The organism is Flavobacterium sp. KH_035, from assembly GCF_057839565.1.
On record NZ_CM174492.1, the window covers coordinates 1,094,552 to 1,152,222 of the forward strand.

A 57,671-nucleotide genomic window follows, 5' to 3' on the forward strand; every position below is an offset into this window, starting at 1 on the left:
TGTTTGAAACCCATTTTTAGTTTCTTCAGGTTCAAACCAATTTCATCGGCCAGTTCCTGCAAACCCGGAGGTTCAGCCATATTTGCAATGATAATTTCTTTGGCTCGTCTTATTTTTAAAACGTTATCCTCGTCAATCAAAAACGGACATTGTTCTGCATTTGGATCTTCGGTTCTGTTAAAATACAGACTCAGCAATTCATATCCTTTTCCTTTATAATAAAGGTTTTTTATTGACGGATGTAGGTTGTAATGAAACAGCTGACTCAGAACAATAGCCATAGAGGGACTAATATTTCCTTCGTTGTAATATTTTTTGTCCTTATTATCAGGACTTAAAAAAGTAATATAATCTGCTTCGGCAGAAAACAACGCGTGAAATTTTTTGATCGATACGATTACTGAAATGACCCAGGAATTTGGAGAAAGTTCTAAATTCAATGGTAATTCTTTCTGCGGATTGTACAAAAGCAACGATTTTTCTTCCTTCAATTCTAAGGCATAACTCCCCTGATTGAATAAAAATTTGGCATTGCCCTTTATTCCGAAATGAAACTGTATCAGACCACTACCTACTTCGTGCTGCCCCAAAAAGAGCTCTGAACTGTCGTTTTGAAAACGGATCAGCGTAAAGTCATCTTCGATTTTTATAATTTCCTGAGAACTCATAGCGATATTTTTTTGAAACAAAAATTAGTGTAAATGGAAAATGTTATTTAGAATCACTCTAAACAAAACATTTCTAACAACTTGATTTTGCTACAAAAATACTTCTTTTTGCATAAAAACAGTTGTTTAGAAACAAAAAAACATGTAGCGATACAAAAAGTACTTTCAGCGTTACTTTTGTAAACACTATAATGATAATTTTGTTGCACTTTTATGAAAGTGAATTTATGGAAAACAATAACGTACCGAAACACCTTTATTTTTATTCAGTTGGTCTGAGTTATAAAAAAGCTGATGCTGAGGTCAGAGGTCAATTTAGTTTGGATGCAATTGCCAAAACACGTTTGCTGGAACAAGCTAAAAATGAGGGAATAGAAAGTTTAATTGTCACTTCGACCTGCAACAGAACCGAGATCTACGGTTTTGCAGAACATCCTTTTCAATTAATAAAATTAATTTGCGACAATAGTAACGGATCTGTTGATGCTTTTCAAAAAGTAGGATTCGTTTATAAAAATCAGGAAGCAATTAATCATATGTTTCGCGTAGGAACTGGCCTTGACAGTCAGATCTTAGGTGACTTTGAAATTATTTCTCAAATCAAAACCAGTTTTACTCATTCGAAATCAATGGGTTTAGCCAATGCTTTTTTGGAAAGACTGGTAAACGCCGTGATTCAGGCGAGTAAAAAAATCAAGAACGAAACAGAAATCAGTTCCGGAGCCACTTCCGTTTCTTTTGCATCGGTACAATACATTCTTAAAAATGTAGAAGATATCGGAAACAAAAACATTTTGCTTTTCGGAACGGGAAAAATAGGTAGAAATACTTGCGAAAACTTAGTAAAACATACTAAAAATGAGCACATCACCTTAATCAATCGTACCAAAGACAAGGCAGAGAAACTAGCCGGAAAACTAAATCTGATTGTTAAGGATTATTCTGAATTACATCTTGAACTTCAAAAAGCTGACGTGGTAGTTGTTGCAACTGGTGCTCAGAATCCAACGGTAGACAAAGCAATCCTGAATCTTAAAAAACCTTTGTTGATTTTAGATTTATCCATTCCGAAAAACGTTAATGAAAACGTGGAGGAATTAGAAGGTGTGACCTTGATTCATATGGATTATTTGTCGCAATTGACGGATGAAACGCTGGAAAACAGAAAACTTCATATTCCTGCTGCCGAAGCTATTATTGAAGAAGTTAAAGAAGAATTTATAACCTGGACAAAAGGCCGCAAATTCGCCCCTACTATTAATGCTTTAAAAGAAAAACTAAATGCGATTAAAAACTCGGAATTAGATTTTCAAAGCAGAAAAATTGCTGATTTCAATGAAGAACAGGCTGAAATTATCAGTAACCGAATCATTCAGAAAATCACTACTCATTTTGCCAATCACTTAAAGGATGACGATACCATGGTTGATGAAAGCATTGAATGGATCGAGAAAGTCTTTAAGATAAAAGCATCTTAAATAAAATTTAAACCATCTAAGTTATATAAGTTCATTTAATAAAACTGATGTTTTTACGCAAACTGGTTAAATTTACTTATATAACTTATATGGTTCAAGAAACAAAAAATGGCAGAAAAAACAATCAGAATTGGAACTCGCGATAGCGAATTGGCACTTTGGCAGGCACATACTGTCGAGAAAAAACTAAACGATCTGGGGTATAAAACCGAGATTATAGCTGTAAAATCTACAGGTGATATTATACTTGACAAACCTCTTTACGAACTTGGAATCACGGGAATTTTCACCAAAACTTTAGATGTTGCCATGATTAATGGCGATGTAGATATTGCCGTCCATTCAATGAAAGATGTACCAACTGCATTACCAAAGGGTATTGTTCAGGCGGCAGTTTTAGAAAGAGCCAATGTTCTCGATATTTTAGTTCACAAAGGAAATCCTGATTTTGCTAATCCAAGTACAATTGCAACCGGAAGTTTGCGTCGTCAGGCACAATGGTTCAACAAATATCCTAACCATACGGTTGTTGATTTACGCGGAAATGTAAATACCCGTATGCAAAAACTGCAGGACAACAACTGGGACGGGGCTGTTTTTGCTGCTGCAGGTTTGGAGCGCATCAACTTAAAACCAGAAAATTTTATCGATTTAGACTGGATGATTCCTGCACCGGCACAAGGAGCGATGATGGTTGTCGCAATGGAAAACGATAATTATGCTTTAGAGGCTTTGTCACAATTAAATGATATTGAAACGGAGATTTGTACTTACATCGAACGTCAGTTTTTAAGAACTTTAGAGGGTGGCTGTACAGCACCAATCGGAGCTTTGGTTCGTTATAACGAAAACGAGGATACACTTCACTTTCAGGGAATTTTACTTTCAGTTGACGGAAAACAGAAACTGGAAATCAACAAGACCGTTGAAATTGGAGAGTGGAAAAAATTAGGATTCTTCGCTGCTCAGGAAATCCTTAACAACGGCGGAACAGAATTGATGCAGACTATTAAAGAATCTCTGAAAAAGTAATGAGTAAATCAATTCAAATATTATCTACAAAAAAGCTCTCGACTGAACAAAAGCAAGCCTTAGCAACTGCTAATCTTGAAGTTATTGAAGTTGATTTTATTCAAACCGAGAACAAACCTTTCGAAATAAAAGACCTCAACGATAATTTAATCTTCACGAGTCAGAATGCGGTTCACAGTATTCTATCGCATCCCAAATCAGAAGAGCTGAAAAATAAAAATGTATTTTGTGTCGGATTAAAAACGAAGATCCTTTTATCTGAAAACGGATTCAATGTTGTCGCTTACACCGGATATGCCGCAGATTTAGCCGAAATCATTACTTTAATCTATCGAAGCGAAAGTTATACTTTTTTCAGCGGAAACCTGCGTAGAGAAACGTTACCGAAAGCCTTGAAAGATGCTGAGATAAAATTCAATGAAATTCAAGTTTATGACACTTCATTGACTCCTCAGAAAATAAAAACTGCTGTTGATGCTATTTTATTCTACAGTCCTTCTGGCGTTGAAAGTTATCTGAAAGAGAATACCATTAAAAAGGAAACCTGCTTTTGCATTGGAGAAACCACTGCTGAAGCTTTACATAAAATTACCAAAAACATTGTTATTGCAGATCAGCCAACGGTTGAAGATGTCATTGAAGATGTTTTGCAAGAATATAAATAATCACTGTATGCTTTAAGCTTTAGGCTGTAAGCAAACACAAAAAATAAACACCGCTTAAAGCCTAAAGCTTAAAGCCTAAAGCAAAAAACAATGTTAAAAAACGACCTATTTTTAAAAGCACTAAAAGGAGAAACTGTTCAACGTCCACCAGTTTGGATGATGCGTCAAGCCGGAAGATATTTACCTGAATTCAGAGCTTTACGCGATAAATATGATTTTTTTACCAGATGTGAAACCCCAGAACTGGCTGCCGAAATTACTGTTCAGCCAATCCGCAGAATTGCTCCGGATGCTGCAATTCTGTTCTCCGATATTTTGGTTGTTCCCCGTGCAATGGGTATTCACGTAGAATTAAAGGATAATTTAGGTCCTATTATTCCTGATCCAATTCGCACAATGGAACAAGTCAATCAGGTTATTGTTCCGGATGTAAACGAAACTTTAGGCTATGTCTTTGATGCTGTTAAACTGACTAAAGAAATGCTGAACAACGAAGTACCCTTAATTGGTTTCGCCGGTTCGCCATGGACAATTTTCTGTTATGCCGTTGAAGGAAAAGGCTCTAAAAGTTTTGATACTGCAAAAGGATTCTGCTTTTCAAACCCGATAGCAGCGCATACTTTATTACAAAAAATTACAGATACCACGATTTTATACTTAAAAGAAAAAGTAAAAGCGGGAGTTGATGCTGTTCAAATTTTTGATTCCTGGGGAGGAATGCTTTCTCCTGTTGATTATCAGGAATTCTCCTGGAAATACATCAATCAGATTGTAGATGCTTTGGCAGAAGTTACTCCGGTTATTGTTTTCGGAAAAGGATGTTGGTTTGCTTTAGGCGAAATGGGTAAAAGTAAAGCTTCGGCACTAGGTGTAGACTGGACTTGTACACCAAGAAACGCGCGTTATTTATCAGGTGGTAACATTACTTTACAAGGTAATTTTGATCCTTCAAGATTGCTTTCTCCAATTCCAACCATCAAAAAAATGGTTCATGAAATGATCGACGAATTCGGAAAAGACAAATATATCGTAAATTTAGGTCACGGAATTTTGCCACATATTCCTGTAGATCACGCTAAAGCGTTTATTGACGCGGTTAAAGAATACGGAAATTAGTATTCAGTTTGGCAGTCACAGTTTTCAGTTACCTGTCAGCAAACTGAAAACTGTGACCGAAAACTGAGACCGAAAACTTAAAAAAATGCTCAACAAAGGATTAAGAGACGAAGAAAGCATCAGAATAGAGAATACTCTAAAAATGTTACGCGCCTTAATTTTTGTTCCTAAGTTTTGGAATGCTGAAGATATAAGTCTAATCGACGAACAGCTAAAAAACTTTGGTTTAAGTCTTGAAAGAATTATTGAAATACCGGAAGGAGAATTAATCATTCTGCTACAAAGATGTCATTTAGACTGGAATCAACAGGAGCAATTTGCAGATATTTTAGTCGATTTATCTCAAGAAAAACAGTTTGATTTTTCAGCAAAAGCACTTGCCATTTACCAATATATTCAACAAGAAAGCAACGTTTTTTCATTTGCAATAAATACTAAAATCGCTTCGGCCAAAAAAAGATCATAATGGGTTTTACAGATTGGAAAACAGATACGATTAACAATATTCTTCCCGAAGAGTTTTTTAACCTCATCGATAAGAATAAAAGTCACATTGAAAAAACATTTCCAGTTACACTTGCAAATTGTTTAGATTTAGAAAAAACGAAGCAATTTATAGTTGTAAATCAAGAGAAAGAAAAAAACAAAGAATGGTTTTACTTTTTCACAAGAGATATCAAAACCAATAATTTGATCGGCTACTTATGTGTAAAAAACATTGATTATCACATTTCAAAATGTGAATTAGGTTATTTTATTGATGAAGATTATCAGGGAAAAGGCATTACTTCAAAACTAGTTTCAGAAACCTTAGAATTTTGTTTCAATACTTTAAACATGAATAAAGTATTCATCTGTACCTCAGAAATCAACAAAGCAAGTCAACAAATTGCTTTAAAACATCATTTTAAACAAGAAGGAATATTACGAGAAGAATTCAAAATCAGCGACGGAACACTGGAAGATATTGTTTACTTTGGATTGCTCAAATCAGAATATAATACTCATGAAGGATAAATTTTTCGCTTACATACAAAACTTACAAGACCAGATTTGTACTGGTTTAGAAACGGTTGACGGAACTGCAAAATTTCGTGAAGATCTTTGGAAACGCCCTGAAGGTGGCGGAGGAAGAACACGCGTTATCGAAAATGGCGCTGTTTTCGAAAAAGGCGGTGTCAACATTTCGGCAGTTCACGGAAAATTACCGGAAGCCATGCAAAAAATGTTTAATGTAGGCGAAGCAGATTTCTTTGCCTGCGGCTTAAGTTTAGTCCTTCATCCAAAAAATCCAATGACTCCAACGGTTCATGCCAATTGGCGTTACTTTGAAATGTACGATGAAGCCGGTAAAGTAATTGAGCAATGGTTTGGTGGCGGTCAGGATTTAACCCCTTACTATTTGTTTGAAGAAGATGCTATTCATTTTCATCAAACCTGTAAAATAGCTTGTGACAAACACAATCCGGAGTTTTATCCTAAGTATAAAAAACAATGTGATTCCTATTTCTGGAATGCACATAGAAACGAAGCCCGCGGTATTGGCGGTTTGTTCTTTGATTACTGCAAAGCAAATGAAACAATGTCTATGGAAGACTGGTACAATTTTGTAACCGAAGTTGGTAATAGTTTTCTTGAAGCCTATGTTCCGATTGTAGAAAGAAGAAAAAATCTGGAATATACCCCAGAAAACAGAACCTGGCAGGAAATTCGTCGTGGCCGTTATGTCGAATTCAACTTAGTGCATGACAAAGGCACCTTGTTTGGTTTGAAAACCAACGGAAGAATTGAAAGTATTTTAATGAGTTTGCCTCCGCACGTGCAATGGGTTTATGATCATCATGCAGAAGCCGGAAGCGTTGAGGAAAAATTGATTCAGGTATTGGAAAACCCTGTTGACTGGATTGAATTACAATAGACTCTGTTTGTTTTTTTTTGTAAAAAATTTCTTTCATAAAATAACGCCCCTTGAATAGATTTTTGTAGATTTAGTCTTTAAACCCATAAGGATGATATCTATAAAAATCTGTTAGTATGGCAAGCACCTATTCTCAATTATACATTCATATTGTTTTCACCGTTAAAGGCCGACAAAATCTGATTTCCAAAAATTGGAAAGACGAACTGTATAAATACATGACCGGCATTATTAGCAATAAAAAAAAACTAATTGCTATTAACGGAATGCCGGATCATATTCATATTCTGATCGGATTAAAACCTGATAGGTCAATATCAGACTTAGTAAGAGATATTAGAGCAAATTCTTCAAAATTCATAAATGACAGGAAATGGATTAATGGAAAATTTGAATGGCAAAATGGATTTGGAGCCTTCTCGTATAGCCATTCCCATTTGACAAATGTTATAAGATACATTGAAAATCAAGAAGAACATCACAAAGCAAAAACATTCAAAGAAGAATATATCGGTTTTTTGAAATCGTTTAACGTTAATTTTAAAAACGAATATTTATTTGATGATGTTAACGAATAATATATACAAACATACCGCAATAAATATATCGCTCCTTTGGAGCTTAAAAAATCTAATACTCATATTCTATAGATATGCCGCTCCTTCGGAGCTCTGTAAAAATAATAGAATTCTAAAACGAACACAATACTTCAAAAAAATTCTAAAACAATACATATCCAAGTCCCAACAGGACGACATCTTTCTAGATTTTTTTAATGATCCATATCAGAGTCCCAACGGGACGACATATTTATAGATATTTCAAGACAATACATAACCAAGTCCCAACGGGACGACATCTTTCTAGATTTTTTTTGTAGATTTAGTTTTTAAACCCCGAAGGGGTGACCTATTAAAAAATAATAATTCCCCTTTGTTAAATTCTGAATCAATATCAGATAATTGCAATTTTTAACCAATGAACTTAAAACTGATTTATATCGTATTCCTCGGAAGCTTTTTAGGGTGTTTTGCTCAAAACGATTCACTGCAGAATCCTTATTTTAAATCCTATAACGATAAAATTACCGGCAGCGTTTATTATATAGACACTTCAAATAGTTTTCAGATTGCTTCAGGCCCACTGGCTTCACAAACATTTCTTAATCTTACTCCAAATAGAAGAGAACAGATTGGTTTTAATCTGAATTATAAAATCATTGATGTTTCTGTTGGTTTCGCTCCAAAATTTCTAAGCCAAAATAAAGGCGATTCCCATTCCAAGCATTTTAATTTCAATACCCGTTTTTACTATAAAAAATGGATGCAGTCCTTTACTTTTATCAATCAGAAAGGATTTTATATCAGCGATGATAATATAATGGCACAATTGCCCGATATGCGCACCACGAAAATTGGCGGATCTACGGCTTATGTTTTCAATCCTAAGTTTTCTTTTAAAACATTGGTAAGCCAAAACGAATGGCAGACCAAAAGCTCCGGAAGTTTTATTCCAACTTTTTCTTTTTATTATACCAATCTCAATCTAAACAATACACCGGATTCTTCAAACGCCGATATCTATGTTTTTTCGATAGCACCCTCCTATTTTTATAATTTTGTAATTAGTCAACGCGTTTTAATTGGTGCCGGAATTGCTTTAGGGGTTGGAATTAATGATATTGACGGCGATTCATCTGCGCTGTATCAAGCTGATTTTAATTTAAAACTGGCCTACAATAATGATCGTTTCTTTGCTTTTGCAAGCATCAATACAGTAAGTTTTGCTCAGGACGATAAAGTCAATCCACGATTAAATGATAATACTGCCACCTTAAAACTTTCTGCCGGTTACCGATTTGATCCACCCAAAAAAATAAAAGAAGTTTACGATAAAGTAAATCAGAAAATTGGTTTGTAATTTTTTAATCCAAAATCTTCATTCTAAAATCTAAAATAAAATAGTATGGCAAATGTGAACAAAGAACAATTGAACCGCATGCAGACCGGAAAAGGATTTATCGCCGCTTTAGATCAAAGTGGTGGAAGTACACCAAAAGCTTTAGCACAATACGGTGTTCAAGATAGCAGTTACACAACTGAAGAAGAAATGTACACCCTTGTGCATGAGATGAGAACCCGTATTATTAAGAGCCCTGCATTTGACAGCTCCTATATCCTGGGTGCTATTTTATTTGAAAACACGATGGATCGCAAAATCGACGGGCAATGGACTGCCGATTATTTATGGGAAAAGAAAAACATTGTTCCCTTTTTAAAAGTAGACAAAGGCCTCGCCGAACCTGCCAATGGGGTACAGCTGATGAAACCTATTTCTAATTTAGACGAATTATTAACACGCGCCGTAGAACGAAATGTTTTTGGAACCAAGATGCGCTCTGTGATAAAAGAAACCAATGCCAAAGGAATTCGCGAAGTAGTTGAGCAACAATTTGCTGTAGGCCTTCAGATATTTAAAAAAGGACTAGTACCCATTATTGAACCCGAAGTAGACATTTTCAGCACTGACAAAGAAAAATCAGAAGAAATTCTCAAAGCAGAAATCATCAAACAACTTAACGCACTGGATAAAGAGGTAAAGATCATGCTAAAACTTTCAATTCCAACCGTAGATAACTTTTATAAAGAATTAATGTCTGATCCTCATGTGGTTCGGGTGGTGGCACTGTCCGGCGGTTATGCCCAGGAAGAAGCCAATCAAAAACTGGCACAAAATCACGGATTGATCGCCAGCTTTTCACGGGCATTGTCTGAAGGATTAACTTTTGGTCAGTCTGATGAAGATTTTAATTTGAAACTCGAAAAATCAATTAAAGCCATTTATAAGGCATCAATACTATAAAAAAAGTCCCCGGAAAAGATTTTCCGGGGACTTTAGTTTTATAAAAACAATTTAGATTATTTACTCAATTCTTCCGCTAAATCCAGCGTTTGTAAAATGATGTTTTTGTCTGATTTTATCGCATTTAGCTTCAATTCAAACTTCAACTTATTATTGATCAGTTTTTTAGGAGACTGAATTACTACATCATTAAATTGCTCCGATAAACGCTTCATTTTTACTAACTCTTTTTCTTTTACATTACCTGAATGGTCATAAGCAAATGATGCTCTGGAGAAATTTACTTTTCCGGAGATGTAATTTTTCTTTAAATCTTTTTTTGCTTCTTTAACAAAAAGTCCTTTTCCATCATTAAAATAATCTAAAGTATTGGCGACCAACACCACGTCTTTATCCTTTTTGATAAAAATAGTGCCATACTCATTCGTCCCCAGAATTTGATAAAAATCTCCCTTTTGTTCCAGGAATTTTTTACGAAGTCCCAATTGAATTAACTTATCACCAAAAGTTGGATGTGTTGACGTAAACACTATCGAAAATAATGGAATACTCTTCTTCACTTTTTCCTCTGTTATCTTCTCTTCATAATTTTCGTCATATCCATACACTTTCTTTGTCACCTCAACTTCATTGACGTGGTATAAAAACATGCTTAAATCACCATCAAAAAGCGTTGCAGTAGCCTCTTCATCCACTATAGTCGAAATTAAATCCGTAACAACCGTTAAATCTTCTTTTACTAAATATTGACTTTGAAATAAGTCGGCCACTAAGGTTGGAAATTTTTCAAGTGCTGCTTTAGTATTAATATGATAGGACATATATCCTAAAGGTCTTTCATCCGGAAAATAATTAAAAATATTTTTATTGATCTTTCTATCGGTCATTTTTCCAACAATAGCCGCCATTGGTTCGGCATACTCAATCACTTCCTCAATACGCGCATTGTCATTGTCAAAATAAAAATCCAGATTAATTCCTTTTACCATATTTGCCGCGTTATTTTGCATGGGTAAAAACTTATTGTAGCTCACGAACTTAGACAAAAGACCATAAGCCGAGTTTAAACTGGTCATTGCTGAGCTGTAGTTCAGCCAAGACGAAATATCAGCCGCAGCACTTACCTTCTCCGAAACAGGTGCGGTAAATCCATTTTCAAACAATGACTTAATAAAAAGGCCTTGCTGTTCCACCTGCAAAAGATTAAAATCAGCCTCTTCTTTCTCATAATCAGCATTAGAAACTGCCACAGCTTCTTCCGTTTCTTCTGCAGCACTGGCCGCAGCCTCTTCAGCCGATTGCGCAGGTTCTTCTACCGTTTGCGTCGAAGTTTCCTGATAAGGTTCGTCTATCGCGATAGAATCTTGTGATCTACTTTCCCAGTCATATGATTTTGGTTTGTACTTTTTAGTCAATTCTACCAATACAAGGTAATTATCGTTCCATACAAAAGATGTCTTTTGATTTTTTGGTGTACAAACGGCATAGTTACCATAATTCTGAATTACAGGAACCTCAACCGAATCTGTGTTTTTATTCCTGCTATGTTCCTCAATTAAAAACTGTTTTACCGCTTCTTTGTTTTTAATAGGAATCGTAACCTGATAATACGGGATACTATCTGTGAAGTTACCATGAACAGTTATCTTCTGATCCAATTTAAAAAGAGCGGCATACTTGTTCAGATCGAGACTGGCTTTGCCTTCTTTGTATTTACGAATCAGCGAATGGTTTAATACCTGATCAATGTTTACTTTTTTGGACAGTTGATCCCCATTAAACTGTATAAAATAATCGTATGGTTTTGAACCAACCTGGCCAAAAGTCAAATGCGTGACGAATAATAAAAATAAAAAATAAAACTGCTTCATAAATCAAGGGGTTAATTGGATTGTATTGTTCATCAAAGCCGATTTTTTAAGTACGCTGTACATGCTTTGTTTAAGAAAAACGGTCTTTTTGTTCTGTGAAATTTTACTGTTCGGATTCGCTACCGCCTGAACATCTTTATCAAAAGTATAAATTGCTGTTATACTCGCTGCTTCCAAATCTTCTTTTTTCTTCGGGTCTTTTACAATTTTTTCGGGAACAGGATAAAACGCAATTCTCTCAAAACTTTTGGCGTTACTGCTAAAATGAATCTGATTACTTTGATTGTTGATGGTGTTGACAACGGCATTAAGCGCCTTCAAATTGGCATAATTAAGTTTGATAATAAAAACATATTGATCAAAATCAGTTTTGGTTGTTACATTTGTAATACCATCAATTTTTAAGGCTTTGGCTTTAAAATCTTCCAACTTTTTGGTGATTTCCTGCTCATTTGGGATTTTTACGCCATCAACCTCTTCCATCCACATGGCCGATTTTGTCTTAAACCATGATTTCGAAAAGTCGACCATCAGCGTATATTCTCCGCTTTGGTCGTCGTGGTGTTTGATTCTTTCTGTTATTTCAAAACAGCTTGTCAGCAGTAAACAACAGCATAATGCGAGAAATTTCTTCATCAGACAAATTTATAGGTAAATATCCAAAAAAACCATAGCCTGCGGGTTAATTCTAAATCCTCATCTTTCAAATATTTTTTAAACTTCATAAACGGAGATAAAACGAAAAGATTCTGCAAATTTTTAGATAATATTAACGGATTCTACAGCATGCTAAACGCCTTATTCTGTTCCTTTTTCTTTAACTTTGTGCCACTTATTAAAAAGTACACAATCTTCAAAAAAATAAAAAACAATACACTTTAGAAATTAAGATTCTCCATCAGATTTCGAAGAAATCAACTGCAATCTAAAATCTAAAATCTAAAATCTAAATTTTTATGTTCCCATTACAAAGAAACCGCCGTTTGAGAACCAATGAATCCATTCGTTCTTTAGTTCGTGAAACCAGTTTAAGTCCTCAGGATTTTATGCTTCCAATGTTTGTTACTGAAGGAAAAGATGTAAAAGTTGCTATCCCTTCAATGCCGGGAATCTACCGTCATTCCTTAGACAATACCATCAAAGAAGTAAAAGAAGCCTGGGATTTAGGAATCAAAGCGGTAAACATCTATGTAAAAATCAGTGATCATTTAAAAGACAATAAAGGTGTTGAAGCCTGGAACAAAGACGGTTTAATGCAACAAACCATTCGTGCTATTAAAGACGCCGTTCCTGAAATGATTGTAATGCCTGATGTGGCTTTGGATCCTTACTCGATTTATGGTCATGACGGAATTATCGAAAACGGACAACTTCTTAATGATCCTACCGTTGATGCCCTAACGCGAATGAGTTTAAGCCATGCCGAAGCCGGAGCCGATTTTGTCGCACCAAGTGATATGATGGACGGGCGTGTATTGTCTATCAGAAAAGCTTTGGAAGAAAACGGACATCACAATGTGGGAATCATGAGTTACAGTGCCAAATATGCTTCGGCATTTTACGGACCATTTCGCGATGCTTTAGATTCTGCTCCCGTAGATTCTCAAAATATCCCGAAAGACAAGAAAACATACCAGATGGATTACGCCAACCGAATTGAAGGAATTCGTGAGGCTCTATTAGATGTTGAAGAGGGTGCCGACATCGTTATGGTAAAACCGGGAATTGCTTATTTGGACATCGTTCGTGAGGTGAAAAATGCCGTTCATGTACCGGTTGCCGTTTACCAGGTATCTGGTGAGTACGCTATGGTAAAGGCCGCAGCAGAAAGAGGATGGCTTGATCACGACAAAATCATGTTAGAGCAACTATATTGCATTAAGCGCGCAGGCGCCAGTATTATCTCGACTTACTTTGCCAAAGAAGCAGCAGTCTTACTAAACAAATAATATGAAAAAAATACTATTCTTATCAGCCGTTTTAGCGTTTGCATCCTGTAAAAAAGAAACTGTTGAAACTCCTGTTGAAAATACAACAGAAGCCTATTCGGAAGGAGAAACAGCAAAAGCCAAAACTCCAGCAGAGTTTGGAAAACAAATTTTTGAAGGACAGGGAAATTGTTTCTCCTGCCATCAACCGGACAAAAAGGTAATTGGCCCTAGTATTCAGGAAATAGCCAAAATCTACAAAGACAAAAATGGAGATATTATTACCTTCTTAAAAGGAAATGCCGAACCTATAGTTGACCCTAGTCAGTTTGCAGTTATGAAAACTAACTTTCCGGTAACGCAGGCCATGTCGGATGAGGAATTAAAAGCCATTGAGACTTATATTTACAGCCATTTAAAGTAAAATAATTGCTTTCTGCTGACATACTGTTGTCATTGCGTCATTTTACCTTTACAGCTTAACAAAAAACAAGTAAGATGGAACAAAAATTCAATGTTATTGGTATTTCAATAAGAACGACTAACGAAAATGGCCAATCGGGAACAGATATTCCGGCGCTTTGGAACCAATTTATCTCTGAAGGAATTCTGAGAAAGATCCCGAATAAGGTTTCGGAAGACATTTTTTGTGTGTATACAGACTACGAAAAAGATCATACTAAACCTTATACCACCATTCTGGGCTGCCGTGTTGAAAACCTCGATACGATTCCGGAGGAAATGGTGGGAAAAACAATTGAAACGGCGGTGTATGAGAAATTCATCACGCAAGGAAATCTAAACGATGGAATTGTTTTTAATAAATGGCTGGAAATTTGGGACTCCGGACTGAACCGAAGTTTCACAGCTGACTACGAAGTTTATGGAGACAAAGCTCAAAACCCCCAAGATGCAACAGTAGAAATATTTATTGCAGTTTCATAAAAAAACAAAAACGGCGCTAAATTAGCGCCGTTTTTTATGGTTTTAAGATTACCAGATTTTAACTCTTTTATCCGGATCAATATACATTTTGTCTCCTTTTTTAATATCGAAAGCCTGGTAAAAAGCATCAACATTTTGAATTGGCACAACAGCTCTGTACATTCCAGGAGAATGCGGATCAGTTTTAACCTGACTTTTTATAGCCTCGTCTCTTGATTTAGTTCTCCAAACCGTAGACCAGGAAATAAAGAAACGCTGTTCTGGTGTAAATCCGTCAATTAAGCCCGGATTACCATTTGCTTTCAAATACAACTGTAAACCGTCGTAAGCAGCATTTATTCCACCTAAATCTCCAATGTTTTCACCTAAAGTAAATTTACCATCTACGTGAATTCCTGGCAAAGGCTCTAAAGCGCTGTATTGTGCTGCAAGAGCACCTCCAAGAGCTGTAAATTGTTTTAGGTCATCAGCTGTCCACCAGTCTACAAGATTCCCGTCTGCATTGTAACGTGCACCTGAATCATCAAATCCGTGAGAAATCTCATGTCCGATTACCGCTCCGATTCCACCATAATTCACCGCTTCATCAGCCTGGTAATTGTAGAAAGGCGGCTGTAGGATCGCTGCAGGAAAAACAATCTCGTTGTAAGATGGATTGAAATAGGCATTTACCGTTTGCGGAGACATTCCCCACTCTGTTTTATCAACCGGTTTTCCTAATTTGGCCAGATTTTCAGCATAAGCCCATTTTGATATACTTCTCATATTATCAAAATAAGTCCCGCCTTCTCCAACATTTTTAAGTTCTAAAGCAGAATAGTCTTTCCATTTATCAGGGTAGCCAATTTTAACGGTAAGTTTTTTCAACTTTTCTATTGCCTTTACTTTTGTTTGTTGTGACATCCAAGGCAATGCATTGATTCTGTTTTCATAAGCCAGCATTACATTCGCAATCATTTTCTTTGCTTTGTCTTTTGCTTCAGCAGGGAATAACTTCTCTACATACAATTTTCCTAAGGCTTCGCCCGTTGCAGTATTAATTACCTGTAAAGCCATTTCTTCACGAGGGCGTTGTTTCAAAGCTCCTGTTAATGTTTTTCCGTAGAAATCGAAATTAGCATTTTCGATGTCTGTACTCAAAGTAGAGGCTGTTCTGTTAAGTATAGACCATTTTAAGTATTCTTTCCAGGCTTCTACTTTCTTTTCAGATAATGTTTTTTCCAAAGCGATCATATAACGTGGCTGCGCTACATTGACGCTATCTAACTTCGACATTCCAATTCCGGTAAAATATTTTTCCCATTGAATCGAAGGCGTATTCTTTTTTAAATCGGCAATCGCTGTTGGATTGTATTGTTTTCTACGGTCTCTGCGCTCCACACGGTCTAATCTTGGAGCAGACAATTCAATTTCTAAAGCCAGAATTTGTTTGGCACTTTCTTTTGCTTTTGCAGGAGATTCACCAATAAACTGCAACATTCTCGCAACGTGTATTTCATATTTTTCACGTTTTTCTTTTGAATCTTTGTCATCGGCATTGTAATAATCTTTATCCGAAAGTCCTAAACCTCCAGGACCTAAGTTAACCGTGTTTTTATTACTGTTTTTAGCATCCGGACCAACAAAAACACCAAAGAAACCAACACCTCCCTGCGGCTGCATTTCGATAAAGAAATTTTGCAGATCCGTTACGTTTTTAATGGCATCGATCTTCTTTAACGTAGGCTGAAGTGGTGTTACCCCTCTTTTATTACGTCCGACAGTATCTAAAATAGTATTAAACAAAGCAATTGCTTTACCCTGATCTGTATTTGATTTGTACTTAGGATCTTTCGAAGCTTCTTTTAAGATTGCAAGTGCATCGTTATCCGTCTTTTGACGTAGTTCATTAAAACTTCCCCATGAATTTCTATCACTTGGAATTTCCGTTTTATCTAACCAGGTTCCGTTTACATAACGGAAAAAGTCTTCTTTTGGACTTACTTTGGTATCCATATTAGAAAGATTGATACCCGGTTCTTTTGGTTTTGTACTTTGGGCGTTTACTGCGGTAATGGTGACCATTGCAGAAACAACACAAAACATTGGTTTTCGTAATTGTTTAATCATTTTTCTTTGTAGTTTTTAGTATATACACAAACATATTGTAATTATTCCAAACGTCATGTTAAATTTTTCACATAAAATTGACAGACGAAATACAATCCTGAAGTAGTTTCTTTTTTAATCAAAAAGTCCTTATAAAATCAAGGTTTACACCTGTAGACGAAGGGTGTGATAGTAATCAAAAAACGGCACTAAATCAGTGCCGTTTTTATGGTTTTATCTATTACCAGATTTTAACTCTTTTGTCAGAATCAATATACATTTTGTCTCCCTTTTTAATTCCAAAAGCGTCATAAAAAGCATCTACGTTCTGAACCGGAACAACTGCTCTATACATTCCTGGTGAATGCGGATCGGTTTTTACCTGATTCTTGATCGCTTCGTCTCTACTTTTTGTTCTCCAAACGGTTGCCCATGAAATAAAGAAACGCTGTTCTGGTGTAAATCCGTCAATTAAGCCCGGATTCCCATGTGCTTTCAAATACAATTGCAAACCATCATAAGCTGCATTAATACCTCCTAAATCACCAATATTTTCTCCTAAAGTAAAATTACCGTCTACATGAATTCCCGGTAGAGGCTCTAAAGCGCTGTATTGTGCTGCAAGAGCTCCTCCAAGAGCTGTAAATTGTTTTAAATCTTCCGGTGTCCACCAGTCAACTAAATTTCCTTCGGCATTGTATCGTGCTCCTGAATCATCAAAACCATGAGAAATTTCGTGACCAATTACAGCTCCGATTCCACCGTAATTCACAGCCTCATCAGCTTGATAATTGTAAAATGGCGGTTGCAAAATCGCTGCAGGAAATACAATCTCGTTATAAGACGGATTGTAATATGCATTCACCGTTTGTGGCGACATTCCCCACTCTGTTTTATCAACCGGTTTGTTTAACTTCTCGATTCCTTTTTTGAAATTCCATTTCGAGATATTTATGCTATTTTGAAGATAACTTCCTCCATCGGCAACACTTTTAATTTCAAGTGCCGAATAATCTTTCCATTTGTCCGGATAACCAACTTTTATCGTGATTTTATTTAACTTTTCAATCGCTTTTACCTTAGTAGCCGCTGACATCCAGGTTAAATTATTAATACGGTTTTGGTAAGCCAAAATTACGTTGTGAATCATGTCGACTGCTTTTGCTTTTGCTTCAGCAGGAAACACTTTCTCCACGTATAATTTACCAAGTGCTTCACCAATACTGTTGTTCACAACCTGTAGTGCTTTTTCTTCACGAGGTAATTGCTTGATGGCTCCTCTTAAAGTCTTGCTGTAAAAATCAAAACTAGCCGTCTCGATATCTGTTGACAATTCCGAAGCAAAAGAGTTTAGCAAGTCCCATTTCAGATATTCTTTCCACTGTTCTACTTTATTATTTGTAAAAACAGTTTGTAAAGCTTTCATGTATTTAGGCTCCATTACAACAATGGTATCTAACTTTGCCAACCCAAGACTTGAAAGATAAGTCTCCCATTTAATAGCCGGTGTTAACTTTTGAAGTTCAGCAACTGTCATTGGATTGTATTGCAAACGACTGTCTCTGCTTTCTACACGATTTAATCTCGGTTTCGACAATTCTGTTTCTAAAGCTAGAATTGCAGCTGCACTTTGCTTTGCTTTCGCCGGAGATTCACCAATAAATTGCATCATTCTCGCCACATGAAGCTGGTATTTTGCACGCTTTTCTTTAGAATCTTTATCCTCAGAAGTGTAATAATCCTGATCCGGTAACCCTAATCTGCTTGGAGCAAGTGTTACTGAGTTTTTAGAACTGTTTTTCTCATCAGCTCCAATATAAGTTCCGAAAAAAACAATATTACCTTCCTGTGCGATTTCAGCCAGATACTTTTGAAGATCCGTGATGTTTTTAATCGCATCAATTTTTTTAAAGTAAGGTTGCAGCGGTGTTATACCGGCTTTGTTTCTTCCAACTGTATCCAAAATCGTTGAAAACAAATTAACTGCTTTACCCTGATCTGTATCTGATTTGTACTTTGGATTCTTAGAAGCTTCTTTCAGAATAGACATCGCGTCTTTATCTGTCTTCTTAATCAATTCATTAAAACTCCCCCATGTAGTACGATCACTTGGAATTTCAGTTTTACTAAGCCATGTTCCATTTACGTATTGAAAAAAATCCTGACTTGGACTAATTTTGGTATTCATGTATGAAACATTAATACCCGGCTCTTTTGAAGTTGCATTCTGAGCATTTACAGCTGTAAAAGAAACTGCTGTAAGAAAAGCGCAGAACAAAGGTCTGCTAAGTTGTCTTTTCATTTATATTTAAGTTTTGGTGGTTACACAAACGTATTTCTAATATTTTGAATGCTATGTTAAAATTTTTGAAATAATCTCAAAAATTCAAGGATCATAACATTTTAATACATACTATCAAATATTTTCATGTATTTATCCCTGGTTTTTATCTTTATATTAGAATACTTTTTCGAATATTTGTTACAACGAATTGAAATAAAAAGTGAGAGCAAAAATTCAGAATGCCGTTTCAGGGAAAATTGAAGCTATCGGATTACCGATTTTGGCTTTATGCTGGGTAAGTTTTTTTTGGGGAACCACCTGGCTGGCTTCCAAAGAAGGTGTAAAACATATGCCCGCATTACAGTTGGCCACCATCCGTCAATTTCTGGGCGGAATCTTGTATGTCGGGTATTTTCTGTTGAGAAAAGAGCCCTGGCCAAAAGGCAGACAATGGCGCACGATCATCATTCTGGCCTTTTTGAATTTTGTATGTAGCAACGGTTTAAGTACCTGGGGTGTCAAATACATGAGCAGCGGACTCGGAGCCATCATCAGTGCTTTATTCCCGATCTGGATCATTATCATCAACTTTTTTAATGGTCAGAAAATTGCAAAAATGGCACTGATCGGAGTTCTGATTAGTTTTGGAGGGGTTTGTATTATATTCATTGATTATATTTCCGATTTTTTCAGACCTGATTTTCAATTCGGAATTATCCTAATGACTGCTTCTACGATAACATGGGCGTTTGGAATACTCGAAACAAAGAAAAAAGCGTCCAGTTTTAATCCGTATTTCAGTTTGGGATTGCAGATGCTGATTTCGAGTGTGTTTCTTTTTGGAATCACAGAAGCCACGGGAATCAATATTCCGCTTAGCGAAATCCCCTTGCCTTCTCTGTGGTCTATTGTCTACCTGGTCCTTATTGGCTCTGTTCTAACTTTCATCGCATTTATTTACTCGTTGCAACACCTTCCAACCGAAATCAGCAGTATCTATGTCTACATCAATCCAATTGTTGCCATGATTCTAGGGTCTTTTATTTTTGGAGAAACGCTTACACAGGCTATCGCCATTGGTACAATCGTAACCTTAACGGGACTGTATTTGGTAAACAAGACTATTCGGAAAACCAAAAAATAAAAAATTTGTTTATTGGTGTCAATCTGCTTTAACCCTTACAGGGCTTTGGGGTATTATTATCATCATTATCATTCATAGCGCTTTGCGCTATGCTGGTGCTTTTGGGCTTTCAGCCCTATTTCACTCCTTATAACCTGTTAAAAACTAAGCGCTCTTAGGATTTTGAGAAGTGCTTTTCGTATTTTTGCCTCCAAATTGCTTTTATGAAATCTTTTCTATACAAATACCGTAAATTCTTTATTGTTCTTATTCTATTTTCGACCGTTACAATATCTTTATTTTACTCCGCTTTAAAACCGCAAAAAACTTTACCTATTTACAATCCTGCTGATGTAAATCCGGAATTGGTGGATAGCACAGTACAATACAAAAGCAAATACCATACGATTGCTGATTTTTCATTTGTGAATCAAAACGGTGATACGATTACTCAAAAGAATTATGAAGGGAAAATATATGTGGCTGACTTTTTCTTCACGACCTGCGGATCAATTTGCCCAAAAATGACGACCAATCTGGAAGATGTTCAAAAAGCAGTTTTAAACAATCCGAAAGTGATGCTGCTTTCTCATACGGTATTTCCGGAGGTTGACAGCATTCCGGTTTTAAAAGCGTATGCCATAAAACATGGTGTAGTAGACAGCAAATGGAATTTGGTTACCGGTGATAAAAAAGAAATTTACACCATGGCCCGAAAATCGTATCTCGCGGTAAAACTTGGACGTCCAGATCAGCTCTACGATATGGTACATACCGAGAATTTTGTTTTGGTGGATCAAAAAAGACGTGTTCGCGGATTTTATGACGGAACAAATAAAGAAGAAATTAAACGTCTTTTAGAAGACATCAATTTTCTGAGTCAGGAGTAAAATGCCTTATTTTTAGAAAGATTTAGCATTTACAAAAGTGTTAAATGCCTTGAAATAAAGAATAATTGCCTATTTTTGCAATCTAAATTCAATCTAAATAAGCTTGCAAAATACTATCCACACTCTGAAAAAAGGCGATAAAGCCATTATCAAAGATTTTGATATCGATCTTATTCCTCTGAAACTACTGGAAATGGGTTGTTTACCGGGCAACTTAGTTGAATTATTGCAAATCGCTCCTTTTGGCGATCCCCTTTATTTAGACATTAATGGTTCGCATGTAGCCATTCGCGTTGAAACTGCTCGTGAAATTGAAGTTGAACTTATCAAAAACGATTTGTAATGAGTATTCAAAATATCAACGTTGCCCTTATTGGGAATCCAAATACAGGAAAAACTTCAGTTTTCAATCAGCTTACCGGATTAAATCAACAGGTCGGAAATTATCCCGGAATTACTGTTGAGAAAAAAATCGGGTTCTGCAAATTACCAAACAACGTCAAGGCCAACATTCTGGATCTTCCGGGAACGTACAGTCTGAACGCCAGTTCGATGGACGAAAGTGTGGTAATTGAACTTTTATTAAACAAAAACGATAAATTATATCCGGATGTAGCGGTAGTAGTTACAGATGTCGAAAATCTGAAACGTAATTTACTGATTTACACCCAAATCAAAGATCTTGAAATTCCAACGATTTTGGTCATCAACATGTCAGACCGTATGGAAAGTAAAGGTATTACGCTGGACATCCCTTATTTGGAAGAGAAACTAAAAACTAAAATTGCTTTAGTAAGTTCGCGAAAAGGTTTGGGAATCGAAGAGTTGAAAGAATTAATTGTCTCGTACAAAACGATTCCGCACGAACCCTGTCTGAACGCATCTGTTATTGATCAGGAGTATTTTGAAAAATTGCAGCATGCTTTCCCTAATCAATTGTTGTACAAACTTTGGCTGGTGATCACACAGGATGTAAACTTTTCGAACCTTGATCGAAACGAAATCAGAAATACGTTTACCAAGTCACATTCGGAATTAAAACGTTTACAGCAAAAAGAAACAATAAAACGTTATCAATTCATAAACGATGTTTTAAAAGAAGGTTTAAAAGTTGATGCTTCGACGGCCAAAGATATTCGGGCAAAACTGGATCGTATTTTAACGCACAAGGTTTGGGGGTATGTGATTTTCCTAGCTATTTTATTTTTGATCTTCCAATCTATTTTCAGTTGGTCAACGATACCTATGGATTTCATAGATAGCAGTTTTGCTTCTTTAAGCAGCTGGGTCGCAGCGGAATTACCAAGCGGAATTCTAACCGACTTACTTTCACAGGGAATTGTACCCGGAATTGGCGGTGTAATCATTTTTATTCCGCAAATTGCCTTTTTGTTTTTATTCATTTCGATCTTAGAAGAAAGTGGTTATATGAGTCGTGTGGTCTTTTTGATGGATAAAATCATGCGAAAGTTTGGTTTGTCCGGTAAAAGCGTTGTGCCTTTGATTTCAGGAACGGCCTGTGCTATTCCGGCGATCATGGCCACCCGAAATATTGAAAACTGGAAAGAACGACTTATCACAATTCTTGTGACTCCGTTTACAACCTGTTCTGCCAGATTACCTGTTTATACTATTATTATTTCACTGGTAATTCCGGATGAACGCCTTTTTGGTATCTTAAACATGCAGGGATTAGCCCTAATGTTATTGTATTTATTAGGTTTTGTAACGGCAATTCTTTCTTCTTACATCCTAAACAAAATCTTAAAGATAAGTGCCAAGACCTATTTCGTTGTCGAAATGCCAAGTTATAAACTGCCTTTATTCAAAAACGTTGCGATTAATGTTGTCGAAAAAACAAAAGCTTTCGTAGTGGGTGCCGGTAAGATTATCTTAGCCATATCTGTGATTTTGTGGTTCTTAGCGTCCTATGGCCCCGGGAAAGATTTTAATGAGGCCGAAACTATTGTAAAGGAAAAATTTGCCACTACCACTTTAGACGAAACTCAGTTTGAAAATGAAGTCGCTTCTCAAAAACTGGAAAATTCCTATATCGGTTTGATGGGTAGAGCTATAGAACCAGTTATTTCGCCTTTAGGTTACGACTGGAAAATCGGAATTGCACTAATTAGTTCCTTTGCCGCACGTGAGGTTTTTGTGGGAACACTGGCTACCATATACAGTGTTGGAGACACCGATAACGAATCAACAATAAGAAGTAAAATGCAGGAAGAGATCAATCCGGAAACGGGTCATAAAATCTTTAATTTTGCCTCGGGTATATCCTTATTGCTTTTTTATGCTTTTGCCATGCAATGTGCCAGTACACTTGCCATCACCAAGAAGGAAACCAATTCCTGGAAATGGCCTGCTATGCAGCTGGTCCTGATGAGTGGTCTTGCCTATTTTGTGGCACTTATAGCATATCAACTTTTAAAATAAACGATCATGGTACAGGAAATTATAGCTTTTATCATATTATTCATTGCTGTTGGTTACCTCATCAAAAAGTTCTTTTGGAAATCTAAAAAGAAAAAAGATTGTGGTGATCATAATTGCGGCTGTTCATGAGTGAATTGTTTCACAAAGCTTCACCAAATAAACACAAAGCTTCACAGAGATTATAAATCCTTTGTGAAGCTTTGTGTTTTCTTAGTGTGTCTCGGCGGAAAAAAAATCTCTACTTCTCCCCGTCCCATTCTGCATAAAACTGCGCCAGAAATGTTTCCATGAAACGATGTCTTTCTGCTGCAATTTGCTTTCCGGTTTCGGTATTCATTTTATCTTTTAAAAGTAAAAGCTTTTCATAAAAATGATTTATAGTTGGTGCGTTATTCTTTTTGTACTCCTCCTTGGTCATATTGGTAATCGGAGCAATTTCAGGATCGTGAAGCGTTCTGTTCTTAAATCCGCCATAATTAAATGCTCTTGCTACTCCAATCGCTCCAATTGCATCTAAACGGTCCGCATCCTGAACGATATCTAATTCTACAGAAGAAAACTTCTTTTCGAAATTTCCGCCCTTATAAGAGATGTTTTCGATGATGTTTACCACATGCTGAATCGTGTCTTCCGCAACTCCTTCAGATTCTAAAAATAAACGCGCTGTTTTGGGTCCGATAGTTTCATCACCATTGTGAAATTTACTATCCGCAATATCGTGAAGCAAAGCCCCCAGTTGCACTACTGTAAGATCACAATCTGTTCCTTTTGCAATTAAAAGTGCATTTTTATAAACACGTTCGATATGAAACCAATCGTGTCCACCCTCGGCGTCGTTTAATTTCTCTTTTACAAAAGCGACGGTTTTGTTTATTAGTTCAGAATTATTCATTGTAGTATCGTTTATGATAAAATAGCGCAGGCGGAGTAGATTCCCTCTGGGTTTTTATATGTTTTAAATGAAAAATGTTGATTGTCAAAGTTTTCAAACCTCAACAATCAACAATATTTTTTTAGATGTTCTGCTTAAAGTTTCACAAATCTAAACTCTAAAATCAGAAAGCTACAATCTTGCTGGTTCAACCCATTTAAAGATGTGTGATTCCTGTGGAATAACTAATCTCTCAGAGATTCTTGCCATACGAGCCGGTAATTTCATTAAGTAATCACGTGCTTTTTCAGCTTCATCTGTCAAATTCGAAATTTTATCGATTTCCCATTTGTCAATTAATTTTTGCATGATGTCTACGTAATCGTTTGCTGTATATACTCCGATACGTTGTGCCGAATCAGAGAACTGTTCAAAAGCACTGCTTATTTTCTGACCTGATTCTCTTAAGAAATGCGCCGGCATTACGATTTTTTGTTTCATCATATATTGAAACGCCAACATCATTTCGCTCGGATCCACTGCAAAAATACGGGTAACAAACTCACTGTACGCATGGTGGTGACGCATTTCGTCACCTGCAATCATTTTGCACATTTTAGACAACTTGTTGTCACCAAATTTCTTAGCCATTTGTGCCACTCTGTTGTGTGAAACATAAGTCGCTAACTCCTGAAAGCTAGTGTATACGAAGTTTTTGTACGGATCAGATCCGGTTCCAATATCAAAACCGTCGTTGATTAAATGCTGTGTTGTCATTTCGATTTCACGCATATTTACACGACCGGACAAATACAAATATTTATTCAAAAGGTCTCCGTGGCGGTTTTCTTCTCCGGTCCATTGTCTGATCCATTTCGACCAGCCATTTCCACCGTTCTCTACCTGATTGATTCCTTCTACATCCATTAACCATGATTCGTATGTTGGCAAAGCTTCTTCAGTGATCGTATCGCCCACTAAAGTTACCCAGAAATCATATGGTAATTCTTTAGCAATTTCACGCAACTCTTTTACCTCCTCAAAGAAGTTCTCTCCTTCAGAATTAGGCAAAAAGTCTGACGGCTGCCAAATTTTTTCCACTGGAATTAAATACTGTTCAACGAAGCTATCCACGTTTTTTTCCAAAAACTGCATTACTTCTAATCTAATGTTTTTTATAGACATTACTTATTTAAGATTGGGATTTAAGTTTTCGTTTGTACTAAAACAAAAATCTATTTATACTCATTTACTCCTTCTACCACTGCTTTTTCTGTCAAAGCCATTAAATCGGCAAAATCATAATCTTTTACAGCCATTGCTTTATGCGCTGTAAATGTTAAATGATTTCCTAATCCAACCGGAAACATTCCAAAACGAACCATTTTCCAAGAATTATTGATACTTACCGGTACTACATAAGCAGACGGCGCATATTTACATAAGATTTTTAAACCACTTTGTGCAAATTCTTTGGGTTTTCCTGTTTTACTTCTTGTTCCTTCAGGAAAAATTACAGCAGCTCTGGTATTTTTTTCGATATATTCAGACAAGCCTTTGATTACCGGAATCGCTTGTTTAGGGTCTTTTCGGTCGATTAAGACAGATCCTCCATGGCGCAAATTAAATGACACACTCGGGATTCCGCTTCCTAACTCCTTCTTACTTACAAATTTACAATGAAATCGTCTAAAGTACCAAATCATTGTCACGATATCATACATACTTTGGTGATTGGCCACAAAAATTATTGGAACCCCCTTTGGTATATCATCTACTCCGCTAACAGTATACCTTGTTCCCACCAGATTCGTGCATCTTAACAGGAAAAAATTCAGATAATCTACACTTTTTTTATGCGCCTGATACCCAAAAACATTCAGGCAAAACCATTGTATCGGGTGAAACACCGCCAAACAAAAACCAAAACACAAGTAATAAATTACGGAAATGGGATACGAAATTATCTTCTGCATGCTTGAAAAATTAATGCCCAAAAGTAATAAATAAATTTTTAGCGGTATAAAAATTGAAAACAATAACCGTTTTTCTGGTTTAATTGTACCTTTGCCCTAAAATTTGCAAATTTTTTCTGAATTAAATGAACTTCACTTACCCTAAAAATGAACGCTTAAAGAGCAAAACGACAATAGGTTTACTGTTTTCTGAAGGAAAATCAGTTTCCAAATATCCATTGCGTTTGGTTTATCGTCCGGCGGAAGAAAATTCAGAAGAAAAGATCAAAATGGGGGTTTCGGTTTCTAAGAAATACTTCAAAAAAGCCGTTGACCGCAATTACTTCAAACGCGTTTTAAGAGAAACTTATCGTTTAAACAAACATTTGCTTTTGGATAACATTCAAGAGCCCTACTCCCTGATGTTTTTTTATCAGACCAAAGACAAACTGTCTTATACAGAAACCAACACCAAAACCATTCAGCTGTTTGAGAAATTCCTTCAACAGGTAAATAAAACCCCTGATTCTGAAAATAAAACAGAATTGTAATTCCTTTACGACAACTTTATTTATCAAATTATACGAAAAATTATAAAAAAATTGTAGTTTTAACTTTAATTTGAAATATTATGCGCTATATTTTCTTTTTATTCTTGCTTTTTTTAGGCTTTTCAAGTTGCAGTAAAAATGAGGAATCATCTGCTAATATGATGATTAGCACAGTCAAGCTTACTCCAAAAAAAGAATCCGTTGCAGAGTCAGATGTACAATATGACAAAGCTGCCCCGGATGCGCCACAGATTTCACAAAAAATTATTAAACAGGCTTCACTTCGATTCGAAACCAATGATTTAGAAGATACTTTCAAACAAATCCAAACTGCGATTGTTGCCAATAAAGCAACCATTCAGAATGATTCTGAAGGAAAAGAATATGACAACATTTACAGAACCTTAACCATTCGCGTTCCCAGTGCAAACTTTGACCCATTCATAAATGCAGTTTCTAAAGGGGTTTCATATTTTGAACAAAAAGAAATTTCTGCAGAAAATGTTACCGAACAATACATTGACTTAACTTCAAGATTAAATACAAAACGCAAACTCGAGGCGCGCTACTTAGAGATTTTACAGAAAGCGACTAAAATTAGTGAGATACTGGAAATTGAAAAACAGATTTCGGCAATCCGTGAAGAAATTGAAGCCAAAGAAGGTCAGCTAAAATATCTCGAAAGCCGCGTTTCAGAAAGTACCGTAACCATTTCATTTTACAAAACTGTCGCTCAAAAACAAGGTGTTAAGATTTCTTATGGTTCTAAAATATGGGCCGCCATACAGTCCGGTTTTTTCAGCCTGTCTGATTTTTTAATTTCAATTATTAGTGTCTGGCCATTTATTATAGTATTTTGCGTACTTGTCTACATTATTAGAAAAAGATTTAAAAGAAAAAAAATATAATCATGTATCCTTATTTCAAGAAGAAATTCATCATACCCGCTGTTGCTGCAGGGTTTTTATTTGTCGGAACCAGTTTCAAAGACGACTTTTTTGAAATTGCCAAACAAATTGAAATCTTTACCACTTTGTTCAAAGCGGTAAACACCAATTATGTCGACGAAACGAATCCGGGTGACCTGATGGACAAAGCCATTAAAAGCATGCTCGGAAGTCTGGATCCTTATACCGTTTATTTTAACGAACAGGATGTTGTTAATTTCAAAATCAACAATACAGGCGAATATACCGGAATCGGAGCTTTGATTTCAAGAAAAAAAGACCGCTTAATTGTACGTGAACCCTATAAAAACTATCCTGCCGACAAAGCCGGACTGAAAGCCGGAGACGAAATTATTCAGATTGGCGACGTTATGATCGCCGATTTTAAGGATGATGCCTCGCAATTACTGAAAGGAACTAAAAACACTAAAATTAATATTAAATACCTCCGTCAGGGAAAAACCTTCACTACCGAATTGGTTTTGGATGAAGTAGATATTAAATCGGTTCCCTTTTTCGGAAAGATTGATGCCAAAACCGGATACATTGTTCTGGCACACTTTAGCCGAAAAGCATCCAACGAAGTAAAAGATGCCCTCGAGAAACTTAAAGCCGACGGCGCGACTCAAATTGTACTTGATTTGAGAGGGAATCCGGGTGGTTTGCTAAACGAAGCCATTGATATCTGTAATTTATTTGTTCCGAAAAACGAAATTATTGTGACTACGAAATCACGTATCGAAAAACACAACAACACTTATAAAACGACTAAAGAACCTATTGATACTGAAATTCCTTTAGCCATTTTGGTAAATGGACGAAGTGCCTCGGCCTCAGAAATTGTTTCTGGAGCTTTACAGGATTTAGACCGTGCCGTGATTCTGGGAAGTCGCAGTTTTGGAAAAGGTTTGGTTCAGCGTTCTGTTGATCTGACTTACGGAACTCAGTTAAAAGTTACGATATCACGTTATTATACGCCTTCCGGCCGTTGTATTCAGGCCTTGGATTATGCACATAAAGACAAAAATGGTGTCGCTCAAAAAACCGATGCTAAAAATTTCAATGCTTTTAAAACCCGAAAAGGAAGAACTGTTTATGATGGTGGTGGTGTTTTACCGGATATCGAACTGGATGAAACCAAAATGAGCCCGATCACAACTGCTTTGCTAAAAAATGACGGAATCTTTGATTATGCAACAACGTATTATTACAAAAATCCAAACTTAGGAGATAAAACACCTATTTTGACGGATGCTGATTACAGCAGTTTCAAACAATACCTAAAAGCCAACAAAATTAGTTTCGACACGGAAACGGAAGTAGCATTAAAAAACACGTTGAATGCTGCCAAAAACGAAAAAATAGATGAAACTATTGCTCAGGAATACCAACAGTTACTTGCTGCTTTAGAGAAAAGTGAAAGCACTCTGCTGGATAAAAATCAAAAAGAGATTAGAAACCTGATTCAGGAAGAACTGATTAAAAGATATCAATATCAGGAAGGTTTGTATCAATATTACATTAAAAACAATTCAGAAATTAAAAAAGCTGTGAATGTATTAAATAACCAGACTGAGTATAAAACGATTTTAAAAATGTAAAAAAATGAAGCTTTACAGAGCCCTATTTCTGTTTCTTATTTACAATTTATCGGCACAGCAAAAACCCATTGAAACTATTTATTTCGAATTTGACAAGTTCGATCTTACACCAAAACAAACCGAAGTTGTAAACCGTTTTATTAAAAGTATCGACACTTCTAAAGTAGAGTCAGTACAAATATATGGCTATTGTGATGATCGCGGAAATGACGAATACAATTTTCGTTTATCTAACAATCGGGCAAGCACCATTCAGAACTTATTGGTTAAAGCCGGATTCAACCAAGGTAAAATTGTTATTCTGGAAGGGAAAGGACGTGTTGTTGTCCGGCCTGACACTATAGAAAACCTGCACGAAACCCGTACCCGAAACCGAAGGGTCGATTTGATAGCCGTTAAGAAAAATAGTTTTGGAAAAGGAATTTACAACTCGTTCCCTAACAAGCTTAAAATTGGCGATAAAATATTCTTAGACAATATTTTATTTGACATAGGAAGCTCAAAACTCACCCCAAACTCTAAAAAGGAATTAGACAAAGTTGCCACCATCTTAGAAAAACAAAATGGTTTAAAATTCGAAATTAGGGGGCACGTTTGCTGCACCCCCGACATTTATAGTGACGGAATTGACAGGGCCACCAACGAAAGAAGACTTTCCTGGAACCGCGCCAAAACCGTCTTTTATTATCTGAGTTCCAGAAAAATTTCCAAAAACCGAATGACCTACCAGGGTTGCGGTAATAAATACCCGCTAGGAAAAGGAGATAATCTGGATCGTCGTGTTGAATTTTTGATCACTAAGATTTAAGCACTTTAATCCCAATAACCCCTGTACCTCTGAGCCTTTGCACCTTTGTACCTAAGCAAAACGCTTTAGTCACGCGTCATCTCTATATGTTCGATATCATCCTCCAGATACATTTCACTGGTTTGAACAAATCCGTGGCTTTCGTAGAATTTCTTTAAATACAACTGAGCACCAATGGTTATTGCTTCTTTATTGAAATTCAATTTTATGGCAGCAATCGCTTCACGCATTAGGTCATGTCCCCATTTCCGATCTCTGTAATTGGCATCTACCACCACTCGTCCGATTGAAGCATTGTCAAAACTGATTCCAGCGTCAAACAAGCGTACATAAGCAACTGTTTTTCCATCGTATTCCCCAATTAGGTGTAGTGCTTTCTTGTCTTTGCCGTCAAGGTCTAAATAAACACAGTTTTGCTCTACTACAAAGATCTCACTTCTTAGTTTGAGCAAATCGTATAGCTCGTTTACATTTAATGCCTCAAATGGCTTTATTTTCCATTTTGGTTCCATTTGTCTTTTATTTGTTGTTTTGGTTCTATCCTTTTTATGATTCTACCTTTCGTTAAAAGCAAAAATACACTAAATACTAACAAATAGAAATCCCGATTACAAACTGCAACCGGGATTTCTACTTTGTTATCGGATCATAACCTTATTTTTTCTTCATAATGATTTCCATGCTCTTAAACTCCTCACCATTTTTCACATCGAACATTTCCATTTTACGTGTTTTAGCATCTACAATGGTATAGATTTCTCTGTAGGGTGTCTTTTTACCGTTTACGGGATTAATCATGTCGCCTTTCAACTCCATACTTTTAGTGCTTTCGTCATACTTACCTGTTGCGACAAGCATTCCCGTTCCCATATTATCGATAAAAGTAGTGGTGTATTCTTTACTGGCATTGTTATAAGCTAATGTACTTTTACCCTCAAAAGCTTGTCCCATCATGGTTCCCTGATAATTTGATTCCTGATAACGTCCTCCAAGAATCATTTTAATGTTTGCCGATGAAGTTGCTTTTTCAGGTTTTCCGTTTGGTTCTGACCAGAAAGTCATATCACAATTCCAGGTTCCAACTTCATCTGTCATTAATTTATGAGGAGTTCCCGGAGTTGCATAAGCCTGCCAGGCTTTCATTTGTGCTGCCGAATCAATCGGTTGTTCTGCTATTGGTTCTTCCTTTTTAATACTATCAGAAGAGCCTACTGTTTCAGTTGCTGTCTTTGCCTCTTTTTTACAGGAAGCAAAACACATGACTAGTAATAATACTGCAATTAAATTTTTCATAATGATCTGTTTTAATGTTAGTTGTAAAACAAAATTAAGAAAAATTAGTTTGTCACCTCATTACTAAAAACTTAACAGGATTTCCATAAAAAGCTGCAAATTGATAAAATTCATTCCATTTATAGCTGTTGGCTTCTAAATAATTCCTTATGAAAACATCTTTTGGTATTGAGCTTTTGCCCTTTCAGGGCGCAAACAAAATTTTACCTGCTTCATCGTGCGTTGCACCATGCTTCTGCTTTTGGGCTTTCAGCCCTTTATATTACCTCTTATCAATTTTAACCGATTTTATAATTGCTTCCAAATCCAGCATTAGATCACGTTCTTCATTGGAAGGCGAATAACAAAATCCTTCGATTACCAGAATTCGGTTATACATTTCGTCAACAATTGCATAGTTGATAAAAGGTCCGGCCATAAAATCGTTCTTAAGTTCCCAGGTTCCTTTAGTTTCAAATGCTTTTTTTCCATCTAAGGAAATCGTTGAAAAATAAGGTGCGTATGCCTCACCCGTTATCATACGTGTGTTGGGTTCTCTGCCTTTGATGTAACTCCCAACGGAATCACGCATCCGAATAATATTGTCGATTACATTTGCACTTTTTTCAAAACTGTGAATGGGGATCTGATAAATAAGCAAACTGGTGTTGCCACTTATAATATCTTTTTTTAACCAAATAAAATTCTTTTTATGCAGCATGTATTCATATCCGGTAGGAATTTGCAGATCGATATGAAACTTATTTTTTATAACAGCTGGATTCAACAACGATTTACTGTTATCTTCCTGAATTTTTTTGATTTCGGCATCCCGGATTATTTTGATGATTTGCCCCGAATTGAGTTCGATACTGCAAATAATATCATCAACCGATTTTCCGTAAATTCTGAAAGTGTTGTGGGGTAGTGATCTGCTGTGTGTCACTTCGAACTTATCAGCAGTTGTTTTTTTAACTACAATTATGCTTCGGCTATCGGTAACAAAACCTTCCAGTAAACGAGCCGGATACTGATTAATAGTAAATAGGGGTTCTTCTTGTGTAAGTCCTAAAACTGGTGAAGCAAATTTATTTCTGATGCTATCTCCAACTTCTCCATACCATAACTGATCGTCTATGATGACAGAAATTGTATTGGTTTTTCCGGATATAGGTTCATCCTGCTTCTCATTTTTAAAACATGAAATGAACAGCAACGGAAGTAGCAGTAATAAAAAATGGGTTTTATTCATTCTCTTAAGTTATGAAATAAAACCCAAATTTATATAAGATTTTTTATTATCCGTTTATTTTAAGCTTCATTCCTGGTTTAATGTCTCCGTCTTTAATGTTATTCCACTTTTTAATATCGGAAATGGTTACTCCCGGATATTTTTTAGAAATACTATACAACGAATCTCCTTTTTTAACATAATAGTCTTCACCAAGAACTTTTGACGTCGCTTTTTTCTTGAACGAATCAATTGAATTGTTTGACGCTATAGCAGTTGTAACCGCATTTTCGTCAACAATTTCAGGAACAGCTTTAGAAACAACCAAAGTTTTTCCTAAACCAATATTATTTGAAGTCAGACTATTTAGTTCTTTCAACTCCGCAATAGTCGTACCGAATTTCTTTGCAATGCTCCCTAAATTATCTCCGGCAGCTACCACATACTCTTGTGACTGTGTATTATTTTTCTCTTTATCATCAGCAGCTGCAATAGCTTCCTCTGTTTTTTTATCTATCGCCAATGCTGCTTTAGTCTCCTTTGGTTTTTTAACCGAAGCCTCTATTTCAGATTTAATTTTTAAGTTTCTTCCGAAGGCAACTGAATTTGATTTCAGATTATTCCACTTCTTCAGATCGACAATACTCACATTATATTTGTCTGCAATTGCTCCCAGATTATCACCTTTCCGGACTTTATAAAACTGAATTTCTTTGGAAGAATCTTCTTTTGCTTTTGCACTATATTTTGTTCTTGGCGCTGTCTTCATTGCCAATTGTACAGGCATAGTTTTATTCTGTGCCTGGTAGGCTACATAGGCATAAATCTTGTCTTCGTTTGAAACAAAAGTTGCTACTTTATCTTTTGGCAAGCGCAGGAAATGCTGCTCTCCCTGATAAAAAGGCACTACATTTAATTTGTATGAAGGATTTAAAAGTTGCAACTGAGATTGTGGCATGTCTAACAAATCGGCTATTTGTTTGAATGACATCTGACTCTTAATCTGAACGGTATCTGTTTCAAAATTTTTAACAACGGCTCTTTGTGGATTTATTCCGTGTTCTTTATGATATTCAAAAAGGTACATGGTTGCTAAAAAAGCAGGAACATAACCCTGAGTTTCTTTTGGAAGGTGGCTTCGAATGTCCCAATATTTTGTTTTTCCGCCGGAACGACGAATGGCTTTGGTTACATTTCCTGGTCCTGAATTGTAAGATGCCAAAACAAGTTCCCAGTCGCCAAAGATGTTGAACATTTTGCTCATGTATTCTGATGCTGCTGCAGTTGCTCTAAGCGGATCACTGCGTTCATCAATATAAGAGTCTATTTTAAGGGCGTATTGTTTACCGGTTCCGTACATGAACTGCCAAATTCCCGTGGCGCCCATTTTAGAAACTGCTTTAGGGTTTAAAGCAGATTCTACAACGGCTAAGTATTTAATTTCTAAAGGAACGTTTTGCTTGGCAAAAGCATCTTCAAAAATTGGAAAGTAATATTCGGATAAAGACATTAATCGGGAAAACGATTTTTTTCGATTCTTAAGAAATGACTTTATTATGTTTTCTAATCCCTGATTGTATTCAATATTAAAAGGTGATTTCCCATTCATTGCCTGCAGCCGCTGTTTTAGCAAGTCTGTTGGCAGTTCCTCATCAACTGTCACGTCTGTATTAATGGTTTGAATGTCTTTTGTCAGATCATCGTAAATATCCAGACTTACTAATTCGTTCATCCAAAGACTGTCAACTCGTGCTGCCAGTTCATTTTTTTTGAAAGTATTTTTAACAGAATCTAAATACGATATCTTTACAACCGGCTTAATTTCAGCATCTGCTTTTGCAACATCCTGTGCAAACATGGATATCGAAAAAAAGGCGGAAACCACTATTGCTATTTTTTTTACAATCATATAACATTATTTTAAAATTCTATAATTCAATTCATTACAGAAACCTTAGTTTTACAAACTTAAACAGTTTAATGAAGAAAAATATGTAAAAAAATGTTAATTGTGATTTTTTAGTCCAAAATCGCGGCGATTCCAGGTAAAATTTTACCTTCTAACATTTCAAGCATAGCTCCACCTCCGGTAGAAACATAACTCATTTTATCTTCAAAACCGAACTGTTTTACCGCTGCAACAGAATCTCCACCTCCAACTAATGAGAAGGCACCTTTTTCTGTAGCTTCGGCAATATAATCACCTAAAGCGATCGTTCCTTTAGCAAAAGATTCCATTTCGAAAACTCCTAATGGACCATTCCATAAGATTGTTTTAGACTCCAGAATTACTTTTTTAAAGTTTTCTAAAGATTTAGGACCTGCATCAAGACCTTGCCATCCATCAGGAATTGCGTTTACATCAACTACCTGAGTGTTTGCTGTATTAGAGAAATCATCTGCAGCAATTACATCAACCGGGATGTGAATCTGAACTCCTTTTTCTTTGGCTAGTCTCAAAATTTCAAGCGCTAACTCTTGTTTATCATCTTCACAAATAGATTCTCCAATTTTACCACCCAGTGCTTTAACGAATGTAAATGTCATTCCGCCTCCAATGATCATGTGATCTACTTTGTCTAAGATGTTTTCGATAACGGTAATTTTTGAAGATACTTTTGAACCTCCAAGAACTGCTGTTACCGGTTTTTCACTATTTTTAAGTACTTTATTTAAACTTTCTATTTCTTTTGCCAACAATGTTCCAAAACATTTTTCAGTTGGAAAAAATTGTGCAATAATTGTTGTTGAAGCATGTGCTCTGTGTGCTGTACCGAAAGCATCATTTACATAGATGTCTCCCAATGAAGCCAGTTCTTTTGCAAAAGCTACATCTCCAGCTTCTTCTTCAGCATGAAAACGTAAATTCTCAAGTAATAAAACTTCTCCCGGCTGTAAGTTAGCCGCAGCTGACTTTGCCGCTTCTCCAACACAATTTTCAGCAAATTTCACCTGAACTCCTAAGATTTCAGAAGCTGTTTTTAAAATGTGTTTTAACGAATATTTTTCTTCTGCTCCTTTTGGTCTGCCTAAATGCGACATTAAAATTACGCTTCCGCCCTGTGCCACAATAGCGTCAATAGTTGGTTTTGCAGCTTCGATACGTGTAGCGTCAGTTACATTAAAATTTTCATCCAATGGCACATTAAAGTCCACACGGATAATTGCTTTTTTATTTTTAAAGTCGAAATCGTTTAAAGTTTTCATTTGATAATTTTTTAATTTATTCTGATAGAAAACAAATATAGAACTTTTAGTGTTGCAACAAATTTGAAAAATGTAAAATTAAACCCGCTACAACAGCGAAAACGATGTAATTTATGAAAAAAAACAAATTAACTTTTAAAGCCGCTAAAAATGCTTCCCTAATCGTGAACCGGACTTTGTGTACAAGGACAGTTACTAATTGATTGTAGGAAATCGAAACCAATTGTTATGGAGTGTGTTCCTGTGTTATAATTACCCAAATCGTTGAACATTACCTGATACGAATATCCAAAGTAGAATTTAGATTTCATAAAACCTACCATTGGCCCAACTGATAATGGTTTTGGAAACTGATCGTTTAAGAAACGATAAGAAACCCCGATCCAATAATAGTCCTCATAACGATTATAACGTCTGTATTTGAAGTTGAAATCGGTTGTAGAACGATTATCACTTGCGAAGTACTGGTAGTAAACCGATGGTTCGTATTCGATACGACTATTTTCTCCGTCTTTAAAAATAAAACCGGAATAGATCTGATAATTGGAAAGCAACGAAGGTTCAACTCCTCTGTATTTATCGGTATTTTTCTTTAAAACGTTATTGGCATTAAAACTTATATAGAACATTTTATTACGATACAAAGCACTCACATCAAAGTTACTGTTTGTAGTATATCGATTATCTGTTACAGCCGGATCTAAAATAGGGTGTTCGATAGTGTTATTGAATTCATCAATATCAATACGGAAGCTATTAAAGTTATACGAAAGCCCGAAAGACAGATATTGCTTCGAATAATAATCCAGGATAAGGTGATGCGCAAAGGAAATTTTAGCTCCCGTCTGACGCGTATATCCATTTTTATCATTATAGACATTGATCCCGACTCCTGAACGATCCAAGACCCTAAAATCGGCATAAAGCGACTGGTTGTCCGGTGCATCTTTTATCCCTACCCATTGCGTAAGTCCGTTGGCTCTAATTCTAAGGTTGTCTCCAATACCGGCAAAAGCAGGTGAAATAACAAATGGATTATCTGCTAAATACTGTGTGAAAACTGGTAGGTTTAACTCTTGGCTGTAACTTGTTGTTACAGCCATGAGTACTAAAGATAAAATAAACTTTTTCATTGTAATAATTTTTTTAGATAACATCATTAGGGGCTCTTATTTTGTTATCTGTATAAAGTGAAATGTCCTACAAACTCACGTGCATCTTTCTCGTCATTCAATTTAAGAACATACCAGTAATCTCCTGAAGGTAATTCGGCACCATTGTATCTACCGTCCCATTTTTGACCATAGTGGTACTTGGCAATTACACGACCGTATCTGTCAAAGATTGAGAATACAAGGTTGTTGTAAATGTTTGTACAACCAGGACCCCAAGTGTCATAAACACCATCTCCGTTTGGAGTGAAGTAATTGTCAAGACAAACATCAACATAAATTGCATGTACAGTTATTGTTGCCGTACATCCGTTTTGGTCTCTTACTATTACTTCATAATCTCCTGTTTTGTAGATTTTGTATTTGTTAGAAGAAGTAAACGGTTCTCCGTTGAAACTGTACTCGTAAGCAGGTGCTCCACCGGCAGCAGTTACCGAAATGATGTTCATTTCTGGTTTTCCTTCAGACTCTCCAAGCGTTAACTTGTCGTAAGCTCTGATTTCAAAACGTGCAGTTTCCTTTTTACATCCATTTGAATGTATTGCTACCACATAGTGAGTTCCAGGAGCCACATTTGTAAAAATGTTACTTGGTTGCCCAGGGCCTGCATAACTGTCAAGTGAATAATATATTTGCGTAAGATCTGTATTACTAGCATCAACCGTAACGGTTACCATATTTGTTTGTGCGTTGTTCACACAATCGTAATTGGTTTCAGCTATTGGGTCAAGAATTACTGCTTTATCCATGATTACTTCAAGTGTACTGATACAAGTAGCATCTTTAATATATACAGTATGTCTACCACCTTTAAGAGCTACGAAATCATGCTGTGTACCAACAACCGGAATATAAGTTCCATTTTCGTTATCAAGGCTTACACTATACGGTGGTTTACCACCAAAAATTTCTATACTAAACGCTCCATCTATGTCACCATCGCAAATTTCCTGCAAAATTGGTCCTACAACTTTGGCACCTAAAAGAGGTGGTTCTTTAATTTCAAGATTTAAAAGCTGGAAACATGAATTTTCATCCTGAACTAAAACCTGATAAACTCCCGGAGCTAGTCGGTCAAATTCAAATTTATCATCAAACATTCCTAAATTTGGCGAAATAGCATACTTAATTACTCCCGTTCCTCCGGTTGCTGCGATCGAGATCTTACCATCATTAGAAGCAAAACATGTCGCATCGATTACGGTTGGAATAACGGATAGTGGTTGCGCCGGTTCATTGATATTGATTGAAGCAGAATCATACTGACAATCTCCACTATCAACACGTACAACATAAACTCCTTTAGGAAGCAAATCAAAATAACCTGTTGGCTGAGCCGGTCTTACCACAACCCCGTTACCATCAAACAAGGTATACACATAATTAGTTAAACCTCCAATTGCTTCTGCGTCGATAGCCGCTGTTGCACTTCCTTTACAGTAAACAACTGCATTGGTTAAATCTAATTTCAAGGTCAATGGCGTTAAGGCATCTATCGTAACATTGTTAGAAATTGAACTTACACATCCTTTAGAGTCTCTCACAAAATATTGGTGATCTCCAACTCCTACAGCAAATGTTGCAGGTAAAGAGCCTAATACAGTTGTAAAATTCTTATCAGAACTATATTCATATGGACCACTTCCACCTATTGCACTTAATTTAAGTGTAGCAGCTGTTTTACAAGTTATTCCAGTTGCTAATTCCAATGTTGGAATAATTTCTAATGGTTCACCGATAATAACTTCAGCGGTAGTTCTATTACAGTTCAATTGATCTACAATCGTCACAGAATACTTCCCTGCTCCTAATCCTGTAAAGATTGGACTATCCTGAGATGCAGTGGAAATAACCGGATTCACTGATAATAGATTTAAGATATATGCATAGTTACTTCCCTGACCTCCTGTTGGAGCTGATACAGTAATTACACCAGTTTTATCTCCATAACATAATAATGTACTTGTAGTAGCTGTTGCTGTTGCTGCTATTGGCGTTGGATTATTCAATGTTACAGTAGTTGTAGCTACACACCCTTTACTGTCCTTAACATTTAAAATATAAGTCCCAGCCGATAGGTTAGAAAATTCCGACTGATCAGAATATCCTGTGCTAACACCTACTAATTCATATTGGTAACCACCCGGCCATCCGCCATCTGCAGATATGACAATCTTACCGTCATTCCCTGGTATACAAGAAATTGGAGCATGAATTTCAGATATCTTTAGTTCTGTTATTGGTTGTTGAATTGAAAAACTAGTAATAACCTCACAGAATGGTGTTTTTGAAAGAACTGCTTTAACATTATATAAACCTGCTTTCAAACCATTAATTGTTGCTTTACCAGTAGCATCACTTGTGCCATCCTTAACTAATGTTCCTGCAACATCTTTAATCTCGTATTTAAATTCTCCAGCATCATTTGTTGGAACCAATAAATTATCGGTTAAAATTAAATCAACACTACCTTCTAATACTCCGTAACATTTAATATTAGTCACATTTTCAGCTGTTAAACGGAATGTATTTGGATCGTTCACAAAATGATCTTTCTTGATAACACATCCTGTTGCTGTATTCTTAACAGAAATCAAATAATGCCCGATTGGTAAATTAGTGAATACACCATTTGTATTTGTTTCACTAAATACGGTTCGGCCCACACCATCAAGCTTGTACTCTAATGGTATTGTAAATGTCACTCCATTGAAATCTTTAACCTTAACTGCAATAGCTTCATTCGTCGCACAAGTTATTGGTGTAATTACAACATCAATTTTGTCCATGCTAGTGAATGGTAGTATCTCAACTTCAGTAGAAGCTCCCATACAACCCTTATTATCAAAAACATTTACTACATATTTTCCTCCTAAGAAATCGCTTTCTGTATATATGTTAGAAGTTCCATCGTAAACTATTTCATTAGCATTACTAGTTTTAACAAACTGGAATCTCGTATAATTTTTAGAACCACCTGTTATTTTAGTTTTATCTACAGTGATTGTTGCATAGATTGTTTTATTATCTGTTGCACAACCATAGTTACTAACAATTGGAGTATCGACAATAATTACGGCCGGTTGACCAACAATTACGGTCATAGGAACCTCACATCCTTTTCCGGAAGTTACAGTAACTGTATAAGTATCTGCCGGAAGATTCGTGAATACGTTACCTACTAAAACCATTCCAACAGGAGATGGGTTAATTTTGTAAGTATAAACTGGGTTATTGTTTACCGTTGTAGTTGGAGTGGCCATGTTTACAGTAACCGTTCCATTACTTTCTCGATTACAAATTACATTGGTTGGTTCTAAGCTAAAAATAATACTCTTATTTGGAATCTCAAATTTAACTTCTACCTCTTTTGTACAACCTGTTCCTGTATCTCTAACAGTAAATGTGTAATTACCCGGAACTAATCCATTAAATATTGGATTAGCATCAAAATTGATTCCATCTTTACTGTACTCGTAACTTGGTGCTACAGTACCTCCGTAAGCTCGTAAGGTTACTTCACCTTGATTTCCTTCACAAATAGGAGTTTCTATAATATCATATTCTAATCTTAATGGTTCCAAAATAGTAACTGTTTGATTCGCCGTACATTTATTTTCATCACGAACATAAACAATATGAGCACCAGAAGATTTCACTACTAAAACCTTATTTGTCCCCCAGCTGTTTCCATCTAAGCTATATTCAAGATTTGCATTAAATCCATTAGCAGTTACCGTAATATCATAAGTACCTGTTGTACTTGGACAGTGATTAGGTATTGCCGACACAATAACCGGTGAGGCATCTACAAGAATATTAATAGCTTTAGACGTTTCACAACCATGCGAATCTTTAGCCCACACTGTCCATGTGAAGGCTTTGTCTAATTCAGCAGTATCTTCAGTACCATACACTACTGGATCGCCTGCTTTAACAAATGCATACGTATATCCAGCTGTACCTTTAGAAGCAGTAGCTTTTATTTTCGCCAAATCGGTACAATTTGCATTTTTAAGAGTTATATAATCTACTTCTAATCTTTCAGGCTCTGGAACATCTACTGTAATGCTAGCAACACAATCTGTTACATTATCTTTTACATCAATTTTATACGGACCAGCCACTAAATTCGTCAGTACAAAAGTATCTGTTCCTACTGGTGTTATAACACCCAATCCTGAAACACCTGTAATTGTTTGCGTAAATCCTGTGTTGAATCCAGAAACGGTAAAAGTTACTTTTCCGTTAGCATCTCCTTTACAGGCAACTTCTGCATCAACATTTCCGTTTACAGCAATATTTACAAGATCTTTTACTCTGTAAACATCCTGATATCTACAGCCATTTTCATCCTTAACCTCAAAAGTATATTCTCCTGGAAGTAATCCCGGGAAACTTGCTGCTACTGCAGAACCTGTGACCGCTATTGGACCAAACAATGTTGGAGAAGTTGCTGTATTAGTCGCCACGATTCTAAATTCTAAAGCTCCTACTCCATTAGTTGCTTTTACTTGAACCGTACTCACATCTTCACCTGCTTTACAAGTTACCAATGTAGCATTAAAATCTAATTTACTTGGTTTATTTAATGGATTTACTGTAATTGATTTAGGCGCTGTTGTACAACCATTTGCATCTTTAACAGAATACCAAATTGTCTGCACTGTACCATTATTAATATCAATTGTGATCTTATCCGATGTGTCGAACGTTACACCATTATCAAAACTATATAAGTAACCTAACGTACTTGTCGCAATTCTCGTACCGCCATTTCCTTCAACTGTAATCACTGTAGTATTGCTACATGTAGTATTAAGTGAGAGAGTAGCCCTAGCCGTTAATATACTTGGCTCAGTAATTACAATTGCGGGTGTAACTCCAGATGTACATCCATAAGCATCTGTAACCACCACGTTATAAGTACCAGCTCGTAATCCTGTATATAAACCTGTAGCATCTCCCGAATTATTTGCATTTGCACCGCTTAGCGCAAAAGTATAAGGGCGAACACCTCCGGAAGGAGCAACTGTAATAGTTCCTGTATCATCTCCATTACATTTTACATCAACCTTAGTTATTGTAAATATAGGGTCTACTGGAAGATCTACTTTTACAGGATCGCTTGTAACAGAACAAGAATTACTATCTGTAACTCTGAATATGTATGTTCCTATTACACTAGTTGTATACGGCGAAGTAATAATATTAAACCCTGTGTTATTAATATTTACTTCGTAAGTGTATGCTGGATTTCCATCAGCGGCTGTCAAAGTAAACTGAGCGGCTGTGGTCACAGGCATCGGAACACAGGTAATTTCCTTATCTTGAACTACATTGAAAGTTAAAGGTTTGTAAACTGTTGTTGAAGTTGTACTAGTTGCCATACAACCATTCGCATCTTTAATATACACAGTATAAGCTTGTGAAGCCGTTGTAGGAGCCGGCACTGTAAATGTATATGTTGTTCCAGTGCTTTCAAAATAATCTGTACCATTAATACTAAAGCTTAATGGCGCAACACCCGTTCCCGTAGCTGTAAATGTGTAATTTTCAACTGCTGTACATTGGTTTGTTGTCAATGTTGGCGTTGTTACAGTAGGTACATCGTCTTTAGTAATTGTTACCGTCGTCATAGCTGTACAATTGTTCGCATCCATTACGTAAACATCAACAAGCCAAGTCATTCCTAAACCATTTGCACTTACTACACCATTTGTCAAAGTTGTAGTATTAATAGATATTGAAGTAGAATACGTTCCTGCACCTGTACCACTTTGTACAATAGAATAAGTATAAGTCGATGTTCCTCCAACAGGAGTCATTGTAAGCTGAGAAACTGGATCGTTACAATGAACATTACCTGCTACAGCCGTTATCGATAAAGCCAATGCTGGCTCTGTAATATCAACTGATTTCGTTACACTACAATGTGTAGTATTGTCTGTAAATGTTACTTCATAATTTCCTTTCGCAAGATCCGATAAAGTAAGAACATCACCCACTTTAGTATCTGTAAAAGTTAAGCCTGTTGGAGTTGTTACAACTGAATAAGTAAATGCTCCTGAAGCAAAGAAATCACTTGCCGTAAATGTTGCACTACCCGTTTTTTCTGTAATACAACCTACGTTAGCCACAACTTGTTCCTGCATTTGTAATGTTGGTAATGCAGGTACGGTAAATGATTTTTCGTCTGTACAATTATTGCTATCTGTAATTCTAAATACATAGTCACCCGCTTTCAATCCAGTGTATGTACCACTGGTATCACCGGTAGTATTCATTGTCGTACCAGAAACCATGGTATAAGTTACGGTACCAATACCATTGCTATGATTTATCGTTACATCACTTTCCAGTGCAGGACAAGTCATTTGTGTTTTACCAAATCCAGTGATAACTGGCGGATCTAATGCATCAATTGTTTCAGGTCGCATTACGGAAATACAACCGTTAGCATCTTTTACAATTATATTATAAGTACCACTAATTTTTGTGGTAAAAATATTACTTCCAGAGTAGTTCGCTCCGTTATCAAAACTATATTCATAACCTCCTGCGCCACCGGTTGCAGTAACAGTTATCTTGGCCTCATTTGGAGTGTTTCCTAAACCACATAACATCTGATCTACTACGACTGAAACAAAAGATACTGGTGTCGGATCAGTTACAGTAGCATTTATTGTTTGAATACAACCTTTACTATCTTTAATATAGTAGGTAACCGTTCCCTCTGCTGCGGTTTGAACAAATTTATTACTCGTTTCAGTTGGTAAAGTTGGTGCAGCACCTTTTTGATAGGTATAAATTCCGGTTCCACCAGTTGCGTTTATTTCAACGCTTCCATTAGCACCAATACATAATGGGTTGATTTCTAATTTTGCAGGAACAATGTTTACCAAAGCATCAATTTTAATAGTTGCTGTAGCAGTACAAGCTCCGTCATTTACCTCAAAAGTATAATTACCGGCATCTAGACCAGTAAATATACCAGTTGTCGCACCCGTAGTATTACTCGTAGTACCTGCTGTAATGGTATATGTATAATTTGTATTATCTCCTCCTTGGGCTTCAACTGTAACTGTTGCATTTGGTGCAGGAGTGTTACAATCTAATTCTTTCGTAAGCGTTGGAGAAAGTTTTAATATATCTCTTACAACATAAGAAGCAGTAGCAGTACAGCCATTACCATCTCTTACACCGATAGTATAAGTTTTAGCAGCGGTGATGGTAGCTATTGAAGAAGGTAAGTCTACACCATCTAATGTATAAATAGGAGTACCAACTGTTATAGTAAAGTACTGACTTAAATCTACCGTAAAAGTAGCTCCTGTAAAGCAAGGAACTGCAGGTCCTGCAACTGCCACTGGAGGCAAATCTTTTCCGATTGATACATCAACTTTTGAAGTACAACCGTTTTTATCTTTTACCCAAATATCCCAGTCGGTACCTGATTCAAAGTTAATAATCAAAGGATTAGCAGAAGAATAACCTCCTGTTGGTTCTAGCGCTCCATCGGCAACAAAAGTATATTCATAAGGTTTCGTTCCCCCTGTTGCTTTAACCACTACACGAGCATCTGCATTACAATTATCATTGGTTTGACTAATGACACTCACTGCTACTGGCTGCAGTGGCTTTCCTATTTCAAATGTTGTTGCATTTGAACATTCTGTGCCATCCAATTCTAAAGCTTGTAAAGTATAGGAACCTGTTGGTAAATTTATAAAAGTATCTGTTATTGAAGTGGTTGATGTTACCACATAATCTCTAAATACTCTTGGTGAAAGTCGTAAATTAGTTAATTGATCTAATACCTCTACACGTAAGTTGTCAACCGAAGGATCATAATTAGAAACCGTAAACTTTATAGAACCATTTGCAACGCTTGGTGTTACATTACAAGAAACATCAGTAGAAACAATACTAGTAAATTGTATTAATGACAATGGAGCTATTGGTACTTCAACAATAGAGAAACATCCATTACTGTCTTCAACCTGAAAGAAATAAGTTTGACCAAATTTTAAACCAGTAAACTGATAAGTTGTAGCTGGAGTAGCAGCAGAAACCGTAGATGCATCTCCATAAATCGAATACTTATAGTTTGGAGCACTCGGTAAAGTAGTATCTAAAAATAAATTTACTGTTGCACCAGCCTTACATGTACCACTTATAACTGGAGGTGCAAATTTAAGGTAAGGATGAGTTGAAATTCTTAATTTACCACTTTTAGCTTCACAACCTTTACTATCTACGATTAATACATGATAATCACCAAACACTAGATTATTTGGAAACACATATGTTCTAGAAGAAGTTGGTATGCTGGTATGGATAGCAGTATTTGTTTTATCATCAAATAAAGTAAAGATAAAAGGCCCCACACCATCATTTATTCCAGTAATTTCTATACTTCCTGGTATGTCACCATAACATTTTATATCGTTAACTGTAAATGAAGGATCTATCTTATTAGGCTGTCCTATGGTTATTGTTCCCACATCGCGACATCCTCTGGCGTCCTCAACAATATAAGAATGTGGACCTACTGCTAAACCTCCAAAAACATTTGAAAAATCTAATGTACTTCCATCTAAACTATATTTATAAGGTGCTTTTCCTCCTGAGCCTGTAAAAGTCACTGTACCATCGCTATTACCATGACAATTCGCAAGCGTAGTTACTGGGTTTGCGACAATAGTACCTGTAGCCGTTACAGGTAATGCATTTGTTTTTACTGGACAACCTTTACTATCGGTAACTTCAAAACTATAATTTCCCGGTGAAGTAAACGTCTCTGTAAAACTAGTTGTAGCAATACCTGTTACAGGAGCTCCAACAGCTAATGATCCATTATATATTTGGTAACTGTACGGAGCCGTTCCATTTGTAATATTTACCGTAATTTCAGCTGCAGTAGGTACAGAACAAGTAAGATCTTTACCTGGAATGGCACTTGCAAATATTTGTTTGTCTACTACATAATCTTTAAAATTAGTACAACCATTAGCATCTTTAACACCTAATTTATAAGTACCTGATGCTGTAACGTTATATGTTGTTCCAGGTAATGTTGAACCATTTACCGTAAATTCCAATGGTGCTTTACCAGTTCCAGAAAGTGTAATTGTGAAAGGTGCTGCAAAGCATTGCTGTGCAGGTAAATTTACAACTGCATCTGGATCTTTAGCAATAGGAATTGATAATGATTTCTCGCAACCATTAGCATCTTTTACCCAAGCATACCAAGTTGTAATTGCTGGATCTAAATCTGCAGTATTTGCATTTAAAACATAATCTCCTGCCGCTGGATTTCCGGTAGTACTCCTGAAAGCATAGCTATAAGGTAATTTTCCTCCTCCAGCAGTAACGATAACTTTTGATAAAGCCTGCCCGCAATTGGCATTTTTATTTGATGTTAACGTTAAAGTTACAGGCGAAAGCTCAGTTATAGTAAAGTTTACATCTTTAAAACATGCCGTTAAATCATCTGTAACCCTTAAGGTATACAAACCTTGGGTTAAATTTGTTATATCTACAGTGCTTCCTGTTTTGGTAACTGTCCCCGTACCGGCAGTCAATGTTGCGGTGTAAGTACCTGTGTATGCAGAAACAGTGATTTTTGCAGAACCAGTACTTCCTCCATTACAGGCTACATTTACCTGCGATAGTAATGAAGCTGTAATACTAACTTTTGGTTTCACAGTATAAGAATCTGTATCGCTACAGCCATTAGCATCTGTAACTTTGAAAACATAGGCACCATCGGCTAATCCAGTGAATTTTCCGTCTGTTGCACCAGTTAAATTATTAGTTGGGCCAGAAACAATTGTATAAGTCAAAGTACCAACACCATTGCTTACCGTTATGTCAACATTACTTTTATCTTCTCCCGGTTTACAAGTAATAAGACTAGCAGTGAATCCAGTAATTTTTGGGCCGTTTAATGCTGCAAAAGTTTGTGATGGTAATGATTGTGTACAGTGATTACTGTCTCTCATTTCCACAGTTACTGTACCAGCAATACTGGTACTATAAGTTGCTGTAGCAGAAAAAGCTCCACCATTAAAACTATATTCGTATCCTGTACCAGTACCACCAGTTGGTAAAGTTACAGTAATGGTTGCTTGCTTTGTTGTATTGTCTGAATTACATGCTAACGGTGTCATGTTTACCGTTGCATTTAATGCTATCGGATCATTCAATGTAATTTGAGCTGAGGCGGTACATCCTTTTGCATCAGTCAAAAGAACATCATAAACTCCCGCATTTAAATTAGCAGTTGATGCTGTAGTTGAAACTGTTACCGATCCTTTTTTAATTAAATAACTAAACGGCGCCAATCCTGTTGGATTTGTAATATTAATCACTCCGTTACCTACTCCAATACAAGTTGGTTGTTTTTCATTATGTAAAAATGAAGGTGTAGTTTTTGCCGTAACCGTTATCTTATTTGATAATGCCTGACAATTTGCATTATCAGTAACTCTAAATTGATAATCTCCTGCATTTGCAGTACTAAATGGCGATGTTACTGTAGTCCAAGGCCCTGCAGAATTAAATTGTACTTCGTATTTAGAATAAATATTTGATCCTCCATTAGCTGTAAAAGAAATTTCTGCATTATTGGTACAAGTTAAATCTTTTACTCTTGTGGCCAAAATAGTCAATTCTGGATTAACTACGTATGTTGCTGTTGCAGTACATCCATTAGCATCTTTTGCGACAATTGTATAAGTTCCGCCTGAAGTAATATTATAATTTGTTGGATTACTAACTGACAATCCGTTTACTGTATATGTATGAGTACCTGTTCCAAGATTAAAGAATGTACTAAGGTTTACTGCAGTTGTTGAAGGTGCTTTGAAACAGAATGTGGCTGGAGCCGGAGATTTCACTGTTGGCGAAGTCTCTCTAGTAATATCTAGATTAAATGGTCCCGCGGTACAATCATTTTGATCCATTACATATACATCCCAAAATAAATTAGATTGCGTTGCTCCTGTATTGATAGTTGTATTCGTAGTAGAAAAAGCACTTGCAGCTGGTATACCAGCTCCTCTAAGGACATAAGCATATTTATAATTTGGCACACCACCGTTAACAGTGACCACAATATTCGAAACAGAATTACCACAGTTTACATTAGATCCTGTTGCTGCAGTAATTGAAATTGCCGTTGCCGGATTAATTGTAACAGATGCTTCATTAGAAAGACATTTTGTTGTCTTATCTCTAACCTGTAATTTGTAAGTACCTGCTCCTAAGCCAGTAACCGTAACTTCATCATTTAATTGCGTAACTGTACCAGAAGCTGGTGTTAATGTATACGTAAAATTACCTGCTGAGCTTGCTCCTGTTACAGTAAATGTTGCTGTACCATTTGTTAGACCAACACATTTAACATCGGTCTTTTTCCCTGAAACAGCAATAGTCGCTGCAGCATCAATAGTAATTGATCCTGAATCTTTACACCCGTTTGCATCTGTTATCTGGAAAGTATAACTTCCTGCAACTAGTCCAGAAAAAATCCCTGTAGAATTAGTAGTTCCTGTACCTGCGCCAGCAGTAATTAAATAAGTAAATGGAGCGATTCCACCTACTTTTGGAGTTACCGTCACACTGGTAGTAGTTTTACCAACCTCGCATGTAATCGTAGCCGGAGTACTGATGTTAACCCCTACTGGCGGATTATATGCTGGAATATCGATTGTTTTAGTATCGATACAATCATTAGCATCCTTTACAGAATAAGTAATAGTTTGTACTGTGGTTTTGTTCGTTACTAATAATGTATTTACTCCATTAAAAGTAGTACTACCATTAAAACTATAAGTAAAACCTCCTACTCCACCCGCACCAGAAGTTGTGATTAAAGTAGTAGCACTACAAGTTGTATTTGTAGGTATAGAAGCAGAAGCTACAACTGCAGGTGGATCTGTTAATGTAACATTGATACTTTTTGTACATTTATTACTGTCTTTTACATAAAAAGTGTAATTACCCGCACTTAATCCTTTAATAATGGATATACCATTATACATAATATTATCTCTACTGTAGGTAAATCCACCAGAGCCTCCTGATGGAAATAGTTCTACACTACCTGTTAAACCACCATTACATTTTGGGTTAACATTATTTGACGTTAAAATTATAGCATCTAGAGGGTCGATAGTTGCTTCACTGGTTGTGATACAATTATTAACATCTTTAATTTGAAATTTATAGTAACCTGAAGTTACAATGCTATAGGTAAATGATGTTCCATTTGCAACCGGTTGTACCAAAGTTCCAGTAGTAGCACCTGAAATAATACTTACTGTGTAAGGTGCTGTTCCTCCCTGAATTGATCCAGAAATTATTGCTCTATTATTTGGTGCAGGATCACAATCAAGTCCTGTTGTAACAGTTGTACTTGTTAACAACTGTGCTTTTATGGTTATAGTAATTTCGTCTGTGTCACAATCAAAACTATCTTTAACTTTAAATTTATAAGTCCCTTCGTTAGCAGCTTTATAAGTAAAATTAGGCCCATCAAACGTTGGGCTTGGTAAACTTGGAGTACCCCCATTATAGGTAACTGTATAACTATAAGGACCAACTCCTCCTGCTACTTTTACCGTTATATCTGTGCCTGTATTTTTGTCGAAACACTTACTTACCGGTTCAAAATCTGCGGTTGGTCGAACTGCCGCAACAACATTTACTGATGCTAAAACATTCGTTTCGCATTTATTAGCATCTTTAGCTATAACTTTATAGTTTCCTACCGGAATATCAAGAAATTCTCCTGAAGTTTGAAAAGCTCTTACAACTGTTGTTCCATTTGCAGCTCTTAATTCATATTTATAATCCGGAGTTCCATCCGTTGCCTCAGCAGTTATAGTTGCCCCGATCTTACAAGTAGCCGGTTTAGTTACCGATGCAGATACTTTTAATACTTGAGGTGTATTTATATCCTGAGATAAAGGCCAAGTACAACTAGTTGCGATATTTTCATAACGTACCCTTATTTGATAATTCTTACTTAACAATTTATCAATGGTAACACTACCCGTTGATGCTGCCGGAACGGGTACAACTGTTACCCAGTTAGCACCATCTATAGAATATTGAAATCCTTTTTTTGGATCAAAATTTCGGGCTGTTATCGTAAGTTCACCATTTTTATCTCCAAAACACTTCACATCTACAACCTTTGTGATTTCTGCAGAGAAAGCTTTAGAAGAGTCAATAGTAATATCTTCATCTCTAACAGTTCCACAAGCTTTAGGAATCTGGCGAACCCAAATATCATCCATTACCAAGTCATTACCTCCATAATCCGTACTTCCTGAACGAATCTTAAAAGTCAGTTTAGTATTGTTTCCAGGATTCAATGATATAGATTTTTGGATCCATTTATTTCGGTTCACATCGTAAGCATCTTCAGCTATTTTACCTGTATTATCACTTGCAACAACATTTCCTGCAGGATCCACAAGTTCAAATATCACAATTGGAGCAGCTCCAGTTCTACTTCTTCTCAATAAATTGGCAACATACAAATCAATCATTACCGGCTGATTCGGGATAACGTCTACAATGTCTTTACTATATAAAACTCCATAATCTCCTGCAGCTTTACCGATGTTGATCAGCAAGTATCTACCTAACGGATCTGGTGTAGCATTCCCTGCAGTAGTATGGTCTTTAAAATGAAACCAGGCTCCTGTATTATTCGCATTAGGGTCATCATCTCTCCAGAAGAAATTAGTAACTGAATACTGGTTATCTTCAACCGAACGTGTCGGTGTTCCGTTTAACGAACAGGTATAAGGAGCAAATTCCCTTTGGTCATTAAAACAATAAGTACCTGCAATACCTGGTGTAGTAGTGGTTCCTCCGCTACCAAAATTTTCAATCAATAAGTTACTATAAGTTGAAACGTTTAATACCGTATACTCTACAGTTATCGTATGTTTTCCACCTCCAACATTTGGAAATACATTTGGTGGAGTATTGTTATTTAAAAATCCGTCTATATAATATTTATAACTGTATTTCGTATCTGGAACCCCACCATTTACCTGAACGGTACTCGTCGCCGATCCGTCGCAATTAAATACCGGGTCTAAAACTTTAATAGAAGGCGGAGCTGGTTTTTGATCTAATGTAATACCAGGCATATCAAAAACACAGCCCGCAGCATCCTTTATTTTAAAAGTATAAGGCCCTCCCGGATTAATATACGCTTCATTCGAATCCTGCCAAATACCATCTTTAAAACTATATTTATATGGAAATGGTCCTGCGAACGGAATACCTCCTTGCGGGTTCACGATACGTGCTAAACCTTGAACTTCGTTTGGAATACCACAACCTGACAATGCAGCAATACCAGCAGAGGCTGTTAAAGGATTAGCCGCACCAACATTGGTCAAAATAGCCGGGTCCTGGCAATAGGTACCACCCGTACCGCTTACACCAGCCTTTTGGTATTGTACCACAACATAATAGATACCTTGTGTAAGGTTTGGAAATACATTCGTCGTTACAAAACTGGTTCCATTATTTATACTATATTTAATGTCAGTATATCCATTTGGAACAGTTACATTTATTGTTATACTTCCCAACTTACCAGTACAATTCCCGTCTTCTTTTACGATGTTGTAAACTGGTTTATCTACTGCCCCAATACTGATTGCTTTATCAGCTGTACAACCATTACCATCTTCGAGACGAACAATATAGTTTCCTGCTTTTGCAACTGTAATTTTATTATCAACATTGGCAACAGGAGTAAATTCCCCACCATCAATACTTATCGAATAACGATACGGTGTTTTCCCACCACTCGCAGCTCCTGTAATTTCACCAAGACTACAAGCAGATAGAGATTTTGTTACTGTTGAACTATTATTCAATACATTTGGTGAGGCGACAATAATTATATTGTTTTTTGTATCTTTCATACAAGCAGTTCCCACAATAGACGTTTCAACTGTATACGTTCCTGAAGCCAAACCACTAAAAGTATAATTTGGAACAGTTGTCGCCGGAATCGTTATGTTAGTAGGACCAGTAAGTTTATAAACGTACTGCAAATTAACATCACTCGCCACCACACGAATACTTCCTAATTCACCATTGCATTTTGGTGAATTAACCTGGGTAGTAACCGCAAAATTAGTCGAATTGATTACGATGTTCGGTATTTTAAAATCACAAGAACCTGCAACCCCTGCCAATCTTATAAAAACATTATAACTACCCGCCGTTGTCACATTAAAAACATTCGTGGTTTGCCATGATGATGGTGGCGAAGAAGTCGTTGTTAAACCATATTCATAACCACTTCCAAAACCATTAACCGTAATTTTTCCGTTAATAGTACAAGTTGTTCCATATTTAATAATATCATTCTTGGCAATGGCACCAGGATCTAATGTATTCTGATACACATTAAAGTAAAAAGTATATGGCGTTCCTGTGTTGTCTACAATTTTAACTCTGAACTGACCAGCAGCACTTGCTATATAATCAGGTGTATTTCCAACTTCAGTCCAACAAGAAGCTGCTGCTGTTTCATTAGCGCAATTCGTATTTGAAACATTCAAACAAGATCCTCCCGGATTAAACTTTTCCCAAATAATTGATTGTGCATCTGTTATCCCTGTCTCGATTTTTCGGGTTTCGTTAATACCACAAAGAAATAACTTTGGTAACTGCTTACCATCATTCGGACAAATAGAAACAGTTCCCAGATAAGGTGCCTGAGCATACTTAATTGCAGGATTTACAGGAGGTGCCGCTAATTTATTAGCATTATTATCTGTATTAGTCCTTAAATCTATAGGGATACCAATCTGATCATTTGTTTTTAAGAATATATTCTCATTAAAGTTCTTAGTAAACTTAGAGTTATACGCGATTAAATTTTGCGAGTAGGTGGCAAAATTAAATAACATAGCTAAAACAAAAATCAGCGTTCTTAAAATAGTAGGTTTTTTCATAATCATTTTTTTGTTACTTACATCTTATTCTCTAAGGGGCGTTAGAAAATAAAACAATTCGTATTCTATAACATTTATTACGCTGTCCTTCTTTTTTGCTTAAGAAGGACAAATTTTAATCTTCTTCTGTATTAATTCTCAACTTTCACAATTGCCATTTTCCCATTGTATGGCTTAGTTCCTTTTGTCTCTAGTGCTTTTGTAGCTTCTGACAAACCGTCAAATTTCTCGTAATAGATGTAGTACTTACTTGTAGTTACATTATAAAAGAAATTAACATCTGTACGTCCGGCTGCAACTGCTTTAGCCAGGAACTGATCGCGCTTTTCGACACTGCTGTGAACCGCAATAATTAAATAATATCCACCATCAGCATTTTTAATATTTTTGATAATCTGCATATTTGACTGGTCTTCACCAAAATCAAAATCGCTTGCTGTCAAAGGTGTACTGCTTAATTTTGTTGTTTCCTTAATACGTTTAAGAGCGGCAACGTCCTGCGCATATCGACCCTGATCATTCTCATAAGCCGCACGCTTAATTCTACGTTTTTTCTCGATTTCAGTCTCGGCTTTAATACGTTCCAAATTAGAAAGTAATGTAGCACTATCCTGTTCCATTTTTAATTGCGCTGCTTTTAACTCATTTATCTTTTCAAGATAAGCTTTGTTTAAAGCATCATTTTTATTCGGGAATTTTTTAAGCCTTTCATTGTATAAATTAGTCAACTTGGCAATTTCATCTTTCTGTGCTTTATTTACTTCAGCAAGTTGAGATTTTAAAGCTTCTAGTTGGCTGTTTTCAGCCGCCACACTTTTAAAAGGTTTTGGCTCTTTATAAATTCCTTTTTCACTTAAATCATTCTCTTCTCTTAAGTCATTTAAGTCTCTTTGCTTACTCGCTACTGTAGAGTTAAACTGAGATAATAAATCCTTTTGTATTTTACTCGCACTTTCAATAGATTGAGATAAATTGTCGATTGCTTTTGCGGTATCATCTTTTGTAGCTGAAGCTGCTTTTGCTAATGCATCTGCAGCAAGTTTAGCCTGAAGTGCTTCTGCATCGGCTTTCGCTTTGGCATCGGCAAGTAATTTTGCTTCACGTGCTTCTTCTGCTAATCTTAGCTGTCTTGTTTCTTCCTCCGCTTTTAATTTCTCCGTAGCTTCTGCATCCGCTTTAGCTCTTTGATCTGCCAGTAACTTAGCTTGTGCAGCTTCCATATCCGCTTTTGCTTTGGCATCAGCAGCTTGTTTTGCCACTAAAGCTTCTGCATCGGCTTTAGCTTTGGCATCGGCAGCTAATTTTGCTTGAAGTGCTATAGCATCGGCTTTCGCTTTGGCATCAGCAGCTTGTTTTGCTTGTAGGGCTTCTGCATCAGCTTTGGCTTTAGCATCGGCGGCTAATTTGGCCTGAAACGCTTCTGCGTCGGCTTTCGCTTTGGCATCTGCGGCTTGTTTTGCTTGTAGGGCTTCTGCATCAGCTTTGGCCTTAGCATCAGCAGCTAACTTCGCCTGAAGTGCCTGAGCGTCGGCTTTTGCTTTAGCGTCGGCTTTTGCTTTAGCGTCAGCAGCTAATTTTGCTTGTAAAGCTTCTGCGTCAGCTTTGGCTTTAGCATCGGCAGCTTGTTTTGCCAGAAGTGCTTCCGCGTCGGCTTTGGCTTTCGCGTCAGCAGCTAACTTCGCCTGAAGCGCTAGAGCATCGGCTTTCGCTTTAGCGTCTGCAGCTTGTTTTATTTGTAAAGCTTCTGCGTCGGCTTTTGCCTTAGCATCAGTAGCTAGTTTGGCCAAACGTGCCTCTTCAGCTTCTTGTAATTGTTTCGCTTCTGCGTCAGCTTTTGCTTTGGCAGTTGCTTCAGCATCGGCTTTTACTCTTGCATCAGCAATTAATTTTGCTTGTAAAGCTTCCATATCGGCTTTTGCTTTGGCATCGGCAGCTAGTTTTGCTTGTAAGGCTTCTGCATCAGCTTTGGCTTTGGCATCGGCAGCTAATTTTGCTTGTAAAGCTTCTGCATCGGCTTTCGCTTTAGCATCAGCAGCTAACTTCGCCTGAAGTGCCTGAGCATCAGCTTTGGCTTTGGCATCGGCAGCTAGTTTTGCTTGTAAGGCTTCTGCATCAGCTTTGGCTTTGGCATCGGCAGCTAATTTTGCTTGTAAGGCTTCTGCATCAGCTTTAGCTTTGGCATCGGCAGCTAATTTTGCTTGTAAGGCTTCTGCATCGGCTTTCGCTTTGGCATCAGCAGCTAATTTTGCTTGTAAGGCTTCTGCATCAGCTTTCGCTTTGGCATCAGCAGCAATTCTAGCTTGTCTAGCCTCCTGATCCGCTTTTGCTTTTGCATCAGCAGCTAGTTTCTCTTTTAAAGCAGCTTCTTCGGCAGCTTTAGCTTTTGCATCAGCAGCCAGTTTCGCTTTATTAGCAGCGTCTATACTTGCTTTTGTTTTGGCGGCAGCGGCAGCGGCAGCTTTTGCTTCTGCAGCCAGTCTCGCCTGAAGTGCATCTGAATCTGCCTTAGCTTTAGCATCTGCAGCTAAAATAGATTGTAGATCAGCAGCTTCTGCTTTCGCTTTGGCATCGGCTTTACGTTTCGCTTCTGCAGCATCCGCTTTCGCTTTCGCATCAGCAGCTAATTTCAGTTGTAAAGCTTCTGCATCAGCTTTGGCTTTATCTGCTGCTAATTTAGCTTTCGCAGCAGCTTCAGCGTCGGCTTTGACTTTATCAGCAGCCAATTGCGCCTGTGTTTTTTGTGGTGCTGGCTTATTGGCAGCAGCCGTTTTTGCTTTGGCAGCAGCTTCTGCATCAGCTTTCGCTTTAGCATCAGCAGCTAATTTCAATTTCATCGCTTCGGCGTCGGCTTTTGCTTTATCAGCAGCCAATTGCGCCTGCGTTTTTTGTGGTGCCGGTTTATTTGCAGCAACTGTTTTTGCTTTGGCAGCAGCTGCAGCATCTGCTTTCGCTTTAGTATCCGCAGCTAATCTGATTCTCAATGCTTCGGCATCAGCTTTGGCTTTATCAGCAGCCAATTGTGCCTGTGTTTTTTGTGGCTCAGGTTTATTAGCGACAGCTGTTTTTGCTTTTGCAGCGGCAACGGCATCTGCTTTAGCTTTCGCATCGGCAGCTAACTTAATTTTCAATGCTTCTGCATCAGCTTTGGCTTTCGTATCTGCCAGTAATCTTGCTTTTGCAGCGGCTTCGGCATCGGCTTTTACTTTCTCTGCAGCAGCAAGTCTCACTTTCAGTGCCTCAGCATCTGCTTTCGCTTTAGCTTCGGCGGCTAATTGTGCTTTTGCGGCTCCGTCTACTCTGGTTACAGGGGCAGTTGTTGGCTTAGCCATTACAGGTTTTGGTTTAGCAGGTTCTATTAAAGCCCCCTCTTCGTCATCACCATAGTAATAGTTTTTATTTTTAAATTTATAAGCTATAGTAAATTCATGAGAACCTCCCATATTGGTGAAATTCCCCATTCCTTTTTCATAATTGTACTCAAATGCAATACTAGAAGAAATATTAAATCCAAGACCCGCAGAAATACCATATAAAGTATTGTATCCGGCTTGTGCCCAAACTCCTTTTGGAATTGCGATCATAGCAAGTCCTGAGATTACTGTTTTGTCTTTTTTAACCTCCGTTTTTAAAATTCCTGAGAATTTACTTCTGTCAAAAAAACCATAACTATCAATGTAACCGGTATACATTGCATGCAATTCGATAGCTCTTTCCGGATCCTCTTTTACGATTCCGGATCCAAAATTGTAAAGAATCAAATTGTTTACAGATACCCCAAAATCAAGAAAAGCGGTTCCGTAATTTACTCCGGGATTAACGGTCAATAAAGTATTAGACGGGTAATCACCGTTTAGGATATTCGGATCATCTGAAATGATTTTTCCTGTGTTTAAACTACTTTGGTAAACACCAACGTTCATACCAAAAGTTAAGTTACTGTCCTGTTCTAAAACGATGTTATGCGCAAAGTTTCCGATTCCTCCAAAAACAGTCATTACACCATAATTTTGTTGAAAAAGGCCAAAAGCAAAGGCTTCATTTTCTCTAAAACGGCCTGAGTAATTGGCTAAATAAGTGTTCGGTGCGTTTTCAAACTGCACCCATTGTCTTTTATTATAAAAACTGGCATAAGCATTTGTTTCACGAACAAAGCTAAAGGCAGGGTTAATTAAGTATCTGTTAAACTTTAAAGAATTTCTGATGGGTAACGAAAACGAAACAACTCCACCCTCAGAAGTAGCCTGAGAATAGAGTGTATTTGAAAAACCGTAAAATAAAGTTATGAATAGTAAAATTTTCTTCATATTATCTTATTACAGTTATTGATCCTTTTTTTTCACCTGTGTCGGATTGAATGACATAGTAATATACTGGATTAACATTTTTAAAATCTTTTATAAAAGAGTTGACTTGCGGGTCATAATTACTGCCTAAACCATCAAACATAATTTCGCCATTAGAGCTTAATATCATTATTTTGGTCTGGGCTGTTTTATATACCTCAGGAATATTCCAATACGGATTCTGAAGACTAACTACATTAGGAATTACTGTAGCCGGAGCTGTGGGGCCGATAACTTTAAAAGCCAATTCTTTGGTAGAAACACATCCCGAAACCTGAGAAATTACTACTTTATAGTTTCCTTTAGCAGTAACCAAATAAGAGCTCGAAGTAGCGTCTTTAATTTCTGCGTCGTTTAAATACCATTTGTAAATTGGACTAGTCGCATCTGTCGTAA

39 protein-coding genes (2 of these 39 running past the window's edge) are annotated in these 57,671 nt (G+C 36.7%); 22 read left to right on the top strand and 17 right to left on the bottom strand.

Translation table 11 applies throughout. The features are described from left to right. Positions 1 to 668, bottom strand: the 5' portion of a protein-coding gene (locus AC3IS6_RS04845) for an AraC family transcriptional regulator (protein WP_173964474.1). 205 nt of this gene lie to the left of the window's left edge; the window shows 668 of its 873 coding nt (coding positions 1-668); its start codon is at positions 666 to 668; its stop codon lies off the left edge, out of view. 227 nt (positions 669 to 895) lie between these two features. Here AC3IS6_RS04845 and hemA point away from each other — a divergent pair, with 227 nt between their 5' ends. The 10 genes from hemA to AC3IS6_RS04895 all read left to right on the top strand — a co-directional run bounded on the left by hemA (position 896) and on the right by AC3IS6_RS04895 (position 9,739). After that, positions 896 to 2,146 carry a glutamyl-tRNA reductase gene (hemA, locus tag AC3IS6_RS04850; protein ID WP_489163921.1) on the top strand — a complete coding sequence of 417 codons (1,251 nt, stop codon included), beginning with the start codon at positions 896 to 898 and terminating at the stop codon, positions 2,144 to 2,146. A gap of 108 nt (positions 2,147 to 2,254) precedes the next feature. Continuing rightward, positions 2,255 to 3,178: a hydroxymethylbilane synthase gene (hemC, locus tag AC3IS6_RS04855; RefSeq protein WP_489163922.1), complete on the top strand. Its 924-nt coding sequence runs from the start codon at positions 2,255 to 2,257 to the stop codon at positions 3,176 to 3,178. Further along, complete coding sequence (locus tag AC3IS6_RS04860) at positions 3,178 to 3,843, top strand: uroporphyrinogen-III synthase (RefSeq protein WP_489163923.1); 666 nt, start codon at positions 3,178 to 3,180, stop codon at positions 3,841 to 3,843. Before hemC ends, AC3IS6_RS04860 begins: the two co-directional genes overlap by 1 nt. A gap of 90 nt (positions 3,844 to 3,933) precedes the next feature. Beyond that, positions 3,934 to 4,959, top strand: a complete 1,026-nt coding sequence (hemE, locus tag AC3IS6_RS04865) for a uroporphyrinogen decarboxylase (RefSeq protein ID WP_489163924.1) — start codon at positions 3,934 to 3,936, stop codon at positions 4,957 to 4,959. A gap of 85 nt (positions 4,960 to 5,044) precedes the next feature. Next, entirely contained in the window at positions 5,045 to 5,425 is a 381-nt protein-coding gene (locus AC3IS6_RS04870; protein ID WP_489163925.1) for a hypothetical protein, read from the top strand. Next, positions 5,425 to 5,976 carry a GNAT family N-acetyltransferase gene (locus tag AC3IS6_RS04875; RefSeq protein ID WP_489163926.1) on the top strand — a complete coding sequence of 184 codons (552 nt, stop codon included), beginning with the start codon at positions 5,425 to 5,427 and terminating at the stop codon, positions 5,974 to 5,976. The genes AC3IS6_RS04870 and AC3IS6_RS04875 overlap by 1 nt, the downstream gene beginning before the upstream one ends. Then, a complete protein-coding gene (hemF, locus tag AC3IS6_RS04880; RefSeq protein ID WP_489163927.1) occupies positions 5,966 to 6,877 on the top strand; it encodes an oxygen-dependent coproporphyrinogen oxidase in 912 nt (303 codons plus the stop codon). Before AC3IS6_RS04875 ends, hemF begins: the two co-directional genes overlap by 11 nt. Before the next feature lie 116 nt (positions 6,878 to 6,993). Next, positions 6,994 to 7,455, top strand: a complete 462-nt coding sequence (gene tnpA / locus AC3IS6_RS04885) for an IS200/IS605 family transposase (RefSeq protein WP_489163928.1) — start codon at positions 6,994 to 6,996, stop codon at positions 7,453 to 7,455. 400 nt (positions 7,456 to 7,855) lie between these two features. Then, entirely contained in the window at positions 7,856 to 8,797 is a 942-nt protein-coding gene (locus tag AC3IS6_RS04890) for a DUF4421 family protein (protein ID WP_489163929.1), read from the top strand. A 54-nt stretch (positions 8,798 to 8,851) separates the two neighbouring features. Further along, positions 8,852 to 9,739, top strand: coding sequence for a fructose bisphosphate aldolase (locus AC3IS6_RS04895; protein ID WP_489164911.1), 888 nt, complete (start codon positions 8,852 to 8,854; stop codon positions 9,737 to 9,739). A 56-nt stretch (positions 9,740 to 9,795) separates the two neighbouring features. Here the strand turns inward: AC3IS6_RS04895 and AC3IS6_RS04900 are convergent, their stop codons facing one another. Continuing rightward, positions 9,796 to 11,610 carry a hypothetical protein gene (locus AC3IS6_RS04900; RefSeq protein WP_489163930.1) on the bottom strand — a complete coding sequence of 605 codons (1,815 nt, stop codon included), beginning with the start codon at positions 11,608 to 11,610 and terminating at the stop codon, positions 9,796 to 9,798. Between the two features lie 3 nt (positions 11,611 to 11,613). After that, on the bottom strand, positions 11,614 to 12,246 hold the full coding sequence (locus AC3IS6_RS04905) for a hypothetical protein (RefSeq protein ID WP_489163931.1): 633 nt from the start codon (positions 12,244 to 12,246) through the stop codon (positions 11,614 to 11,616). A 320-nt stretch (positions 12,247 to 12,566) separates the two neighbouring features. On the opposite strand from AC3IS6_RS04905, the gene hemB reads away from it, so the two are divergent. From hemB to AC3IS6_RS04920, 3 genes are all read left to right on the top strand, one after another. Then, positions 12,567 to 13,559: a porphobilinogen synthase gene (hemB, locus tag AC3IS6_RS04910; protein WP_489163932.1), complete on the top strand. Its 993-nt coding sequence runs from the start codon at positions 12,567 to 12,569 to the stop codon at positions 13,557 to 13,559. A gap of 1 nt (position 13,560) precedes the next feature. Then, positions 13,561 to 13,962, top strand: a complete 402-nt coding sequence (locus AC3IS6_RS04915; protein WP_489163933.1) for a c-type cytochrome — start codon at positions 13,561 to 13,563, stop codon at positions 13,960 to 13,962. A gap of 74 nt (positions 13,963 to 14,036) precedes the next feature. Continuing rightward, the gene (locus AC3IS6_RS04920; RefSeq protein WP_489163934.1) at positions 14,037 to 14,483 is read left to right on the top strand and encodes a GyrI-like domain-containing protein; all 447 of its coding nucleotides are present in this window, start codon (positions 14,037 to 14,039) and stop codon (positions 14,481 to 14,483) included. Between the two features lie 48 nt (positions 14,484 to 14,531). Here AC3IS6_RS04920 and AC3IS6_RS04925 read toward each other — a convergent pair whose 3' ends face one another. After that, entirely contained in the window at positions 14,532 to 16,592 is a 2,061-nt protein-coding gene (locus tag AC3IS6_RS04925; protein ID WP_489163935.1) for a M13 family metallopeptidase, read from the bottom strand. Positions 16,593 to 16,812: 220 nt separating this feature from the next. Beyond that, complete coding sequence (locus AC3IS6_RS04930) at positions 16,813 to 18,873, bottom strand: M13 family metallopeptidase (protein ID WP_489163936.1); 2,061 nt, start codon at positions 18,871 to 18,873, stop codon at positions 16,813 to 16,815. Between the two features lie 202 nt (positions 18,874 to 19,075). Between AC3IS6_RS04930 and AC3IS6_RS04935 the strand changes: the two genes are divergently transcribed. The 5 genes from AC3IS6_RS04935 to AC3IS6_RS04955 all read left to right on the top strand — a co-directional run bounded on the left by AC3IS6_RS04935 (position 19,076) and on the right by AC3IS6_RS04955 (position 23,439). Next, a complete protein-coding gene (locus AC3IS6_RS04935) occupies positions 19,076 to 19,999 on the top strand; it encodes a DMT family transporter (protein WP_489163937.1) in 924 nt (307 codons plus the stop codon). 203 nt (positions 20,000 to 20,202) lie between these two features. Then, positions 20,203 to 20,868, top strand: a complete 666-nt coding sequence (locus tag AC3IS6_RS04940; RefSeq protein ID WP_173964494.1) for an SCO family protein — start codon at positions 20,203 to 20,205, stop codon at positions 20,866 to 20,868. Between the two features lie 103 nt (positions 20,869 to 20,971). Continuing rightward, entirely contained in the window at positions 20,972 to 21,211 is a 240-nt protein-coding gene (locus AC3IS6_RS04945; RefSeq protein WP_173964495.1) for a FeoA family protein, read from the top strand. Then, on the top strand, positions 21,211 to 23,310 hold the full coding sequence (feoB, locus tag AC3IS6_RS04950) for a ferrous iron transport protein B (RefSeq protein WP_489163938.1): 2,100 nt from the start codon (positions 21,211 to 21,213) through the stop codon (positions 23,308 to 23,310). Before AC3IS6_RS04945 ends, feoB begins: the two co-directional genes overlap by 1 nt. Positions 23,311 to 23,316: 6 nt before the next feature. Beyond that, the gene (locus AC3IS6_RS04955; RefSeq protein WP_083342470.1) at positions 23,317 to 23,439 is read left to right on the top strand and encodes a FeoB-associated Cys-rich membrane protein; all 123 of its coding nucleotides are present in this window, start codon (positions 23,317 to 23,319) and stop codon (positions 23,437 to 23,439) included. A 109-nt stretch (positions 23,440 to 23,548) separates the two neighbouring features. Here the strand turns inward: AC3IS6_RS04955 and AC3IS6_RS04960 are convergent, their stop codons facing one another. The 3 genes from AC3IS6_RS04960 to AC3IS6_RS04970 form a co-directional block, all read right to left on the bottom strand. Then, positions 23,549 to 24,202: an HD domain-containing protein gene (locus AC3IS6_RS04960; RefSeq protein WP_489163939.1), complete on the bottom strand. Its 654-nt coding sequence runs from the start codon at positions 24,200 to 24,202 to the stop codon at positions 23,549 to 23,551. 171 nt (positions 24,203 to 24,373) lie between these two features. Further along, positions 24,374 to 25,366 (bottom strand): acyl-ACP desaturase, encoded by a 993-nt coding sequence (locus AC3IS6_RS04965; RefSeq protein WP_173964498.1) that lies wholly within the window; start codon positions 25,364 to 25,366, stop codon positions 24,374 to 24,376. A 50-nt stretch (positions 25,367 to 25,416) separates the two neighbouring features. Next, positions 25,417 to 26,157, bottom strand: coding sequence for a lysophospholipid acyltransferase family protein (locus AC3IS6_RS04970; protein ID WP_263362264.1), 741 nt, complete (start codon positions 26,155 to 26,157; stop codon positions 25,417 to 25,419). A 125-nt stretch (positions 26,158 to 26,282) separates the two neighbouring features. Between AC3IS6_RS04970 and rnpA the strand changes: the two genes are divergently transcribed. From rnpA to AC3IS6_RS04990, 4 genes are all read left to right on the top strand, one after another. Continuing rightward, complete coding sequence (rnpA, locus tag AC3IS6_RS04975; protein ID WP_489163940.1) at positions 26,283 to 26,687, top strand: ribonuclease P protein component; 405 nt, start codon at positions 26,283 to 26,285, stop codon at positions 26,685 to 26,687. An 80-nt stretch (positions 26,688 to 26,767) separates the two neighbouring features. Further along, positions 26,768 to 27,595: a DUF4349 domain-containing protein gene (locus AC3IS6_RS04980; protein WP_489163941.1), complete on the top strand. Its 828-nt coding sequence runs from the start codon at positions 26,768 to 26,770 to the stop codon at positions 27,593 to 27,595. A 2-nt stretch (positions 27,596 to 27,597) separates the two neighbouring features. Further along, positions 27,598 to 29,235 carry a S41 family peptidase gene (locus AC3IS6_RS04985; protein WP_489163942.1) on the top strand — a complete coding sequence of 546 codons (1,638 nt, stop codon included), beginning with the start codon at positions 27,598 to 27,600 and terminating at the stop codon, positions 29,233 to 29,235. A 4-nt stretch (positions 29,236 to 29,239) separates the two neighbouring features. Then, positions 29,240 to 30,043, top strand: a complete 804-nt coding sequence (locus AC3IS6_RS04990; RefSeq protein WP_489163943.1) for an OmpA family protein — start codon at positions 29,240 to 29,242, stop codon at positions 30,041 to 30,043. A 65-nt stretch (positions 30,044 to 30,108) separates the two neighbouring features. Here the strand turns inward: AC3IS6_RS04990 and AC3IS6_RS04995 are convergent, their stop codons facing one another. The 9 genes from AC3IS6_RS04995 to sprC form a co-directional block, all read right to left on the bottom strand. Then, positions 30,109 to 30,555 (bottom strand): GNAT family N-acetyltransferase, encoded by a 447-nt coding sequence (locus AC3IS6_RS04995; protein ID WP_489163944.1) that lies wholly within the window; start codon positions 30,553 to 30,555, stop codon positions 30,109 to 30,111. Positions 30,556 to 30,697: 142 nt separating this feature from the next. Beyond that, a complete protein-coding gene (locus tag AC3IS6_RS05000; protein WP_489163945.1) occupies positions 30,698 to 31,336 on the bottom strand; it encodes a DUF1579 domain-containing protein in 639 nt (212 codons plus the stop codon). 262 nt (positions 31,337 to 31,598) lie between these two features. Continuing rightward, on the bottom strand, positions 31,599 to 32,567 hold the full coding sequence (locus AC3IS6_RS05005) for a DUF4837 family protein (RefSeq protein WP_489163946.1): 969 nt from the start codon (positions 32,565 to 32,567) through the stop codon (positions 31,599 to 31,601). 46 nt (positions 32,568 to 32,613) lie between these two features. Beyond that, positions 32,614 to 34,455, bottom strand: coding sequence for a LysM peptidoglycan-binding domain-containing protein (locus AC3IS6_RS05010; protein WP_489163947.1), 1,842 nt, complete (start codon positions 34,453 to 34,455; stop codon positions 32,614 to 32,616). A gap of 110 nt (positions 34,456 to 34,565) precedes the next feature. Next, positions 34,566 to 35,753, bottom strand: coding sequence for a phosphoglycerate kinase (locus AC3IS6_RS05015; RefSeq protein WP_489163948.1), 1,188 nt, complete (start codon positions 35,751 to 35,753; stop codon positions 34,566 to 34,568). 158 nt (positions 35,754 to 35,911) lie between these two features. Next, on the bottom strand, positions 35,912 to 36,886 hold the full coding sequence (locus AC3IS6_RS05020; protein WP_489163949.1) for a PorP/SprF family type IX secretion system membrane protein: 975 nt from the start codon (positions 36,884 to 36,886) through the stop codon (positions 35,912 to 35,914). Between the two features lie 44 nt (positions 36,887 to 36,930). Then, positions 36,931 to 52,932 (bottom strand): T9SS type B sorting domain-containing protein, encoded by a 16,002-nt coding sequence (locus AC3IS6_RS05025; protein ID WP_489163950.1) that lies wholly within the window; start codon positions 52,930 to 52,932, stop codon positions 36,931 to 36,933. Positions 52,933 to 53,063: 131 nt separating this feature from the next. After that, positions 53,064 to 57,236, bottom strand: a complete 4,173-nt coding sequence (locus tag AC3IS6_RS05030; protein ID WP_489163951.1) for a PorP/SprF family type IX secretion system membrane protein — start codon at positions 57,234 to 57,236, stop codon at positions 53,064 to 53,066. 1 nt (position 57,237) lies between these two features. Further along, positions 57,238 to 57,671, bottom strand: partial view of a gliding motility protein SprC gene (gene sprC / locus AC3IS6_RS05035; protein ID WP_489163952.1) — the end only. Its footprint extends 1,006 nt past the window's final position; 434 of the gene's 1,440 nt are visible here — the last part of the coding sequence; the start codon falls outside the window, past its right edge; it ends in the stop codon at positions 57,238 to 57,240.

Coding starts and splice junctions, on each gene's coding strand:
- AC3IS6_RS04915 (WP_489163933.1), top strand. CDS start 13,561: ATGAAAAAAATACTATTCTTATCAGCCGTTTTAGCGTTTGCATCCTGT.
- AC3IS6_RS04900 (WP_489163930.1), bottom strand. CDS start 11,610: ATGAAGCAGTTTTATTTTTTATTTTTATTATTCGTCACGCATTTGACT.
- AC3IS6_RS04905 (WP_489163931.1), bottom strand. CDS start 12,246: ATGAAGAAATTTCTCGCATTATGCTGTTGTTTACTGCTGACAAGCTGT.
- hemA (WP_489163921.1), top strand. CDS start 896: ATGGAAAACAATAACGTACCGAAACACCTTTATTTTTATTCAGTTGGT.
- AC3IS6_RS04870 (WP_489163925.1), top strand. CDS start 5,045: ATGCTCAACAAAGGATTAAGAGACGAAGAAAGCATCAGAATAGAGAAT.
- AC3IS6_RS04980 (WP_489163941.1), top strand. CDS start 26,768: ATGCGCTATATTTTCTTTTTATTCTTGCTTTTTTTAGGCTTTTCAAGT.
- AC3IS6_RS04965 (WP_173964498.1), bottom strand. CDS start 25,366: ATGTCTATAAAAAACATTAGATTAGAAGTAATGCAGTTTTTGGAAAAA.
- AC3IS6_RS04970 (WP_263362264.1), bottom strand. CDS start 26,157: ATGCAGAAGATAATTTCGTATCCCATTTCCGTAATTTATTACTTGTGT.
- hemE (WP_489163924.1), top strand. CDS start 3,934: ATGTTAAAAAACGACCTATTTTTAAAAGCACTAAAAGGAGAAACTGTT.
- hemB (WP_489163932.1), top strand. CDS start 12,567: ATGTTCCCATTACAAAGAAACCGCCGTTTGAGAACCAATGAATCCATT.
- AC3IS6_RS05010 (WP_489163947.1), bottom strand. CDS start 34,455: ATGATTGTAAAAAAAATAGCAATAGTGGTTTCCGCCTTTTTTTCGATA.
- AC3IS6_RS05005 (WP_489163946.1), bottom strand. CDS start 32,567: ATGAATAAAACCCATTTTTTATTACTGCTACTTCCGTTGCTGTTCATT.
- AC3IS6_RS05025 (WP_489163950.1), bottom strand. CDS start 52,932: ATGAAAAAACCTACTATTTTAAGAACGCTGATTTTTGTTTTAGCTATG.
- feoB (WP_489163938.1), top strand. CDS start 21,211: ATGAGTATTCAAAATATCAACGTTGCCCTTATTGGGAATCCAAATACA.
- AC3IS6_RS04955 (WP_083342470.1), top strand. CDS start 23,317: ATGGTACAGGAAATTATAGCTTTTATCATATTATTCATTGCTGTTGGT.
- hemC (WP_489163922.1), top strand. CDS start 2,255: ATGGCAGAAAAAACAATCAGAATTGGAACTCGCGATAGCGAATTGGCA.
- AC3IS6_RS04990 (WP_489163943.1), top strand. CDS start 29,240: ATGAAGCTTTACAGAGCCCTATTTCTGTTTCTTATTTACAATTTATCG.
- AC3IS6_RS05000 (WP_489163945.1), bottom strand. CDS start 31,336: ATGAAAAATTTAATTGCAGTATTATTACTAGTCATGTGTTTTGCTTCC.
- AC3IS6_RS04985 (WP_489163942.1), top strand. CDS start 27,598: ATGTATCCTTATTTCAAGAAGAAATTCATCATACCCGCTGTTGCTGCA.
- AC3IS6_RS04995 (WP_489163944.1), bottom strand. CDS start 30,555: ATGGAACCAAAATGGAAAATAAAGCCATTTGAGGCATTAAATGTAAAC.
- AC3IS6_RS04860 (WP_489163923.1), top strand. CDS start 3,178: ATGAGTAAATCAATTCAAATATTATCTACAAAAAAGCTCTCGACTGAA.
- AC3IS6_RS05020 (WP_489163949.1), bottom strand. CDS start 36,886: ATGAAAAAGTTTATTTTATCTTTAGTACTCATGGCTGTAACAACAAGT.
- AC3IS6_RS04890 (WP_489163929.1), top strand. CDS start 7,856: ATGAACTTAAAACTGATTTATATCGTATTCCTCGGAAGCTTTTTAGGG.
- AC3IS6_RS04920 (WP_489163934.1), top strand. CDS start 14,037: ATGGAACAAAAATTCAATGTTATTGGTATTTCAATAAGAACGACTAAC.
- AC3IS6_RS04940 (WP_173964494.1), top strand. CDS start 20,203: ATGAAATCTTTTCTATACAAATACCGTAAATTCTTTATTGTTCTTATT.
- tnpA (WP_489163928.1), top strand. CDS start 6,994: ATGGCAAGCACCTATTCTCAATTATACATTCATATTGTTTTCACCGTT.
- AC3IS6_RS04930 (WP_489163936.1), bottom strand. CDS start 18,873: ATGAAAAGACAACTTAGCAGACCTTTGTTCTGCGCTTTTCTTACAGCA.
- AC3IS6_RS04960 (WP_489163939.1), bottom strand. CDS start 24,202: ATGAATAATTCTGAACTAATAAACAAAACCGTCGCTTTTGTAAAAGAG.
- AC3IS6_RS05015 (WP_489163948.1), bottom strand. CDS start 35,753: ATGAAAACTTTAAACGATTTCGACTTTAAAAATAAAAAAGCAATTATC.
- AC3IS6_RS04925 (WP_489163935.1), bottom strand. CDS start 16,592: ATGATTAAACAATTACGAAAACCAATGTTTTGTGTTGTTTCTGCAATG.
- AC3IS6_RS04875 (WP_489163926.1), top strand. CDS start 5,425: ATGGGTTTTACAGATTGGAAAACAGATACGATTAACAATATTCTTCCC.
- rnpA (WP_489163940.1), top strand. CDS start 26,283: ATGAACTTCACTTACCCTAAAAATGAACGCTTAAAGAGCAAAACGACA.
- AC3IS6_RS05030 (WP_489163951.1), bottom strand. CDS start 57,236: ATGAAGAAAATTTTACTATTCATAACTTTATTTTACGGTTTTTCAAAT.
- hemF (WP_489163927.1), top strand. CDS start 5,966: ATGAAGGATAAATTTTTCGCTTACATACAAAACTTACAAGACCAGATT.